Below are 56,087 nucleotides of genomic sequence, written 5' to 3'. Positions count from 1 at the left end.
GGCTCCAAATAAGGATTGGTTAGCACCGCTGACGAATTCCACCTCGCCAGCGCTTAGCTCGCGAACTTCAGGATTTGCGTTTGCTTCCATTGAGTGCGTCCTTTCTTTCCCTTAGCCATTTGACGATGCGCATCGGTGCGTTCATGGCTCGACGCCGCGTGGCGCGATTGCAGGCGGAACCCGACGTCGGCGATATCGCGATCCAACAAAAAACGATCCCTGCAAAGGCAACCCGAAGTATAAGAGTGCAATGGTGCCTTAGCCATAGAAAAACGATACACCTCGTATCAATATTGTTTTTCGATTTTCTCAATAGAGCCGCGAAAACGTTTTAAAGCGTCGACCGATATCGCTGATAGCTTATCTTTCTTGAAATATGTTATTAGTATTTTATTATATAATATTGTAATTGTGTAAAACGCTCGGAGCCGCCGCTGTCTGCTTGCTGTTGCGCGTCTGGACGTTCACATCCGCGCCAAAGGTCTCATCCCATAGCCGCGACTTGGATGACCGAGCCCTGACGCCGGTTGTCGGCACGGCAGAGAGGTCGTTTCTCGTGTCGCTTTGAATTCGAAATTCACTAGCGGGCCTCGCCCCCAAGGAGCGCGAATTTCGGATTTGCTACACAAGGCCGCAGATACGTCCCGGGGTTGCTCACCTCGGTTGAACAAAAAAATTCGCGCATTTTGGGCCGACTCGGAGATGGGTTCTCGCCTTGGGGATGCTTGCGGTTGTATGATGTCGACGGGGGAGAGTACCGTCCACATGGCCGGTCAAAAAACATGACGCATCGGGGCAGGACGCTTGCGTGCGAGATCGCCGCCGCCCTTGCGTTCAAGGTAATTGCGCTGATCCTGCTCTATTTCGCCTTCTTCGGCCCTTCCCATCGCGTCGACGCAACGACCGACCGCGTGGCGTCCAACGTCTTCGGCCAGAGCCTTGTCGAGAGGGGGGATTGACATGCCCGAGCTCGATGTCGTCCAGCTATCGCGGCTACAATTCGCGCTGACAGCCCTCTACCATTTCCTGTTCGTCCCGCTCACCATCGGCCTCTCGATTTTGCTCGCGATCATGGAAAGCGTTTACGTCATGACGAGGCGCACGATCTGGCGCGAGATGACGAAGTTTTGGGGCGTCCTGTTCGGCATCAATTTCGCGATGGGGGTCGCGACCGGCATCACCATGGAGTTCCAGTTCGGCACGAACTGGGCCTATTACGCCCATTACGTCGGCGATGTTTTCGGTGCACCCTTGGCGCTCGAGGGCCTCATGGCCTTCTTCCTCGAAGCGACGCTGGTCGGCCTCTTCTTCTTCGGCTGGAACCGGCTCTCCAGGATCGGGCATCTCACCGTGACGTGGCTCGTGGCGCTCGGCAGCAATTTCTCGGCCCTTTGGATCCTCATCGCCAATGCCTGGATGCAGAACCCCGTGGGGGCCCGCTTCAATCCGGCGACGCTGCGGATGGAAATCACGTCCTTCGGGGATGTGCTGTTCAATCCGGTCGCGCAGTCGAAATTCGTGCATACCGTGAGTGCCGGATACGTCACGGGTTCGATGTTCGTACTGTCGATCAGCGCATGGTATCTCCTTAGGGGCCGCCATGTGGCATTCGCCAAGCGCTCGATGACCGTCGCGGCGAGCTTTGGGCTCGCGTCGGCACTTTCGGTCGTCGTGCTCGGCGACGAAAGCGGTTACACCGCGACGCTCAACCAGAAAATGAAGATTGCCGCGATGGAGGCCATGTGGGAAACCGAAGACCCGCCCGCCAGTCTCCTGCTGTTCAGCATCCCCGACCAGGCGGCCCAAACCAACCGATATCAGGTTTCAATTCCGTGGCTGCTCGGCCTAATCGCCACGCGCTCGATCGACCAGCCCGTCCACGGCATCAAGCAGCTCGTCGCGTCCGGCGAAGCGCGCATCCGCAACGGCCTCATCGGCTACAAGCTTCTCGTGGACCTGCGCGCCCATCCAACGATTCCGTCCTCGGCCGCGATGGAACCGTATCTCCATGATCTGGGCTATGCGCTCCTTCTCAAGCGATATACGCCCGATATCCTGACCGCCACCGACGCACAGATCCATCAGGCGGCACTCGACACCGTCCCCGACGTGCTCGCACTTTTCTGGTCGTTCCGGCTGATGGTCGGCTGCGGATTCTATTTCATCGCCCTTTTTGCCCTTTCATTCTACCTCGCGTCGCGACGGCGACTCGAACGCAAATGGTTCCTGTGGCTCGCACTCTTGAGCCTGCCGATGCCGTGGCTCGCCGCCGAGGTCGGCTGGATCGTGGCCGAGTACGGCCGGCAGCCCTGGGTCGTCGAGGGCGTGCTGCCGACATTTCTCGCGGCGTCCAACGTTCCGGCCGGCAACGTAATCTTCAGCATCGCCGGCTTCGTGCTTTTCTATTCGACCTTGGCGATCGTCGATGTCTTTTTGCTGGTCAAATACATCCGCATCGGCCCCATGCATTCGAGCACACCATCCGTGCCCGCCGGGTCGATACTCGCCCCCGGCGGGGAGTGAGGAGAGCAACATGGTTCCGATCGATTACGGTCTTCTGCGGTTCATCTGGTGGGCGCTCCTTGGCTTGCTCCTGATCGCCTTCGCGGTCATGGACGGGTTCGATCTCGGTGCGGCCATGCTGCAGCCCTTCGTCGCCCGCACGGACAGCGAGCGGCGCGTGCTGGTCAACTCAATCGGTCCGGTGTGGGAGGGCAACCAGGTTTGGTTCATCCTCGGCGGCGGCGCTACTTTCGCCGCCTGGCCAGCCCTTTATGCGACGTCCTTCTCCGGGTTCTATATCGCGATGATCCTCGTCCTCGGCGCACTGATCCTGCGACCGGTCGCAATCGCGTTCCGTAGCAAGCTCGATGCGAGAGCGTGGCGGCGAACGTGGGATTGGTTGTTCTTCATCGCCGGAGTGGTGCCCTCGCTCGTGTTCGGCGTCGCATTCGGCAACCTCTTCCTCGGAGCGCCGTTCAAGTTCGACGATGCACTCAGGCCCGACTACACCGGCGGCTTCTTCGAATTGCTCGGCCCGTTTCCGGTCCTTTGCGGATTGACCAGCATCGCGATGCTCGCAATGCAAGGCGGCGCCTGGCTCGCGATCAAGGCGGACGGTATCGTCGCCGAGCGGGCGCGGGGTGCGGCCATTTCGGCGGCGGGGGCACTCGTCGCATTGTTTACGTTTGGCGGCCTATGGATCGCGTTTGGCATCGACGGCTACGTCATCCAAAGCCCGATCGATCCAAGCCTGCCGTCCAATCCGTTGGTGAAGACCGTCGCCCGGGAAACGGGCGCCTGGCTTCGCAATTACGGCATCCATCCTTGGCTTGCGGCCGCACCGGCCGTTGGCTATGCCGGGGCCATCCTCGCGGCGATCTTCCTGCGCGTGGGGCGCGACGTTCTCGCCTTCGTCGCCAGTAGCCTGGGTGTCGCCGGCGTGATTGCGACGGCGGGGTTCAGCCTTTTCCCGTTTCTGCTGCCGTCATCGACCGACCCCAGGAGCAGCCTCACCGTGTGGGATTCGTCGTCCAGCCCGACGACGCTATTTATTATGCTGATAGGCGCCGCGGTGTTCCTGCCCGCGATCGTCGCCTACACGGGTTGGGTATTCCATATCATGCGCGGGAAGGTGACCGCGAAGGAGATCGAGGGCGACGTGCACGAGCATTACTGATCTGAATCGGGAGACGCTTCGATGTGGTATTTTTCATGGATCCTCGGACTCGGCCTTGCCTGTTCGTTCGCGATTCTCAATGCCATGTGGCTCGAGGTCGACGAAACGAATGCGCCCCAGGCTAAAGCGTAATACCAACGGCTACGATCACCGACCGCTCGATTTTAGAGGAGACGCAGCAGAGCCCGTTGGTATAAGGCAAAGTCGGGTCAAGGCAAGTACCACCCTCCGTACTGGCTCCCTGGGGCACGGATGGAGCACGTCCCCACGCGCGGGAGCGGTCGGGCTCAGCGCGAATAGAACTCGACGACGAGGTTCGGTTCCATTTGCACGGGATAGGGGATGTCGGCGAGCTTGGGCCCGCGAACGAACTTGCCCTGCATCTTCTTGAAATCGACTTGGACATAATCGGGCACGTCGCGCTCGCCCGAGACGATCGATTCAAGCACCAGCGCCAGCTCGCGCGACTTCTCCTTGACCTCGACGATATCCTCGTCCTTGACCTGGTAGGATGCGACGGTCACGCGCCGGCCATTGACGCGAACATGGCCGTGGTTCACGAACTGGCGTGCTGCGAACACGCGGCACGAATTTCATGCGATAGACGACCGAGTCGAGGCGACGCTCGAGAAGCTGCACCAGGTGCTCGCCCGTGTCCCCGCGGCGGCGAATCGCCTCGAGGTAATAGCGGCGGAACTGCCGCTCGGTGATGTTGCCGTAATAGCCCTTGAGCTTTTGTTTGGCCGCAAGCTGCAAACCGTAATCCGAGGGCTTCTTGCGACGCTGGCCATGCTGGCCGGGGCCGTATTCGCGTTTGTTATAGGGACTCTTGGGCCGGCCCCAGAGATTGGCGCCGAGCCGTCGATTGATTTTGTATTTCGATTCCGCGCGCTTGGTCATTCCACTCTCGCTTTCGCGTTGTAAGGTTGTTGTTGTCCCGATAGGTCCAGCCTTGGCGAAGTCCAAGCGGACGGGGTCAAAATCCTCAGGAAACGGCCCACTTTCTCGGAAAGAGCCGCGGAGTATAGCCAGGAGCCTGCGTCTGTCAAATACTCGCTCGTGTGGCAAATCCTAAATTCGCCCTACCTGGGCCTCAGTCGTCCCCTCAAGCCTTGCGTGAACGCGCAGGCCGCTTGAATTTGGGCTCGACGAGGTTGGCGACGATGCCCCGGAAGGTCCGCACCTCCTGGGCCGTAAGTTCGGCCCGCTCGAGCGCGTTGCGGATATTGCGCATGACGGATGGGCGCTTTTCCTCGTTGCGGAGGAATCCGCATGCCACCAGCTCCGCCTCGAGGTGCGCGAAGAGGCCGAGGAGCTGGGCGCGATTGGCGCGCGGGCTCTTGCCAAGCGGTGTGTGTGACGCGGGAACCGTGCTGCCCGCCTGCCACCATTCATAAGCGACGATCAGTACCGCCTGCCCGAGATTGAGGGAGGCGAAGGCGGGGTTGAGCGGGGCCTGGATGACCGCATCGGCGAGCGATACGTGGTCGTTCTCGAGGCCCGCGCGTTCGGGCCCGAAGAGGATTCCGACACGCTCCCCTTTCGCGACCCGCTCGCGCGCGTCCTCGGCCGCTCGGCGCGGCGTCAGGACAGGCTTTACCATCTCACGCCGCCGCGCGGTCGTGGCGTAAAGCTGCTGCAGGCCGGCTGTTGCATCGGAAATGGCGTCGAAAATCATTGCCCGTTCCAGTACCGTGTCGGCGCCGGACGCCGCGGCTTTGGCCTTTGGGTTCGGCCAGCCGTCCCGTGGCCGGACGATGCGAAGATCCGTGAGCCCGCAATTGAGCATCGCGCGTGCGGCAAAGCCGATATTCTCGCCGAGCTGAGGCTCGACCAGGATCACCGTCGGCCCTCGGTGCCTCAATGGCTTTTGGCGCTTCGTTCGATCGGTGCCGGCCATGCCGCGATGCTATCGCTCGATCGCCCCGTCGCGGAACAGCTTGTAGACGATGCCATCGCCCAGTGCTTCGTAGGACGCCTCGATGATGTTGGGCGATATGCCGACCGTCGACCAGCGCGCGCCCTGGCCATCCGCACTTTCGATCATCACGCGCGTGACGGCGCGCGTCCCCTCGGTCGGCGTCAGGATGCGCACTTTGTAGTCGACGAGGCGCATGTCGGCGAGGTGCGGATAGTGCTTTGCGAGCGCCTTGCGCAGTGCGGTGTCGAGCGCGTCGACCGGCCCGTTTCCTTCTGCAACCTCCATGTGGGGATCGTCGCCCACGACGATCTTCACGACGGCCTGGGAGATCGTCACGATCTCGCCCTTGGCGTTCCAGCGCCGCTCCGTCTCGACGCGAAAGCTTTGCGTACGGAAGTAATGGGGCAGGCCGTCGAGCTCGCGCCGCGCCAAAAGCTCGAAGCTCGCTTCCGCACCATCGTAGGCGTAGCCCTGATATTCTTGTTCTTTCACCTTCTCGACGAGTTTCGACACCTTCGGATCGCCTGCATCTACCGCAAGGCCGATTTCGCGAAACCGTGCCAGGATATTCGACCGTCCTGCCTGGTCCGAGACGACGATGTGCCGCGCGTTGCCGACAAGCTCAGGCTGGACATGCTCGTAGCAAGTCGGGTCTTTTTCGACCGCCGAGACGTGTAGGCCGCCCTTGTGTGCGAAAGCACTCTCCCCGACATAGGGCGCATTCCGTCGCGGCGCCTGATTGAGCCGCTCGTCGAGAAGACGCGAGACGTGGGTCAGTTGCTTGAGACCGTCGCGCGAGACCCCGAGTTCGCATCCCATCTTGAGCACGAGCGTGGGGATCAGGGAGACGAGGTTGGCGTTCCCACAACGCTCGCCAAGACCGTTGAGGGTACCCTGGATTTGTCGCGCGCCCGCGCGCACGGCCGCAAGCGAGTTTGCGACGGCGTTGTCCGTGTCGTTGTGGCAGTGGATGCCGAGGCGTTCTCCGGGGATGCGCCCCGCGACATCGCGTACGATGCGCTCGACCTCATCGGGCAGCGTGCCGCCGTTCGTGTCGCAAAGGACGATCCACCGCGCACCGGCGGAACGGGCGGCCTCCACGCACTGAAGTGCATAGGATGCATTCGCCTTATAGCCGTCGAAGAAGTGCTCCGCATCGAACATCACTTCGTCGACCTTTGCGCACGCGTGCGCGACACTCTCGGCGATCATGCGGATATTCTCGTCAAGCGCCACGCCTAGCGCGGTCACCACATGGTGGTCCCAACTCTTGCCAACGAGGCAGACGGCCTTCGCCGGCGAGGCCAGAAGTGCTGAAAGTCCCGGATCGTTTGCCGCACTTCTGCCCGCACGGCGCGTCATACCGAAGGCGGCAAGCTTCGCGTGACGGAGTGCCGGGGGATTGGCGAAGAAGGCATCGTCAGTCGGATTGGCGCCGGGCCAACCACCCTCGACATAATCGATGCCGAGGCGGTCGAGCGCCGTCGCGATCGCGGCCTTGTCGACGGCCGAAAAATCGACACCTTGCGTCTGCCCGCCGTCGCGCAGCGTGCTGTCATAAAGGTAGATGCGCATTCCCACCCATTCCGTCCGCCGTGCCCGCCAGAGGTGCCGAACGTTGCCATGAAAGGCCGCGCCAAGTCAAAGACTTGGCACTGTTCCCGCCGGATAGGTCCGGGCGCTTTGTCGCATCCAGCACTTTTCGGCGCGATGTGCTGGAGCACCGGGGTCAACTGTGCTGAGTCTGTTTTGGCTGATTAGCGCAGAACGGCCAGTGGGCCTCATTTTGGGTCCGCGCGAGGTAATGATGGCCTTCTCGTGCGCCCAAGGGACTCTATTCTCGCCGCCTCGGCCTGCGTTCGGGGGCGCTGAAGTCGCCGCCCTGGTTCTTGATCATGCTGAGCCCGCTCTCGCGCTGGAAGACCAGCAGGTCCAAGGACGGCGCCTCGTCCATAATTCTTGTGAGGATCGCGTGCGCCTGCCCGCGATGGTGGGTCTGGTGATTGAAGAAATGGAGAAGAAGCGGGGCCAATTTCTGCTCGAGTTCCGCAGGCGAGCGCGTCGAGCGGTAGAGGATCGTGCCGGCAAGCGTCGCCTCGTCGAGCCGCGAGATGTAGGCGATGACGCGTGCGTCCTCGGTGCGCCGCGCCTCGAGGAGCGAGCCGAAGTCGTCGTAGAGGATGGACTCGAGGGCTTTGGGCACCTCGCCCTCGCCCGTGAAGCGGTGCATCCAAATACGGTCTCCCACGAGGAGATGGTTGAGCGTGCCGTGGAGTGAAGAAAAGAAGACGCCGTGATCGGCGCGGTACTCGCGCTCTGGCACGAGTGCCGCGGCGGCATATAGTCGCTCGTTCGCCCAGGCATTATAGGCTGCGAGCATCTCAAAGAGCGGTTTCACGGATGACTCCATCGATCCTCAAGCGGTAAATTTTCGAAGGCTGCCTCATCGCTTCGACTGATCATTTGCCGAAAACGCTGCGACAATAGCGCAAGCGACCCCCGCGGGTCTAATCTCCCGGAGACCACAACACCGCCCCCCAACCGTCTTCCACCGAAGGCAGAGCAACCATCTCAGCCATGGAGGAGACCGATGCAAGAGGCCCTCGTCGTCCGCCGCGAGACGCACATTCCAGCGCCGCCCGCCGCGGTGTTCGCACTCCTGACCGACCCGCAGATGATCCTGCGCTGGATAGGGACGGAAGCACAGCTTGAGCCGCGGCCCGGCGGTCTTTACCTCGTCAACGTCACAGGCGCTCGCTTCGCCCGCGGCACCTTCCGCGAGGTGGTGCCGGTGCACCGCTTGGCCTACAGCTTTGGCTGGGACGATAGCGAGGTCGTGCCACCCGGGTCTAGTCTGGTCGAGATCGACCTGATCGAGCGGACGGATGGAACGTTGCTGCGCCTGACCCACACTGGCCTGCCCAGTGCCGAGCAATGCGCCGGACATGCGGAAGGTTGGGCCCATTACTTCGACCGGCTAGCGGAGGTTGCTGCGGGACGCGACCCGGGCCCGGATCCCTGGCACGGTCGCACCGGTCCGGAGTGACCGAGTTCCGCTCCAGATTCGGCACTTCATTTGAACCTAACGCATCGCGAGACGGGCCATGCGAACGCCCGAGGCCGAAGGCGTCGCGCACAGCGAACAACCAGTCACCTCAAAGTGACTTGCGGCCGCCTGTAAAACATCCCCTCAAGCGGTGGGATGACGATAACCTCGCCCCGTCTTTCATCCCATGGTCAGCCTGGTTTTTGTGTTCTCTCGTCGCAGAAAAATATGCACGCGAGACGCAGGGGGTCTGAACGATACCCTACATCTTTCCCGCGCCGTGGCCGCCACCGCCCATACCGCCACCACCTGAACCGGAGCCACCAGCACCGCCACCTGCGCCACCACCCGATCCGGCGCCACCAGCACCGCCACCTCCCGTGCCGCCACCGCCCTGGTCGTTAAATGCAATGACCCCTGCGTTACCATATGTGAGGTTGTTCTGCGGTAAGACCCAACCGCTGACCGATAAAAGAATAGCCGTAAGCACGATATTCCGAAGTGTCGGCATGACCATCTCCTTCAATCTGACTGAGTGGCATGACTTCCGTAAGATTTCTGCCGAATCCCAAATGGGTGCAGGTCGGTACGCATATAAAATATGTCAGGCTCCGCACACTTACATATTTGTTAGTTCGATAAATTTCGCGTGAGAATCGCGTGGTCATGCAGTTGTAATTCGGCATTACTCGGTTGCGATTGACGCACTCGCGTGGCGAATCCGAAATTCGCCACATTAGGGGGCGGGATCGGGAGCGAAATTCGGATTCAAAGCACAATCGTGCGTTCTGACCGACAAATGATTCCTGACTTCTCCATTCGTGTGGATGCCCGGGGCAAGCCCGACCGTGACGGTTATGGGCTATTTTGCGCAGAGGCCGGTGCGCCAAAATCTAAATCGAACAGCCCTGGACTTCTTCCTTCGTCATGCCCGGGCGTGACCCGGGCATCCATGTGTTTCTACCCAAAAGAGAATGAATCATCAGACTCAGCGTACTCACACGAGGTTGTCTTCCGTGTGGTATTCGGATTTGAAGTTCCTAAACGCGGATGCCACGAAAATGCTAGGAACTTGAAATCCACCACACTAGTTCGAGGCGTTGTTGTTCATTGGCCAGAGGTGCGAACAGAGCCATGTGACGAGAAGACCGATCACGCAGCCCATGATGACCTCGCCGACCTTCTGTAGGCCATCCTCGATGCCGCTTAGCTTCGAGTGCTGGGTCAAGCCGGAAGCGATTACGAGAGCCGCATTGATCGGCGCCTGCCGCCACATGGTCTGGATGCGCACGACGTAGGACGAGACAAGCACGGCGATCGATATGGCAACTGGCACCTTCCATTCGTTCGTTCCGCCGATGGCCAAAACCGCCAGGCCGACCGCGCAGCCGACAAGCACGTTGATGATCCGGGCGCGGAACATTCGCACGGCGTTCTTTACCACCGGCTCGCTCGCCGCGATCATCGATGCAATAGCCCAAATCGGGTTCGCATCGGCCAAGAACCGCAGCAGAAACCACAGGATGCTCGCGCCAATGAAGACGTTAAGGGCGAAGCGAACGCCGAGCAGGTTGTCTTCCTGAAAACGCGCGAGCAGTTTCATCGAGGCCGGTCCGACACGGGTTGGTTGCCTATTCAAGCGCCTGCCTCGGGTCGCCGCGCAAACGGTATACCATGCCGGTCTTTGTGGTGCTGAGGTCCAGGCCGTCGCGATCGGCTTGCTGAAGTGCTATGAAGAAGGCGCGCGCCCTTTCGAGGGCCTTGTCGTGGAGCGCATCGCGACGCTTGAACTTCGCCTGGAATGCGAATTCGCCGCAGAGTGGGCGATGCATACCGCGCTCGCGCCACAGAGCTATGTTCGCTTTCGCTGTGACGCCCTTGCCGAAATCGAGCATGCCGAGATCCTGTAGCACCTCTTCGACGATCGTTTGATTCACAAGCTGGACGTAGTCTCGCGATTTACTTAGGTGCGTGAGGCAAGGAAAGATCTTGGCCAGCGTCGCCATCGACGTCCGTTCGCCTTCCGGCAATTGGCTCAGACCGAACTGAACGTTGTGCGAGAACAGCAGTCGGTAGCCGCCGACCTCTCCCTTGAGTGGCAGTGCCTCGGACTTGAACTTGATCCGATATTTGCCGGGGACGTTCGGCCGCACGTCAAGCGATGCGGCAGCCTGGGCCTCGGGATGCCGGAACTTGAACACGATCTCGGGTTCTCCGGCAGGGAATCCCAGCTCGTAACGGATGCGTCGGCGCAAGATGAAGGCGTTGTAGTAGAGCTGAAAATCGGGCGTATCGAGGAACAGCACCTCGCGGATCTGCGGCCTCAGTGCGACGCCCACGCCGTCGCAGACAATGCCGCATTTCTTCGCCACGTTGCGGATCATCGCGCCATACTCGAGGAATGCCTGAGCGGCGGTAAAGCGATCGGGCTTCAGAATCAGCTTACATTCGAGGTAGTTGACCTCGTCCAGCGGATGGCCGTCACTGTACTCTCCCGGAGGTAGGCGGGGAACAAGTGCCGGCAGCACCTTCGCCACCGTGTCAGATGGTGCCGGCTCCACTTCAGAAGGCGCCGGCTCCGCTACGGCTACCGCCAAATAGCGTCGAAGCGATGCGATATTGGCTTTGGTATAATTTGGATCGGTCGGAAGCGTTGTTGTTAAGTTTCGGTCATTTGGTGGAGTTGCCGCACGCGCCGCCAGGTTCCGGGCCGATCCGTATGCGCCATGAAAAAGGTCTCTAATTGCATCCAGCAAATATACGCGCTCCCAAAGATCGGGCTCGCGGCCATCACTCTGGATTGCTGTTATCCTACGCTCGATATCGGCCACGGCGTGCGCCTTCTCGTCTCTTGGCATCTGCGGGATTTCCTCATTGGCCATGGCCTTGGCTCCCACCCCAATTAACGCTCTGCAACATATTAGTGACTTAAATATCAAGGAGCGCTGTCCGTTGTGTGACGCTTTCGCGTCAAGCCGACCCGATGCGGCAGGCATTGCGGTGCGAGTGCCCTTCCTCGCGCCGCGGTCGCCGGCGGGGCTTTTGTTTGGGCGTGCGAAGGAAATGCAGGCCGTCTTTCGCGCAGGCTTTCCCTTGTCTCCATCGAAACTCCGAGCGCGGCGATCCAGCGTACTAGGACAACGCACTCGAGTGCGCGTTCAGGCTCAGCGAGAAGACGAATGCGTCGCGTGTCAAGGAAGAGAACAAGCCGATACTTCCATTACGCAACCATCGCCATACTGGCGCGCGCAGTCGGCCATTGCAGCACCCTCGGCTTTACCGCGCGTGGCGGCGTAGGCGGTCGCGAACACGCCCTTGTCCTCCACCGCCGCGAGTGCCGCACAGGTATTGTAGAAGTGGTAGACGACTTTGCAGTCGTCGCCGTTCGGCTTGCATCCTTCGAGCGCGACCCGGGCGGCAGCGTCGGCACTGTCCTGGTTATAGGAGAAACCCCACGCCGTGCTTTCCGTCCCATAAGCGAGGGCGCCGTAGGCGGTGGTCGTCTTCGACCGCTGCGGAGGGCAACGCAACACGCAGTCGTTCCGGAGCGATTGCCAATTGTTGGGGTTGGTCAGCGGATTATAAAACGACGAGCAATTGCTGATGCAGTCCGCTCGAACCGGCTCAAGCGGTGCGGTGCCGACGAGAGCAAAGCCGAATACCGGAACGACGATCATCCAGCGGTGTCTCACGGGCCCCCCTCCGCGAGCGGCACGGGGGTCTCGCCGTGCCCCCATTATCGCCCCCTATCTGTCTGAACGAGCGCCGGCCTAAGGTAATCAAGGACATTGGTCTGCACAGACAAATACACGGAAATACAGGATAGATCAATGAAACCATTGTAGTTTCATGCTTAGTTTGCGATTTTCGGCAGAATAAAGTCGATGGAATTTTAAGCGTTTATTAGCCCATTTTGCACATGATGTCCCTTCGGTCGGGCAATAGTCGATGGCGGCTTAGATGGCGGGACTGAGTGAAATCCTGAATCTTTCCAGATGGCGCAAGGATCGGCGCACTCACCCGCGCACGGAGTTGCCCACGCTCATGCTCATTGCCTCATGGCGCCGCTTCGAGGCGAAGGACTGGTCCCTCGGGGGCTGCCTGATCGAAGCGTCCCCCGGTGCGTTCAAGGTGGGTGATCGCATCGAGGGGAAAATCGAGATTCGCGGCTCGAGCGAGCGTGGCGAGTTTCTTGCCGAGGTCGTGCGCGCACAGGATTCGGGCGAGTTCGGCCTGCGCTGGCTCGAGGTCTCGGTCAATCTCTTCGCCGAGATGGCAAGCGTCAGAATGGGCTGAGCCCAATTCGGCTATTTGCCCTCCACGAGCGGGCATCCGCCCGCCTCGATCGGCCGGAAGGCGTCTTGCGCGGGGATCGTTTCGACGAGCTTGTAATAGTCCCACGCACCCTTCGATTCCTCCGGCCGTTTTACCTGGAATAGATACATTGGGTGGAGCGCTCGGCCGTCGGCACGGATCGAGCCGGGCCCGAAAAGCGGATCGTTCGTCGCCATCGCCTTCATCGCCGCAACGACCCGCCGGCCGTCGTCGCTTCGATTAACCGCAAGCGCCTTGAGATAGTGAAGAGTCGCGGCGTAAGCGCCGGCCTGAAGTGCGGTCGGCATCCGGCTGTCGTGGAGCGTTGCGAAGCGCTGGCTCCAATCGCGGGTCTCAGGGCTCAGGTTCCAGTAAAACGGCTCTGCCAAATAGACTCCCTGGGCCGCCTTGAGGCCGATTGCGTGCACATCGGTGATTTCGGTTGCAAGCCCGGCCAATGCCTGACCGCCCGAACCGACACCATGCTCGGCCGCCTGCCGGATCGCGTTGTGAATGTTGGCGCCGGTGACCGCCAAGCCGATCGCCTTCGCGTGCGAACCTTGCGCCGAAAGCACCGCCGGCGAGAAGTCGGGATAGTCGAACGGCGTGCGCACATCGCCGACAACGGTGCCACTGGATTTTTCGATTGCCGCGCGCGCGTCGCGCTCGAGCGCCAAGCCAACCCGGTGGTCTCCCGTGATGAAGAACCAACTATCGTCGCCGAGTTTCAGAAGGCCGCGCGTCGTAGCCGTCGCGACGGCCCACGCATCGAGCGTCCAATGCACGGTATTGGGCGAGCAAGCGCTGCCGGTCAGTTCCTCGGTCGTCGGTGCGGTCGCAAGCAAGACCTTGTTGCGCTCGCGCACGACCTCATTGACGGCGAGTGCGACCGGCGACACCGCGACATCGACCACGACATCGACACCTTGATTGTCGAGCCATTCGCGCGCGATCTCAGCACCTATCTCGGACTTGTCCTGGTGATCGGCCGAGACGACTTCGATCGGCATGCCGGCGACAGCGCCGCCGAAATCCTCAACCGCCATCCGCACGGCGACGATCGATCCTTCGCCGGCCGCATCGGAGGCAAAGCCCGAGAGATCGGTCAGCACGCCGATCCGTACGTTGCCCTTGGCGACTTCGGCGGACGGAACTGACGGGAAAACAGAGATCGATACCAGGAGCGCAGCAATCCACTCGCACGCGCGCCGCCGCAGCACCCTCTTCATTCGCCCCCTTTTGCCCGGACTTCTTCGCCGGTCCCGGCTTCGATCGGCTTTCGCCTTTGCACGCAGCATATCAAGGCAGATCGCAGAAAGCGAAGGGCATTGGATCGGGAGAAGGGGTCGGCCAACGCTATCCGGCCCGCCGCCACGTGGTTCCACGCGGTGTGTCTTCAAGCAAGATCCCGCGCGCCAAGAGATCGCCTCGAATGCGATCGGCCTCGGCAAAATCCTTCGCCTTCCTCGCGGCATTTCTCGCGGCGATCAGGGATTCGATCTCGGCGGCCTCCTGGTTCCCACCATGGCCGACCTGGCCCTTGAACCATGCCTCCGGGTCCTGGCTCAGAAACCCCAGGAGACGACCACCGGCGAGAAGTGCCGCGCACAATTTTGCCTGTTCGGTCCGGCGGCCGTCTTTGTTGGCAATGTTGAGTTCGCCGGCAATCTCGTGCAGCCGTGCCAATGCCAAGGGCGTGTTCAAATCGTCGTCGAGTGCTTCGAGAACCTCAGCTTGCGTGTCGGTCGTCGCGAGCGGCACGCCGGCCGCGGCAACACCTCTAAGCGCACCGTAGAATCGATCGAGCTGCTGCCTTGCCTGGAGAACCACTTGGTCGGTGAAGTCGAGCGGCTGGCGGTAGTGGGCGCCAAGGAGGACGAGACGGAGCACCTCGCCGGGGATACCCTGCTCGAGAAGCTCGCGCACCGTCCTGTGGTTGCCGAGCGATTTCGACATCTTCTCGCCATTCACCATGACCCAGCCGTTATGTACCCAAACCCGCGCGAACGGCTTGCGGTGAACGGACTCGCTCTGCGCGATTTCGTTTTCATGGTGCGGAAAGACGAGATCGAGGCCGCCTCCGTGAATGTCGAACGTCTCGCCGAGGTGCACTTCGCTCATCGCCGAGCATTCGATGTGCCATCCAGGCCGGCCGCGGCCCCAGGGGCTCTCCCAACCGGGCTGGTCCTCGCTTGACGGTTTCCACAGCACGAAATCGGCGGGATCGCGCTTGTAGGGAGCGACCTCGACACGGGCGCCGTCGATCTGCTCCTGCCGATCACGGCCGGAAAGCTTGCCGTAATCAGGATCGGAAGGGATATAGAAGAGGACGTGCCCGTCGGCGGCATAAGCGTGCCCACCGACGATGAGGCGCTCGATCATCGAGATCATCTCGCGAACGTGCTCGGTGGCACGCGGCTCGCGGGTCGGCGGCAAGGCGCCCAGTGCCGCCATGTCCGCGTGAAACGCCATCGTCGTGCGGCGCGTCAGCATCTCGATCGGCTCGCCACTCTCGCGCGCGCCATCGATGATCTTGTCATCGATATCCGTGATGTTGCGGACGTAAACGACGCGCTCGACCCCGTAATGCAGGCGCAGCACGCGAAAGAGCAAATCGAACACAACGACCATTCGCCCGTTGCCGATATGCGCGAAATCGTAGACCGTCGGGCCGCAGGCATAGAGCCGCACCCGCGCCGGGTCGATTGGCGTGAAGACTTCCCTTTTGCGGCTCAGCGTGTTGTAGAGAACGAGCGGCACGGCGGTTCCCCGGAGGAATGAGTCGAAATCAAGCGGCTAGTCGTAGCAAATACGGCATCGGCGGTCGATGCCGCTATTGCTCGACGATCCGAAACGAATCGAGAAAACGCATGATGCCAGGGCCTTGCTCGAATCCGGGGGACGTCAACACCATGAGCGTATATTGCCGATCGCCCAAGACGTAAACCCTGAGCTTCGCGATGCCGCCCGCTTGGCCGGCGGATTCGGGCAATTCCAGCGTTACGTCGCGCGCAGTACCCCCGCCGAACGCAAGCGCCTTTTCCTCGCGCACCTTGGCGCCATATTCCTTGACGAGCGTGTTGCGCGCAACGTCGATGACCTTCTCAGCACCCGCGCGCTGGACGGTTCCCGACGGGAAAACAAGATATGAAACGCTGAAAGTAACCGGCGTACGTTCCAGGACATATTGCCGAAACGTCGTTCCGCTAGGGTCCGTGTTGCGGCTGACGACATGCGGCGCGCCGGGCATGGTTACCACGAAATCGGCCTCAGGCATGCGGAATTCACGCCAGATATCCTGCCCGGACGCCGCAATACCGACGCAAAGCATCGCGAGGCTCGCCAAAATGGCGCACAATCCCGCGTGAGCGGAAATTCGCTCGACGGCATTTGGCCCGCTCATGGACCGAGAATCTTGAATGAGTTGTGAAAACGCAGCGTATCGCGGCTCTTTTCGCTACCGGGAGGGCCACCCGTGATCGTCTGATAGAGGCGGTCGTGCACCAGGTAAATGCGGTACATCTGCGTGTAGCCGACATCGTCGGCGAATATGATCTCGCGTCCAGGGTGCTTGTCGAGGGCGATGTGCCTGTCCACGAGGACCTTCACCGGCTGACCCGTCACCAGATTATTTCGCGCCTGATCGAGGATGCGTTGTGGATCTTTGTGGGCGAATGCGTTGGTCGCAAAGTCGTCGAAGCCCACGACATAAGTCGTGCCGCCTAGTTCGACCACGAATTCGTGGGAGATCACCGAGCCGGCACCGGGAGGGTCGGAACGCTCCGTAGGTGCGCTGGGGAAGAGTGCCGCGAACTTGCCGACATCCGAGCGATATTCGACCCACTTGTCGGCGGCCAGAGCGGGCGCCGATAAACAGCACACCATGCAGGCGGTTGCCACGATGCGTGGCGGCACGAAAGCCGCTGCCGCATCGGCACAGCATCTTAGCCAGGAACGTTTGCGCGTTGGCTGCATCTCGGCGATTGTCACTAAGCGGTCTCGCCAAGAAGTCGGGCCGCCGCCTTTCTCCGACCGATGAGCGGGAGAAGGTGGGCAAGCTCCGGACCGCGTTCCCGTCCGGTGAGCGCAAGACGCAAAGGATGGAAGAGCGCTTTCCCACTCCGTCCCGTCGATTGTTTGATTGCCGCCGTCCACGCCGGCCAGACGTCATGGTTCCACGGCTCGGGCGGAAGCAGACCCGCCGCCGTGCGCGCGAGGGCTGGGTCCTCGATGAGCGGTGCTATATCGCCATGAACGATGCGCCACCAGATCGCCGCATCGTCGAGACGCGACAGGTTGCCGCGCACGATCTCCCAAAACGCGCGGTCGACGCCGCGAAGTCCAAGGGCTTCGAGCCGGCCGGCCACGGCGTCGAAGGCCGTTATGTGCAGAAGACGAGCGTTCAGGCGATTAAGCTCCTCGACGTCGAATTTCGGTGTCGCACGGCTGAAATGGGAAAGGTCAAATTCGGCCACCAACTCGCCGAGCGTCTGACGCGGCTCGATCGCATCCGAGGTGCCGAGCTTCGCGAGCAGACTGTTGAGCGCCATCGGTTCGATGCCGCTCGTGCGGAATTCGGCCAGCGACATACTGCCGAGCCGCTTCGAGAAGCCGCCACCGCTCGCATCGGTGAGCAGCGGCAGATGCGCAAAGTGCAGCGCCCGCGCGTCCCCGCCTAGCGCTTCGAACAGCTCAATATGCGGCGCGGTGTTCGTGACATGATCCTCCCCGCGGATCACGTGCGTGATATCAAAGTCGAGGTCGTCGACAACGGAGGCGAACATGTAAAGCGGCCTGCCATCGGCGCGAACCAGCACGGGATCGGAGAAATGGCCCGGCTCGAATCGCACTTTGCCACGCACAAGATCGTCCCACTCGACGGGCCGGTCCGTAAGGCGGAAACGAAAATGGGGCAACCGCCCCTCGGCCTCGAGCTTGCGCTTTTGTTCATCGGAGAGTTTGAGTGCGGAGCGGTCGTAGACCGGCGGCAGGCGCCGGGAGAGCCGCATCTTGCGCATGATTTCGAGTTCTTCCGGCGTCTCGTAGCAGGGATAGAGGCGGCCCATCGCGGTGAGCTTTCGCGTTGCTTCGTGATAGCGGCCAAGCCGATCCGATTGGCGGGCAAACCGGTCCCATACGAGTCCAAGCCATGTGAGATCGCGCTCGATCGCCTCCTCGTAAGCGCGAGTTGACCGCTCCTCATCTGTGTCATCGATCCGCAAGAGGAATGTGCCGCCATGCTTGCGCGCGAAGAGCCAATTAACGAGTGCGGGACGGCCGTTGCCGACGTGGAGCCGGCCCGTGGGGCTCGGCGCTATTCGTACGGCGACCGTCATGCCCCCGAACCTAGCCCTTGAACCGATTGGTGATGGGGTAGCGCCGGTCGCGCCCGAAGGCGCGGCGTGTGAGTTTGACGCCGGGTGGGGCTTGCCGACGCTTGTATTCGGCCCGATCCAGCATCCGCCAGATCTTCATGACAGTTTCGCGGTCGAAGCCCTTTTCGACGATCGCCTCGGGGCGCATCTCGCGCTCGATCAGGCATTCGAGAACACCGTCGAGTATTTCATAAGGCGGCAGTGTATCCTGATCGAGCTGGTTGGCCTTGAGTTCCGCGGTCGGCGCCTTGGCGATGATGCGCTCCGGAATGACGCGTCCGGCGGGACCGAGTGCCCCCTCCGGATGCACCTGGTTGCGCCAGCGGGAAAGCGCGTAAACGGTCGTTTTGTAAACGTCCTTGAGCGCGTTGTAGCCGCCGCACATATCGCCATAAAGCGTTGCGTAGCCAACCGACATCTCCGACTTGTTGCCAGTCGACAGCAGCATGTGCCCCTTGGCGTTACTGAGGGCCATAAGCGTCAGCCCGCGCGCCCGGGGCTGAATGTTCTCGGCCGTAACGTTCGTCGGCTTGCCGCCGAGCGCCGGTGCCAGCATCGCATCGAACGCCTCCATCGCGGGTGCGATCGAGATCGTATCGAGCTCGCAGCCGAGTAGCCTCGCGAGGTCCTCCGCGTCCGCCATGCTATGGTCCGAGGTGAAGCGCGACGGCAGACGCACGCAATGCACACGCTTCGGCCCCAGGGCATCGGCCGCCACGACCGCTGTAATGGCGGAATCGATGCCGCCCGAAAGTCCGATGAGAACCCCGGGGAAGCCATTCTTGCCGACATAGTCGCGCACCCCGAGCATCATAGCCTGATAGATGGAATCGAGGCCGTTCGCCACCGTCTCGATCGGCCCTTCGACACACCGCCACTTCTCCCCATCGCGCCGCCAGCGCGTGGTGATGACTTGTTCGCGCCATGCCATGGCCTGCGCGGCAAGGCTCTTGTCCGCATTGACCACGAAACTGGCACCGTCGAAGACGAGTTCGTCCTGCCCGCCGACCTGATTCACGTAGACGAGCGGCAATCCTGTCTCGGCAATGCGGGTGAGTGCCAAATTGAGGCGCTCGTCGACTTTGTCGCTCTCGAAGGGGGAGCCGTTCGGCACGATCAGAATTTCGGCCCCCGACTCAGCGAGCGTTTCGCTCACCTCGGGGTACCACATGTCCTCGCAAATCATGAGTCCCAAACGCACACCCTTGAAGACGATCGGACCGGGCGGCGGAGCGGCTGCAAAGACGCGCTTTTCGTCGAAAACGCCGTAATTGGGGAGATCGTGCTTGAAACGTGTCCGGGATACCGCCCCGCCCTCGAGCAGCAATGCCGCATTGAAAAGCTTGCCGTGGCCTCGCCAAGGGGTACCGAGTATCAGGGCCGGACCGCCGTCGGCGGTCTCCTTGGCGAATGCGTTGACAGCCGACTCGATCGCGTCCTGGAACGCGGGCTTCAGCACGAGATCCTCGGGGGGGTACCCTGAGACCACCAGTTCGGATGCGACGACAATGTCAGCCTGCGACTTGGCCGCTTCCGCTCGCGCGGCACGGAGCTTGTCGATATTCCCGGCAATGTCCCCAACGGTCGGATTGAGCTGCGCCAGTGCAATGGAAAGGTTGTCGGTCATGCTCGGGTCAGGGGCTTTCGCGGCGCTGAGGCGACGTCGGGATGGACGCCCCTAAGCTATTGCGCCGCAACATTGAAGCTATGGCGGGGGACAGGGCATGTCAATGGGACCGGCCTTATGGCAACCCTACTTCTGGCGGAGGAGCCATTCGCGCCCCACCTTGACCCGGGCGACGCCGTCATAGGCCACGATATCGGCCGTTGCGTAGGTCTCGCTCCAGCTCTCGGGCAAGTAGGAGCCAGTGCCGATCGCATCGATTGGGGCGCGCGCCTCTGCCATCACCTTGCACTTTGCCGGGCTGAAGCCCGACGAGGCGACAAGCTTCACCTTGTCGAATCCGGCCTCGTTGAGCCGCTCCCGCACGTGCCAGATTGCCGCCGCGGATACGCCTGGCCCGATCAGATAGCGCAGCTCCGTATCGGTGCGGTATCCACGAATGGCGTCAGGCGCGTTTCGCTCGATGGCCGCATAAGAACCGGGCGGATCGAGGAATTCAACAAAGCGTCCGCCCGGCGTGTCGAGCCGGATCGAAAGGTCGCCACGCGCCGCAAGGTCGGGAAAGCGGCGACAGACGGCGAGGGAATCCGTGACCTCTTGGCCGAAATAATCGACCAGCACCGTAAGCGGCATCGCCGGGTTGGCTTCGCGGAACATTTCGGCTGCACGTACCGTCGAGCCCGCATAGCCGATGAGTGCATGGGGCATGGTGCCGAGTCCGTGACTTTGCCCGAAAAAATGCGCCGTCGCGTCGGTCGCGTTGCCGACGAACCCTTTGGCGCCCACCTTGCGCCGCGCACGCGCCGATCCGACCGCCGCGGCATAGGCCATCATCTCCGCCATTTCACCGCCGGCGCAATGGCGCGCATCGAAGGCAAGGAAGGCAACCTCTGGCAAGTCCGCGCACATGGTGAATGCGTTGTAGGCGGCGACACAGGGCGAGCCGATCTTCTGGAGATAGATCGTCTCGAGATCGACCAGGTGATAAAGCGGCCCCGAAAGATAGATGAGCGGCTCGCCCGCCCCCACCCATTTGCCTTCAGGGTATTTAAGTTCGATATCGAACTTGGTTTGCCGACTTTCCGCCACCGCCTCGAGCCACTCAATCGCAAGGCGGGGTGCCGATATCACCGGACGGCGCATGAATATCGCGTAGGTCGCGCGCGTGTCGCCGAACTTTCCGACGACTTCCTTCGAGCGGTTGAAGTACGCGTCGGTCAGGTGCGCAATGTCATCGATCTTCGGGTTCATCGCCCTACAGCAGGTCCCATTGCCACGGCCGCCACACTAGGGGGGTGCGCGAGAGTCGGTCAAGCCCACATTTGTTACGAATCCCTCATGTGGCGAATCCAAAACTCGCTCACGGTCCCGCACGCAGCTGTGCCGAATTTCGGATTCGCCACACGAGGGTCCAACAGTTGATTCCGATCCTCTCCACTCATCAAGCCACGAGCGTTGAAAGGCGTGGATGCCCGGGTCAAGCCCGGGCATGACGGTTTTGAGGTATTATGCGCAGAGTGCTGAATCGCTGCCGAAGCGCCAAAATCCAAGCCGGATTGCCCAAGACTTCTCCATTCGTCATGCCTTCTCCAGTCGTCATGCCCAGGCTTGACCCGGGCATCCACATCGGGGGCGAACATTCATGGCAAGGTATTTCGGGGCACTCACGCTCGTTCTATTGCTCGGCATGGTGCTCGTTCGCGTCCGGCTGATGAAAAGGCGTGGAATAAAGGCGTTGAAATTCGGCGTCATCGACAAGAAGGATTTCTTGATCCTGCCGTTCGCACTTTTCTATTTCTATGTCGTCTTCGCGGCGGCATTCGGTTTCGCTGGCATCGGTTCGCACGCCTTCTTCAATTCCTCCGCCGTATCGTGGCTCGGCGTGTTGTTCTGTGCAGTGGGGCTGTCGGCATTATTCTTGAGCCTCGTTTCGTTCGGGCGGAGCTTCCGTGTCGGGATCGACACGGACCGCCCCGACAGACTCGTTACGACCGGAATCTTCGCATTCAGCCGCAATCCGATCTATGTGGCCTTCGCCATCGTCTTGATCGGCGAATTCCTGATCTTCGCGAATTGGATACTTTTGACCTATGCGGGCGGAGCCTTTTGGCTGTTCCACCGGCAGGTCTTGCGCGAGGAAGCGTATCTCGCGCAGCAATACGGCCAAGAATACTTGGCGTACCGCAAGCGCGTGCGACGGTACTTGTAGCGAGCCGCTTGACTTCGTCGAACCGCCTTCGACGCCGACGTTAAGACGCCGCCGCGATACGGTCCGGCCGACCTTGGCGGAGCGCTTTCAGTTCTTCGGCGATAAGGAAAGCAAGCTCGAGCGCCTGGGTGGCGTTAAGACGCGGGTCGCAGTGCGTGTGATAGCGATCCGCAAGCTGAGTCTCATCGATCGCCTGGGCGCCGCCAATGCACTCGGTGACCTCCTGGCCCGTCATCTCGAAATGAACCCCGCCGGCATAAGTTCCCTCGCCCTGGTGAACGCCGAAGAAGCGCCGTACCTCGAGCAGGATGCGGTCGAAGGCCCGGGTCTTGAAGCCGTTTCCGGTCTTGACCGTATTTCCGTGCATGGGATCGCACGCCCACAGAACTTTGCGGCCCTCGCGTCCCACCGCCCGGATAAGCACCGGCAGCTTGCTCTCAACTTGATCGGCACCCATTCTTGAGATCAGGGTCAGTCGGCCGGGCTCGTTCGCGGGATTGAGGATGTCGATGAGGCGCAGAAGTTCATCCGCCTGCATCGACGGTCCGCATTTGAGGCCGAGCGGATTCTTCACACCGCGCAGGAATTCGACGTGAGCGCCGTCGTGCTGGCGCGTACGGTCGCCAATCCAAACCAAGTGCGCCGAGCAATCGTACCAATCGCCCGTCAAGCTGTCCTGACGGGTCAGGGCACGCTCATAAGGCAGGAGAAGGGCTTCGTGCGACGTATAGAACGCAACCTCGCGCACGCTCGGCGATGTGTCCGACGTAAGCCCGCACGCCTCCATGAAGGCGAGCGCTTCCGAGATTCGGTCGGCCAACTCCCGGTACCGCGTTCCAGCGTTGCTGGAGCCGACGAAGTCGAGCGTCCAGCGGTGGACCTTGTGGAGATCCGCGAAGCCGCCAAGGGCAAAGGCGCGCAGCAGGTTCAAGGTCGCGGCGGATTGATTGTAGGCCTGCACCATGCGCGCCGGGTCGGGCCGGCGCGCCGCGGCGTCGAACTCGATGCCGTTGATAATGTCGCCGCGATAGCTCGGCAACGACACGCCATTCTTCGTTTCGCTCTCATCCGAGCGGGGCTTTGCGAATTGCCCCGCCATGCGGCCGACCTTGACCACCGGAAGTGCGGCGCCATAGGTCAGGACCACCGCCATCTGGAGGAACACCTTGAAGCTGTCGCGGATGTTGTTCGCCGAAAACTCGGCGAAGCTCTCGGCGCAATCGCCGCCCTGGAGCAGGAAGGATTTGCCTTCGACGATGCGCGCGAGCTCGGCCTTGAGGTTGCGCGCTTCGCCCGCGAAGACGAGCGGGGGAAACTTGGCGAGCTGCACTTCGGCGCGTTGGAGGGCCGCCGGGTCCTCGTAGACCGGTGCCTGACGGGCGGGTTTGGCGCGCCAGCTATCTGGCGTCCATGGAGCTGCCATGTTCGCGTCCTTCGATGTCGCGGGCCGGAAAGACCATGCTATACGACGAACGGTGCGCAATTTCCAGGTGATTCAGGCGTGGGGCCGAGGCCCGGCCGCACCGGGCTTTACTCCGCCGCTTTCTGCTCGGGTTCTTGCACGGCCTTGCGCATGGTGACGAACTCCTCGGCCGACGTCGGATGGATGCCAAGCGTGCGGTCGAAGTCACGCTTGGTCGCCCCCGCCTTGACGGCCACGGCCAGGCCCTGCACGATCTCGGACGCCCCTTCCCCGACCATGTGAACGCCCACGACCCTGTCGGTCTCCCCATCGACCACGAGCTTCATCATGGCGCGCTCGTTGCGGCCGGACAGGGTGTGTTTCAAAGGCCGGAAGCTCGTGCGGAAGATCCGGACCGCGCGAAGGCGTTCTCGCGCCGTTTCTTCGGACAGCCCGACGACCGCCAATTCCGGCTGGCTGAAGACGGCGTGGGGAACGTTGGCGTGATCGGGCTTCGTCGGCGCCTTGCCAAATACCGTGTCGGCAAAGGCGTGTCCTTCGGCGATCGCGACCGGCGTGAGGTTGATCCGGTTGGTGACGTCGCCGACCGCGTAGATGTTGGCGGCACTCGTGCGCGAATAGTCGTCGACGACAACGGCGCCGTGATCGTCCAACTCGACGCCGGCTTTGTCGAGGCCGACACCGCTCGTGTGCGGAGCGCGGCCGGTCGCGAACATCACGCAGTCGACCTCGATTGCGTCACCGCTCGCGAGCGTGGCGTGAAGGGTCGAGCCGATTTTTTCGATCCGCGAGATTTCGACGTTGAAACGAAGATCGATGTTCTTTTTTCGCACCTCGTCGGCGAGATGCGCGCGAACATCCCGATCGAACCCGCGCAGGAAGAGGGGACCGCGATAAAGCTGCGTGACCCGGCTTCCCAAGCCGTTGAAAATTCCGGCGAACTCGCACGCGATGTAGCCGCCACCGACGATTGCGACACGCGCGGGCAAGGATGTGAGGAAGAATGCCTCGTTCGAGCTGATTGCGTGCTCAACACCCGGGATCGACGGCATCGTGGGCCAGCCGCCGATTGCGAGAAGGATCGTTTCAGCGCTGACCCGGCGGCCGGCAATCTCAACCGTGTGCGCATCGAGGAGTTGCGCGCGCGCAGTGAATATCTTGACGCCTGCGTCCTCGAGCAATTTCCTGTAGATGCCGTTGAGGCGCGCGATTTCCTTGTTCTTGTTAGCGATCAGCGCCGCCCAATCGAAGCGCTGCTCGCCGAGCGCCCAACCGAAGCCGGCGGCGTCCTCGAAGTGCTCATGGAAGTGGCTTGCATAGACAAGGAGCTTCTTGGGCACGCAGCCGACATTGACGCACGTGCCGCCAAGATAACGTTCCTCCGCAAGAGCCACTTTGGCGCCATAACCCGCTGCGATCCGGCCTGCCCGAACCCCGCCCGATCCGCCGCCGATCACGAAAAGATCGTAATCGTATTTCGTCATTGTTTCAGCCTTTCAACCCTATGATTCGACGTCCGTGCGTGACGCCAAACGACGAGGGTTTATTCTTGAGGCGGCGAGGGGAAGTCTCGCGCGCCACGCAAAATTCCTAGGTCTGCAATACCTCTGGTTAATCGGATTGGAAGTCCCTGAGATTAGCGTCAGCGAGGTAGTTCCCGATTGCGCCAAGGTCAATGCGAGCGTGCGGCCGCAGAACGACCGAGGTCGTCTTATCGTTTAAATCGTCTTCGGTTCACGCAGCGCCCCTCGAGGGACGTCGTTTTCCTCGAGCAATCGCAGCGCTGCGCGTCCTACCGCCCGGTTCGTTTGCTCAAATGCCTCCCATGCAGAGGTATTTGATCTCAAGGAACTCGTCGAGGCCGTATTTGGAGCCTTCGCGGCCGAGGCCCGACTCCTTGACGCCGCCGAAGGGAGCCACTTCGGTCGAAATGATGCCCGTGTTAATCCCGACGATCCCGTAATCGAGTGCTTCGGCAACGCGCCAGATGCGGCCGATGTCGCGGCCGTAAAAATAGCTCGCGAGCCCGAATTCCGTGTCGTTGGCCATCCGAACCGCCTCGCCCTCGTTCTTGAAACGGAAGAGTGGCGCTACGGGCCCGAATGTTTCCTCGCGCGCTACCGCCATGTCTGGCTTCACGTCCGCGAGCACGGTCGGCTCGAAGAAGGTGCCGCCTTTCGAATGGCGCTTTCCCCCGACGACGACACGAGCACCCTTTTTGACCGCGTCCTTGATGTGCGATTCGACCTTTTCGACGGCCTTCATATCGATGAGCGGGCCCTGGTTGATGCCCTCTTCGAGCCCATTGCCGACCCGCAGGCCGGTCACAGCCTGGGCGAGTTTGGCCGAGAACTCCTCATAGACCTTGTCCTGCACGAGAAGGCGATTGGCGCAGACGCAAGTCTGGCCCGTGTTGCGATACTTGGAGGCGATCGCACCCTCGACGGCCGCGTCGAGGTCGGCATCGTCGAACACGATGAAGGGTGCGTTTCCGCCAAGCTCGAGGGAAATCTTTTTCACCGTGCCGGCGCATTGTCCCATCAAGAGCTTGCCGATCTCCGTCGATCCGGTGAAGGACAGCTTGCGCACGATCGGGTTCGAGGTCATCTCCCCGCCGATCGCCGTTGCACCTCCGGTCACCACGCTGAAGACACCTTTGGGAATTCCCGCACGCTCGGCAAGCTCACAGAGGGCGATGGCCGAATAGGGCGTCTGTGTCGCGGGCTTGACGACCATCGTGCACCCGGCAGCCAAGGCGGGCCCCGCCTTGCGCGTGATCATCGCCGAAGGAAAATTCCACGGCGTGATCGCTGCGGTCACGCCCACGGGTTGCTTGATCACGACGATGCGCTTGTCCGCCATGTGCCCGGGGATGGTGTCGCCATAGGCACGCTTGCCCTCCTCCGCAAACCACTCGATGAAGGCCGCGGCGTATGCGATCTCGCCTTTCGATTCCGTGAGCGGCTTGCCCTGTTCCGCCGTCATCAGGACAGCGAGGTCATCGGTATTCTCGATCATGAGATCCGCCAATTTGCGCAGGGTTTTCGCACGCTCCTTGGCGGTCTTGGCGCGCCAGGCAGGAAACGCCCTTTCCGCCGCCTCAATCGCGCGGCGCGTCTCATCCGCACCCATGCGAGGGACGGTGCCCAATATTTCGCCGGTTGCCGGATTGTTGACCTGAACGGTTTGGCCGCCGTCGGCGTCGACCCAGGCGCCGTCGATGTAGCACTTCTGCCGGAACAGGCTCTTGTCCTTGAGCTGCATGGCGCTTCTCCCTTGGATTTCACGTCGTTCGGACCGAGTATAGGGGGGCTTGGCGCGCTTGTTAACCCTATCCCAAGACCCGCCGATCCCTCGATCCGATCAATCACGAATTCATGACCCCTATGCGACGGCGTTGGCGATAATGGGCTTGAATTCCCGGAAACGGGACCTTATGCCAAACACCATCCGCGCGTATTGAGCGCCACCGAAAAAGCCGCAAGGAGGAGCTATGTATCCCGACGTATCGCTATTCATTGACGGTGCCTGGAGCCAGGGTGCCGAAGGACGCACCATTACGGTCTTGAACCCCGCCACCGCGGAGCCGGTCGGCAAGGTGGCGCATGCGGAAAAAACCGATCTCGATCGGGCGCTTGCCGCCGCCGCCAAGGCATTCAAGACGTGGAGCAAGGTCTCCGCCTTCGACCGATACAAGATCTTGCGCAAGGCCGCTGAAAACCTGCGCGCGCGCGCCGACACGGTCGCCAAGATCATGACGCTCGAACAAGGCAAGCCGGTCGCTCAGGCGAAGCTCGAGGTGTTGGCCGGCGCCGACACCATCGACTGGTTCGCCGAGGAAGGCCGACGCGCCTACGGCCGCGTGATTCCGGCGCGTGCCGATGGCATTTATCAGATCGTCGTGAAGGAGCCGGTCGGCCCGGTCGCGGCCTTTACACCATGGAACTTCCCGGTCAATCAGGCCGTGCGCAAGATTTCGGCCGCCCTCACGACGGGCTGCACGATCATCATCAAGGGACCGGAGGAAACCCCCGGCTCTTGTGCGGAGCTCGTGCGATGCTACGCCGACGCGGGCGTTCCGGCCGGTGCCGTCAATCTCGTTTACGGCGTGCCCGCGGAGATTTCGGAATATCTCATCCCCCATCCCGTCATCCGCAAGATTTCGTTCACCGGCTCGACGGCCGTGGGCAAGCATCTTGCCATGCTGGCTGGCAAATACATGAAGCGCGTCACAATGGAACTTGGCGGGCACGCGCCGGCGATCGTCTTCGACGACGCGGATGTCGACGTTGCGGCCAAAATACTTTCCGCGAACAAATACCGGAATGCCGGGCAGGTCTGCATCTCGCCGACGCGCTTCCTCGTGCAGGAGCCGGTTTACCAGACCTTCGTCGACAAGTTCGTCACCTACGCCAAGTCGCTCAAGGTTGGCGACGGCCTCGACGAGAAGACCCAGATGGGACCGCTCGCCAACGGTCGCCGGGTGGAAGCCATGGAGATGTTCGTCTCCGATGCTGCGTCCAAGGGGGCAAAGGTGCGCACCGGCGGCAAGCGCATTGGCAATAAGGGTTTCTTCTTCGAACCCACGGTGCTGACCGACGTGCCCCAGGACGCGCGGATCATGAACGAAGAGCCGTTCGGCCCGGTCGCGGTGATCGCACCCTTCAAGACGTTCGAGGGTGTCGTCGCGGAAGCGAACCGCCTGCCCTACGGCCTCGCGTCCTACGCCTATACCAAGTCGGCCAAAACGGCGGCGGCAATCGGAAGTGCGATCGAGAGCGGAATGGTCTCGATCAATCATCATGGCCTTGCACTCCCGGAAACGCCATTTGGCGGCGTCAAGGACTCGGGCTACGGCTCGGAGGGCGGATCGGAGGCGATTGAGGCTTACCTCAATACCAAGTTCATCAGCCAAGCGGGGATTTGATCGATCCCCGCAGGGCTCAGCTCCTTGGTGACGAAATCCCCTGTCCGGATGCCCGGGCAGGGGTTTTTTCGCTCACGCCGTTGCACGTGTTTCGAATTCGATGACGACACCGTAGGCGTGTTCGGCCGAAATCTGCAGCCGTCCGTCTTTGCGCCGATGCGGTATGCCCCTCTCCTGCAGCAGCGCCTCGACGGCCGATAGGTCCTCGATGCCAATGGTAAAGGCGGCGAAGCGTGGGCCTTCGCCATTCCCGAAGGACCCACTCGTCGGATAGTCGGCACGAAAGTGCGCGGGAGTCAGGACTGTGATCTCGCCGCGCGGCAGTGCGATGCGAAGCGCCTCGCCCCCGCCGGTCACGGCGGGTGGTTCCGTAAGGCGTGAAAAGAATTCCGCCAATTCAGCCGGCCGATCCGCGGCCATGACGACCCGCTTGATCGCGTCGGCGCCGTTTGCGTGCCTTTGATATTCCGGCTTCCAGAAATGCTGTGGTGCATGTTGCTGGCAGACGAAGAAGGCGGCGTTCGGCATTTGCGCATGGGTCACGAACGCGAGCGAGAACGCGACCGTAACTTCTTGCCCATCGGGTAGGCGCGCGGTTCGGGAGAAATCGAAAGGCTCGTACGTGTCGAGATCGCGCTGCACGAACTCGGCATGATCGCGCCGCGCGTCTGAACTCGCGAAGACGAGCATCGACATGCCTTCGGTGCGTTCGAGATAGGCCGCGTTGAAAGCACCGAAACTGAATTGCCCCTTCCGCGCCTGCGGGATTTGCCTTGGATCGGCGACCGAGAGGAGTTCGAGAAAATTACGACCCTTGAACTGGACGAGGCGGTTCGCCGTGCCGAAAGGGTGTCGCGCGCGCGGCGTGAGCGTGAAGCCCAGCCGCTCATAGAAGGCGCCGGCGCGCTCAAGGTCCCTTACGCAAACGACCAAGTGATCGATCGGATGGTTCACGTTAGAGCACCCTTCACTACTCGACCGTGACGCTCTTCGCCAGGTTTCGCGGCTGGTCCACGTCCGTCCCTTTGATGACGGCGGCATGATAGGCGAGGAGCTGAACCGGGATGGCATAAAGGATCGGCGCCACAAAAGGATCGACATCTGGCAGCTCGATCGTCGCCGCAGCCTTGCCACCGAGCTTCCTGAGGCCCTCGCGGTCGGAGAGGAAAATCACCTTGCCGCCGCGCGCAATCGCCTCTTGCATATTGCTTGCGGTCTTTTCGAAGAGCGCGTCGGAAGGTGCAATCACGATAATCGGCACGCCGTCGTCGATAAGGGCAATCGGCCCATGCTTCATTTCGCCCGCTGCGTAACCTTCGGCATGGATGTAGGAAATCTCCTTGAGCTTCAGTGCCCCTTCGAGTGCGATGGGGTAGCCCGTGCCGCGGCCGAGATAAAGCACGTCGCGCGCGGTAGAAATCGACTTGGCAAGTTCGCGTATCCGCTCGTCATGGTTCAGCACTTCGGCGGCACGCGCCGGCACTTCCATGAGTGCTGTCACGAGCTGACGCTCTCGCTTGGCATCGATGGCGCCACGCGCGCGCGCCGCCGCGACCGCCATGCATGCGAGCACTGTGAGCTGCGTCGTAAAAGCCTTGGTCGAGGCCACGCCGATCTCGGGACCGGCAAGCGTTTGAAGCACCGAATCCGATGCCCGCGCGATCGAGCTTTCGGGCACATTGACGATCGAGACGATTTTCTGGCTATGCTCGCGCGCATATTTGAGGGCAGCCATCGTGTCGGCGGTCTCGCCCGACTGAGAAATGAAGAGAGCAGCCCCTTCCTTCGCCATCGGCGCCTCGCGGTAGCGGAACTCGGACGCAATATCGGCCTCGACCGGGATGCGCGAGAGCTGTTCGAACCAATATTTGCCGACGAGACCCGCATAAAACGCCGTACCGCATGCCGAGATCGTCAGCTTGCTCACCGTCGCGAAGTCGAACGGGACGGTCGGCAAGGCGACGGAAAGTGTCGTCGGGTTGACCATCGTCCGGAGCGTGTCGCCGATCACCGAAGGCTGATCGTAGATCTCCTTGAGCATAAAGTGGCCGAAATTGCCTTTGCCGGTCAGCGCACCGGACATCCTGGTCTGCTTGACCGCGCGCTCGACGACACGACCGGACTCATCGTGCATGACGGCGCGGTTGTCGCCGACCTCGACCCAATCGCCGTCCTCGAGATAGCCGATGCGGTCCGTGAAGGGAGCGAGAGCCGACGCGTCGGAGCCGAGGTACATCTCGCCATCGCCGTGTCCGACCGCAAGTGGGGCGCCGCGCCGCGCGCCGATCAGAAGATCCCGCCGCCCGGCGAACATGATCACGAGCGCGAACGCGCCATGCAGCCGAGGCATGGCCTTCGCCATCGCGTCCGCGGGTGAAAGGCCGTCATCGAGATAGGCGGTCAGAAGCTGGGCGACCGATTCGGTATCGGTGTCCGTTACGAATTTGCGACCGCGCGCCGCCAGCTCGTCCCGCAGCTCCTGAAAATTCTCGATGATGCCGTTATGCACGACGGCAACGCGGTTCGTCGCAATCGGGTGCGCGTTGTTCTCGATGGGCGCACCATGCGTCGCCCAGCGTGTGTGCCCGATGCCCGTGGTCCCCACAAGCGGGCGCTCCCTGAGGCGTGCATCGAGATTGCCGAGCTTTCCTTCAGCACGGACACGCTCGATCTCGCCGTCTTTCAGCGTCGCAATGCCCGCGGAGTCATAGCCGCGATATTCGAGACGCTTGAGCGCCGCCATCAAGCGGGGGGCCGCCGATTCCTTTCCGACGATACCGATGATTCCGCACATTCCCTATCTGCTCCTGCTATCCCGTTTGGTCTTCTTCTTCGCACTTTCCTTCCCGGCGGACTCGGCCTCCTTCTGTGCTCGAAAATTCGCCGCCCAGTTCGGCACCTCGCCTTGGCGAGCGCGCTCGAGCGCCAACGCATCCGGCGCCACGTCTCGCGTGATCACGCTGCCGGCCCCGACGATGGCGCCGCGGCCGATCTTCACGGGTGCCACGAGTGCCGCATTCGAGCCGATGAAGGCGCCGGCACCGATATCGGTTTCGTATTTCGAAAAGCCGTCGTAGTTGCAGGTGATCGTGCCCGCACCCACGTTCGCACCCGCACCCACGCGTGCGTCGCCGAGATAGGTCAGATGATTGGCCTTCGCACCCTCGCCGATCTTCGCGTTCTTTACTTCGACGAAGTTGCCGATATGGGCATTCTCGCCGATCGCGGCACCGGGGCGAAGCCGTGCGAACGGGCCGATCACGGCGCCCGATTCGATGTGAGCGCCTTCGATGTGACAGAAGGCCCGAATCTCGACGTGGTCGGCGACGACGACGCCGGGCCCAAAGACGACATTCGGGCCGATCGAGACATCCTGGCCGAGCCTCGTGTCGTGGCTGAGCCAAACCGTCTCAGGGGCGGTCATGCTCGCACCGTTCGCCATGGCGTGCGCGCGCAGCTTTCGCTGCACAGTCGCCTCCGCTGCGGCGAGCTCGGCGCGGGAATTGATCCCAAGAAGCTCCTCGGTGGGCGCCTCGACATAGGCGCAGGCCAAGCCCTCGGCCCGCGCCAAGCCCACGGCGTCGGTCAGATAATATTCCTTTTTGGCGTTCGAATTGCCGATGCGGCCGAGAAGGCTCGCGATCCGCGCGCCGTCGAACGACATGACGCCCGAGTTGCACAGCGTGATCGCGCGCTCCCCCGCATTGGCATCTCGAAACTCGACGATCCGCTCAAGGGCGCCGTCGGCCTTGATCACAAGCCGGCCATATTCGGCGGGATCGGCGGGACGGAAGCCGAGCACGACGACAGCCGGATAGGGTGGTGCTCGTCGTACTGCAAGGAGCCGTTCGAGCGATTCCTGTGTGATGAGAGGGCTATCGGCATAGAGCACGAGGACGTCGCCGGCAAATCCGCGCAACGTATCGATTGCGGCGAGTGCCGCATGAGCGGTGCCGAGCTGTTCGTGCTGAGTGATGGCCGGATGAGGGGCCACCGCCGCCGCAACGTCGTTCATGTCCGGTCCGATCACAACCGCGATCCGCGCAGGGTTGAGCCGCTCGACCGTTGAAAGGAGATGACGCACCATCGGCTGACCCGCAATCGGGTGCAGCACCTTCGGACAAGCAGATTTCATGCGGGTCCCCTTGCCTGCGGCAAGGATCACGGCGGCGATATTTGCCTTGGTCATCTCACTCCATTTGGGCTAAAGCCTGACGCCGACCGAACGCCCGATCGATCGGATGCGCGCGGGACGAGATCGAACAACGACAAAGGCTGCCACGCCCGAGCCCCTACCCCACGCGAAACTGCCATAGACCCTGGCCCGACACCAAGTCAACTTGTGTTAACGATTGTAAGCCCCTATGCGCCATCCTCGCACGCCCTTCGAAGAGATTCCGTCGATTCGTCCGCCTGACGGTCATAAGTTTCGCGCCGTCGTCTTCGATCTCGACGGCACACTGATCGACAGCGCGCCCGATATCCATCGTGCCCTCAATCGCACACTTGCCGAGGCGGGTCGCGGTGGTGTCACGCTCGATGAGGTGAAGCGGATGATCGGCGATGGCGCTGAGCGCCTCGTCGAACGGGGCTTCGCCGCGACCGGCAAAGCCGTGGATGGGGCGGCCTTGCACCAGTCCTATAAGCGTTTTCTCTCATATTACGAGGGCCCGGACGCGGCAGGGCTCACCCTGCCCTACCCAGGCGTTCCCGAAACCCTTGAGCGGCTTCAACGCCAAGGGCTTCGTCTCGGAATTTGCACGAACAAGCCAGAGAGGTCGACCGTCGACGTGCTGAGGCAGCTCGACCTCGAAAAATACTTCCTGGCGGTGGTAACACCCGAGCATGCACCCGCCCACAAACCCCACCCCGCACATCTCTTGGCCGTACTGAGCCGCCTGGGGGCAGCACAAACCGAGTCCGTCATGGTCGGCGACAGCGCCAACGACGTGGCCACGGCGCGCCGTGCGGGCGTTCCGGTCATCGCTGTATCCTATGGCTACCCTCGCACCGCGCCCGAGGCCCTCGGCGCCGATCTATTGATCGACCGCATGGCGGCCTTGCCCGATGCCCTTCGCCATTTGGGTTAGGGCGACCTCGCCTTGTGGTTGCGGCAAGTCGACGAATGGCTCCACCGGCGTTAACGCCGCGCTGGATGCAAGCGGGCGCACGCCGCCGGGGCGCATTCCTTGACATGGCGTGGGACGCCCCCTTATATGGCCCCCTTGCCTTCAGGGCACGGGCGCTTAGCTCAGCGGGAGAGCACACCCTTCACACGGGTGGGGTCGCAAGTTCAATCCTTGCAGCGCCCACCATTAAATCAAAGACTTAGAAAGGTGAACGAGGCCACGAGCGGCGCGGTTGTCTTCCCGTGCAAGGTATCCGCATCCATCCGGCGATCCGCCAAGTTACCCCGGCCCGTTCCGTCAGACACGGGCGCATGCACGGATCGTTTCAACCGTCACAAATCCACGGTCGACAAGAGTCGATTCCTGTCGTAAACACGACACCATCGATGCCCCAGCGTCTTCGATGCTCGGATGTCGATCAAATGAATAGGTGCATGCGCGCGATGGGTTCTACAGGAGAGCAGGGAAGTAGAAGCTTCTCCCTGGCGGCAGTTAGGACGTAGCGACTGGCAACCTTGGGTCCAGCCGGTCATTCGACCGCCCCGCCAGGAGAGGGACCAAAGGTGAGCCATGACCCTCCAAGTTCGCGATATCACCGTTCGAGAGTGCGCTGCATTCACGATGCAGCGGCGACTTTGTACCGCACTGGAGCCCCCAACGTAGATCGAGCGACCTATCCGAGGCTTCGCCGCGCGCGAACGCCTCCCTGGAAGGCCGGTGGTGCAGATTCCACAATCCGGCTATCCGAATCGTCCGATTTACGTTGAGAGCCCGCGATGCGTGAACATCCCTATCTGACAGGCGCGGTCGAAGAACGCAGTTTCCTGCCGAACCGGTGGGACATCGTGGCTATTCCGATCGTTTTCGCGCTTTTTGTCGCGACCGCAATCGGCTTGCGCGAGATGGCGGCTCCGATCGGCGTTCTCCAGGAACAGGCGGTCACGCTCGATCCCGGGAACTTGCCGGGCTATGCGCTGCGGACGACGTTGCGAATGCTCGCAGCCCTCGCCGCCTCCCTCCTCTTCTCCATGGTCTATGCCACGGCTGCCGCAAAATCCCGCCGCCTCGAACTCGTGCTCATCCCCATTCTCGACGTGCTGCAGTCCGTACCGGTGCTCGGCTACTTGTCCTTCACGGTCACGTTCTTCATTTCGCTTTTTCCGAACAGCGTGATGGGCCCCGAACTCGCGGCGATCTTCGCGATTTTCACGAGTCAAGCATGGAACATGACCTTCAGCTTCTATCAAAGCCTGCGCACAGTACCCCACGATCTCGAAGAGGCGAGCCGGTCGTTCCATTTATCGTCTTGGCAGCGCTATTGGTATCTCGAAGTCCCCTTCGCACTTCCCGGATTGATCTGGAACATGATGATGTCCATGTCGGGCGGGTGGTTTTTCGTCGTGGCGTCCGAGGCGATCACGGTCGGGGACAAACAGATTACCTTGCCGGGCATCGGCTCCTACGTGGCGGTCGCGATCCAGGAGAAGAGCCTCGCGTCGGTCGGGTGGGCGATCCTCACCATGATTGTCGTGATCGGGCTCTACGACCAGCTTATGTTCCGGCCGATGGTCGCGTGGGCGGACAAGTTCCGCTTCGAGAACGTGGCGGGCCAAATCGCACCGGAGTCGTGGCTCCTCACCATTCTCCAGCGCACGCGTTTCCTACAGAAAGTTTCGAACCCGTTAGAGCGTCTCTTCACGCAATTTCTGCGCCTTCGCCTCGCACCCAGGGCGTCCTACCGACTTCCCAGCGTGCGCGTTCATCCCCATGTTTCACTCGCGATCGACATCGCATGGTACGTGATTATCGCGGTCGGCGCTTTCTATGCCATTCAGGCGATCGTCGATTTCGTATCCGAGGAGCTCAAGTGGAGCGATGTCGGGACCGTGATCGAGCTCGGCATCTACACGATGATCCGGGTGATCGTGCTGATTGTTGTTGCGACAGTCGTCTGGGTGCCGCTCAGCGTCATGATCGGCCTGCGGCCCAAGCTCGCCGAGAAGGTCCAGCCCATCGCGCAGTTCCTGGCGGCATTTCCTGCCAACCTGCTCTTTCCCGTCGCCGTGGTGGTCATCGTCCATTTCAGCCTCAATCCGGACATATGGCTCACGCCCCTGATGATCCTCGGTACGCAATGGTACATCTTGTTCAACGTCGTGGCGGGTGCGAGCACCTTCCCAACCGATTTCATCGAGGCCGCCCAGAATTTCCACGTCGGCGGCTGGCTCTGGTGGCGCAAAGTGATGCTGCCCGGCGTGTTCCCCTATTACGTCACGGGTGCTATCACCGCTTCGGGAGGGGCGTGGAACGCCAGCATCGTTTCCGAGGCCGTGTCGTGGGGTGACACGAAGTTGAACGCCCACGGCCTCGGTGCCTACATCGCGGAAATGACGGAGAAGGGCGACTTCCCGCGTATCGTCCTCGGAATCGCGATGATGTCTATATTCGTCATCCTGTTCAATCGCGTGCTTTGGCGCCCGCTTTATGCACTTGCCGCTCGGCGGCTTCGTCTCGACTGAGAGGGGTTGATTATGGCTGTGATGGAAACGATTTCGCCTACCGCCGAGCCGCTTCTCCGCGTGCAGAAGGTCCAGCAAGCATTCCCCAAGGCCGGGGGTGGTCAGCTCGTCGTGCTCGACGATGTCGACCTCGCCCTGCGCGAAGGCGAGATCGTGGGCCTTCTGGGGCGATCCGGCTCTGGAAAATCGACGCTGCTCCGCATCATCGCCGGTCTGATCAGGCCAAGTTCGGGCGAGGTCTCGTGGCGGGGTGCACCCGTCACGGGCCCGGCCTACGGAATCGCGATGGTGTTCCAGACATTTGCACTTTTCCCGTGGCTCACCGTGTTGGAGAACACCGAGATCGGTCTCGAGGCGCAGGGCTTGCCGGAAACTGAAATGCGCAAACGCGCAATAGCCGCGATCGATCTGATCGGCCTCGACGGCTATGAATCCGCCTACCCGCGCGAACTTTCGGGCGGCATGCGCCAGCGCGTCGGTTTCGCCCGCGCGCTCGTCGTCGACCCGGAAACGCTCTTGATGGACGAGCCGTTCTCGGCGCTCGATGTGTTGACCGCGGAGACGCTTCGCACCGACTTTCTCGATCTCTGGACCGAGAAGCGCATGCCGATAAAATCGGTGCTCATTGTGACCCACAACATCGAGGAAGCGGTCTTCATGTGCGACCGCATCCTGCTCTTCTCGTCCAACCCAGGCCGAGTCATCGCCGAAATCAAGGTGCCGTTCGCCCATCCGCGCAATCGTCTCGACCCGGCTTTTCGTCAACTCGTCGACGACATCTACGCGAAGATGACGGCGCGTCCGGCAACGGCACCGGGGGCGCCCGCCAAGGCGCCGGCACTCGGCCTCTTCGACAAACTGCCGCGCGTGTCCGTCAACCTCATGGCCGGTCTTATGGAGCGCGTTGCGGCTCCGCCGTTCAATGGACGTGCCGACTTGCCGGCACTCGGCGCACCGCTTCAAATGGAAATCGACGATCTGTTCCCGATTGGCGAAACGCTTCAGCTTTTCGGTTTCGCCGAGTTGGCGCAAGGCGATATTCAGCTAACGCCGCGCGGAAAAGTGTTCGCCGAAGCCGACACGCAAGCGCGCAAGAAACTATTCGCTGAGCAGTTGACACGCTCGGTACCGCTCGCGGCACACATCCGCCGTGTGCTGGATGAGCGCCCCGGCCATCGAGCACCCCGCGTGCGCTTCGAGGCGGAGGTCGAGGATCATCTTCCCGAGGAGGATGCGCAACACACGCTTCGCGCGGTGATAAGCTGGGGCCGATATGCGGAACTTTTCTCCTACGACGACGACGCGGAGATGTTCAGCCTCGAAAATCCGACCTGACGCGGCGCCATCGCCCGCCAGCATCCGCGGCATATGGAGCCGACCCTCGAGCGCCACCGCGCCCTTTGGCAGACGAAGCCCGTCCTGCGCGCCGTTTACGAGGATTGTTACCAGCGGATCGCGGCGGCCTGTGCTAGCGGGGGCCGCACGCTTGAAATCGGCGGCGGCACCGGCAACCTCAAGGCGTACTTGCCGGCGTTCCTATCGGCGGACATTCAATTCGCACCCTGGCTCGATCTCGTATCCGACGCCCATCGACTGCCCTTTGCGGATCGAAGCTTGCGAAATCTCGTGCTGTTCGACGTCCTGCATCATCTCGAACGGCCGCGCCTTTTCCTCGAGGAGGCGGTGCGCGTGCTGGAGTCGGGCGGGCGCATTGTCGCGTGCGAGCCGGCGATCACGCCGCTCAGTTATCTCCTTTACAGACTCTTCCATGCCGAGCCCGTGCGCCTCGGGGACGATCCTTTGGCGGCCGGAGGGCTCTCACCCGATCGCGATCCCTACGACTCGAATCAGGCGATCCCGACCCGGCTCTTCGGACGCGATCGCCCGCGGCTCGAAGCGCTCGTTCCCGCCCTCCGCACAGTCCGTTGCGTGCGATTCGGCTTCCTCGCCTACCCGCTCTCCGGTGGATTCCGACCGTGGTCGGCCCTTCCAGTGCGCTTTGCCGCTCCAATTCTGAGGTTCGAACGCGTCATCGAGCCGGTCCTTGGCCCGATTGCCGCATTTCGGCTTCTGGGGGTGCTCGAAAAGCGATAGGCCGGAGGTCGTCGATCGACGTTGTCTCGATTTGCGGCGGTGTAAAGTTGGCGTCTTGCCTGTCGTCGACCGACACGCCAATCTGGTGGCCCTGCCCAGCTTCGATCCGGGCATCGGTTGAAGGAGCGTTGCGATGACGAAGGTGAGGGTCGGCCTGATCGGAAGCGGCTTCGTCGCGGAATTGCACATGCACGCTTATGAGCGGGTCTATTCGGTCGCGACCGAGGTTGTGGCCGTCGCATCACGGGGTGATCATGTCGTGAATTTCGCGAAAAAACATCGAATCGCTCGGACCTATCGCGACTATCGGGCATTGCTCAGCGACCCGGAGATCGATGTCGTCGATATCTGCACCCCGCCGGCCGTGCACGCCGAAATGATCGTCGAGGCCATGCGGGCAGGAAAGCACGTCGTCTGCGAGAAACCATTCACCGGGTATTTCGGTCGCAGCGGCGACAAGACCCCAATCGGCAAACACGTGCCCAAGTCAGCCATGTACGGCCGGATCATGGAAGAGATGGAGGAGACTTGTGCGGCAATCCGATCGAGCGGCAAACTCTTTATGTACGCCGAGGATTGGATTTACGCGCCGGCCGTAACGAAGACGGCCGAGATTCTCAAGGCGACGAAGGACAAGATCCTCTTCATGAAGGCGGAGGAGAGTCACAGCGGCTCCCACGCCGCCCATGCGGCCGAATGGTCGATGACCGGCGGAGGTTCGCTGATCCGGATGGGCTGCCATCCGCTTTCGACCGTGCTCTATCTGAAGCAGGTCGAGGCTCGGGCGCGAGGCGAGTCGATCTCGGTGACGGATGTAAGTGCGGACGTGGGCAACGTGTCGGCCTCGGTCCCGCGCGAAGATCGGCCGTTCATCAACGCCAATCCCGTCGACGTGGAAGATTGGGGAATGCTCACCCTCACCTTCTCGGACGGAACCAAGAGCACGATCTTCGCGGGCGACACGATCATGGGCGGGGTGCGCGGCGTGATCGAAACCTATACCACCGGCGGATCGCTGTTCGCGAACATCACCCCGAACAATCACATGATGTCCTATCTGACGGACGAGAAAAAACTGGCCGATGTCTACATCACCGAAAAAGTGGATCGCAAAACGGGCTGGCAATTCATTTGCCTCGAGGAGGAATGGACAAGGGGATATCTGCAGGAAATCCAGGATTTCATGGAATGCGTCGCGACCGGTCGACAGCCGCTCGCCGATCTCGCATTGGCCTATGAAACGATGAAAATTCATTATGCGGGCTATTGGTCCGCCGAGGAGGGCCGACGCATCCGTCTTTGAATGGCCGCTTGAATGCGGCGGTTTAATCCCGCATGTTTGTCATGGATGAAGTCGCCGCTGCCGGACGGCTCGAAAGTTACCCCCGGCCCGAATGAACGAACCCGCGAACACGGGATAATCGAACGGGACATTGCGTCATATCTTGATTTCAAAACGTGAGACATCCGCGCTAACGGAGCCCGGGTCGCTTCGGCCCGATCGACAATGGCGCTGATCGTCTTCGCAGGCCTCCGTCCCCTCCGTGCCGGCGATGTCGTGCGCGATGCATTGGCGGGAGCGAAGCTCGCTTCGATGGACATTCCCCAAGTGCTGGGGTATGCGCGCATCGGCGGGATGCCCGTCGTCACTGGCCTCTACACCGTGCTACTGCCGCTCGTCGCGTTTGCTGTCTTCGGTTCGTCGCGCCAGCTTGTCGTCGCCGCCGACTCGGCGACCGCTGCGATCTTTTCAAGCTCGCTGTCTCGCATGGCTGAGCCGGCCGGCACCAAGTATGTCGCCCTCGTCGGCGCCGTGGCACTCTTGACCGCCTGCCTCCTGTTCCTGGCACGGATATTCAAGCTCGGCTTTCTCGCGGATTTCCTGTCAAGAACGGTGCTGGTTGGCTTTCTCGCCGGCGTCGGGCTCCAAGTCGGCATCGCCATGCTCGGCGACATTCTGGGCGTCACCGTTAACGCCCACGGCACGCCCGCTCAAGTGTGGGAGATTCTGCAAAATCTACGGTCGGCCAACGCGCCGACGCTGATGCTCTCGATATCGGTCGTCGGCGCCATCCTGCTCGGGCGTATTGTCATGCCCCGTTTTCCCGTTTCTCTGATCGCGGTGATCGCAACGATTGGGGCGAGTGCTGCCTTCGGTTTCGCGGAACACGGTATCGCCGTCATCGGCCCCGTGCCGGGTGGGTTGCCGTCGCTATCGCTGCCTTCGGTCAACTGGAGCGAGGTGCTAGCACTCTTGCCGATCGCAGCATCGTGCTTTGTGGTGATCATCGCGCAAAGTGCGGCGACCTCGCGCGTGTTTGCGGCCCGTCAGCGCACGAGGGTCGATGCCGATGCGGACATTCTCGGACTTGCCGCCGCGAACGCCGCCGCCGCCATCAGCGGCGCCTTCGTCGTCAATGGCAGCCCGACACAGACAGCGATGGCGGAACGCTCAGGCGCTCAGAGCCAGGTCGCGCAACTCGTGTTCGCGGCCATCGCACTCGCCGTCCTCCTCGCGTTCACCGGACCTCTTCAATACTTGCCGCGCTGCGTGCTGGCGGGAATCGTGCTCACGATCGCGGTCGGCATGATCGACGTGACGGGACTTCGCAACATTCTTCGCGAAAGCCCCGGCGAATTCCAACTCGCACTTGCCACCGCGGCCGCGGTCGCCGCGGCAGGTGTCGAGCAAGGTATTCTGTTGGCGATTGCACTTTCGCTCCTCAGGCACGTTCGGCACAGCTATCGCCCGCATTCGTCGGTACTTGCACCAGGCCCGGGCGGTGCTTGGGCGCCGGCACCCGCAATACCCGGAATCCAGACCGAGGCGGGGTTGATCGTCTATCGTTTTGGCGCAGATTTGTTCTATGCGAACGTCAATGGCTTCGCCGACGAAGTTCGCGCACTCGTCAAGCACGCGCCAGCACCGGTTCACTGGCTTGTCGTCGAGGCGTCCGCCATCACGGACATCGACTTCTCCGCGGCAGAAACGGTGCGCGATCTGCTCGAAGCGCTTGCACGCGGGGGGGTCGATACGGTCTTTGCGCGGGTCAGCCCTTACCTTCGCGCCGACATGGACCGGCACCGGATTACGCCCGCAATCGGCGAAGAGCGCATTTTCGGAAACTTGCACGAGGCTATCGACGCCGTGCGGAAGCGCTCAATCGAGACGAGGCCGACGTCGTGAGCATATTGGCCCTCAGCGCTCCTCGTGGCTCGGCCGCCATTCGATTAGCCGTACCGGGGTCGGGTTCCAACCCGAGCACGGATTATAGAGCTGCGGGCAATTCGAAATCACCACCAGCACGTCCCTCTCCGCGCGAAGGTCGACATAGTCGCCCGGCATCGACAGTCCTTCGACGATCTCGGTTGAGCCGTCGGGGCGGACGGGGACGTTCATGAAGAAGTTGATGTTGGCCGGAATGTCGCGCGGACTCATGCCGTTTTCCGCGAGCGCCTTGATGAAATTTTTTCGACAGCTCGGCGTGTCGGGGATGCCGTAGCGTCGGCGATTGATTTCGGTGCTGCAGCAGCCGCCGAGGGTGTCATGGTGGCCGACCGTATCCTCGACGACGGTCATCAGAACGTCGCCGAGATCGGAATAGAGCTTGAAGCCGGCGCCAACGTAAATCGAGTGGTTGAGCTTGACGGTGTTGGCGGCATTATAGCGGTTCTCAAAATTACCGGCGTCATAAACCAGGAAATCGACGGCTTGCTGACCTTCGAGGTCGACGATCCGGAAATGATTTCCCGCAGCAATTTGGCGCGAATAGGGGCCGGGTTCGACGACGTCATCCTTGAGAACGAGGCCGGGAACCTGCAGCGCCTTGCCGAGCTTCTGCACGCCGACCGTCGCCTTCAATTCGGCTGCCCGCTTGAGCGACGCCTTGCGCTTTTCCGCCGAAATCGCCCGGGCATGGGCTGCACGCTCCGCCTCCGTCACGTTGTCCCCTTCGAGCAGGATGCCGGCCATGTCAACGCCTCCTCCTTTGCGCTCCCGGTTCATAGTCATTTAATCAGTGAATCTCAATTAACAAAATAAAATCAATACGTTGACGAGACACTTCGATGTGTGAACTACAGGGTATGTATGGGCAATCTACCGGCGCAATGCCCGATTAGTCCAGAGGGCCGCGCCGCGCCGCGCTCAATCCTACAGACGCGTGATCTCGAAGTCCCCGATGGGAACGGGTAAGGTCTGGGTGTGTCGCCCAGGAGCCGCTGAGCGGCGGTTCATCTGGAGAATCCCGGTTGATAGGTGACGAAATCTCTTTGTTGTGCGTATTGAGCACGATGTCTTCGCTGATCTTCTTTGCAGCGCGCGAAAACGCCGGTGCGCTCGCTAATGTTTAGGGGTCATTCCAGAGAGTTGGCGAAGCGGATTGAGCGGGCCGAGAGCGATCAGTTCGAAACTCATCAAATGAGCACGACCCAGCGGTAGATCTTCAAGCATCTCGTGTGCTGCTGCGGGGTCCGTGACATTCAGGATGAATGCGACGCCCCGGCGATCCTGGAGCGAATACCACTGCTCGATCTTGCCATCCAAATAGAGGTTGACCGTCTCCCGCACTTCGTTCGGTAGTATCGCAAGAACCTTGGCTTGATCAGTACCTGGATTGATGGTTCCGATAGCAAGAATTCTCGTCGTTGGAGTCGATGTCGTCATGGGCTGCGCCTTTCCAGAGTTCGACACGGCGAGGCTGAGAATTACTGCCAAACCGCCGACAATCGCGTGTCTCATCTTAGTCCCTCCTCTCTATTTTTCTCTAGGCCGTGTACCCATAAACCCGGCGGCCTGCTGCGACGCAGGCTACGTCTGCTTTGCTCCTATAGCGACCAAGTTCGTGCAGCAGCGCAATGGCTCGCGATGGGCCAACAAGAGACTCATGTACCGCAGCAATTTAGCGCAAGCATGCGCGGTAGCTCGGCTCGCAAGAAGCGTTGTCCCTATCGCACCGCAACACCGCGCTCCAGCAGGAAGGCACGGATCTGATTGATGATGCCGGTGGGCTGGCTGACTAGCCGCTCTTGCCCCCGGTGCATAGCCCGCAGGTCGAGTTGATCGGCGGTCTTGGTGGCAACGAACTTCATCGTTGGCCGTTGCACCGCCACGGCGTCGCGGAAGTCGTTCTTCTGTCCCTTCGCTTTAAGCCGGCGACTGAGGTGATGCGCACCGACTAGGCACGGCGGCATGGAGGCAAAGCGTGCCGCTAACTGGCCACGCGACCATTTCTGATGCAGCACGATGCCGCCGCGCTCATCCTGGCCCACGACATGGAAAGCATTCTTGCCGATATCGATACCGACTACGGCGATAGCAGCGTTGATTATCTTTGACAAAACGCTGGCGGACATGTGTAGCGTCCGGCGGCGCTCTCCATCAGATGAATCGAGTCTTCTAATCGCAGCCGAAAATGCCTAACATCCCGCTTGGCTATCCGGATTTCCTAAACAACGCCAACAGCGAGTTTGCCATGACACGTCGCGTAGCGGTAATCGGCGCTGGCACCGTCGGCGCCAGCTGGGCAGCCATCTTCCTCGCGCGCGGCTTCGAGGTGGCCGCCACCGATCCGGCGGCCGGTGCGGAAGACTTTGCCCGCCACTTCGTCAACAATGCCTGGCCGACACTGCAACAGCTCGGGCTGGTCGTGCCCGGCGCAAGCGCCCAACGTATGAGTTTCCACCGCGGCGTGGCCGCGGCCGTCAACGGTGCAGAGTTCGTTCAGGAAAACGGGCCGGAGCGCGAGGATTTGAAAATCGAGTTGTTCGCCGAGATTGATGCCGCCCTGCCGGATGACACGGTGATTGCGTCAAGCTCGTCGGGCCTGCTGATCAGCCGCGTGAGCGCCAAATGCAAGCACCCACAACGCTGCGTGATCGGCCATCCCTTCAATCCGCCCCATCTCATCCCGCTGGTCGAGGTGGTCGGCGGCGCAAAAACATCGGCGCGAGCGCTCGCTGCGGCAATGGATTTCTACCACGAGCTCGGCAAGCGCCCTGTCCAAATCAGGAAGGAAGTGCGTGGCCATGTGGCCAACCGGTTGCAGGCGGCGCTGTGGCGCGAAGCAATTCACCTGGTGGCGGAAGGCGTGGCCTCGGTCGCCGATGTCGATGCCGCAATCGCCTTCGGCCCCGGCCTACGCTGGGCACTGATGGGGCCCCACCTGACATTTCACCTCGCCGGGGGCGAAGGCGGCATGACGCATTTCATGACGCATCTCGCCGGCCCGATGCAGAACTGGATGGACGATCTCGGTGCGACGCGACTTACCGAGCCCGTGCGCCAATTGATCATCGATGGCGTTGCGGCGGAGGCCGGTTCGCGCAGCATCGGCGATCTGCAACGCTGGCGTGACCGCAAGCTGATCGAAATACTCAAGGTGTCAGGAACGCCCTAGACTGGAAATTCACTGAGTTTCGCCAAGATCAAGCCCTCAAGGGTGCAGCTCACCGAGCAACGCCTTAGCCTCTTTCAGATCCAGCGTGCCGAAGCCTTCAGTGAACCAGCCATAGACCGGAGCCAGCGCGGCATAACCCTCGCTGCGCTTCCCCTGTTCGCCCAACAGCATCGCTAGGCTTGTCGCGGCGCGCAGTTCAAGCGACTTGGCCTGCTGCCCCGCCGCAACGCTGATTGCTTGGCGATATCGTCGCTCAGCTGCACCTCGGTCGTCGTTAGAGCCGCGTAGCAGCAAGTCGCCGCGCAAGCGGAGATACCCCGCCCGCCACCATTCGTCAGTACTTAGTTCACCTTGGATCAGGATCGCCGTGCCCTCCTCAAAATTGCCGGCTCGCAGTTCGGCTTCGGCCAAGATGGCGCGGTAAAGGTCCAAGTTCATATGCGCAGTGGTGGCATAGGTGGCGACAGCCGCGCGCAATTCGGCCAGGCCGGCTTGCGCGTCAAGCTGTTGAATGAGCGCCCACCCATGAAAGACGCCGCCGATCGCCTCGTACATTTTCAGGCCATGCTCGCTACCTAGCGCCAGCAGTCGCGCACTGCACGCCAGTACGTCAGCCGCTTGCCGCCGCAGAAAATAAACGCTGGTAGCGAACCGCAGCGAGTGAAGGAGGCTCGGCATATGATCCAAGGTCTCACCCAACACGATGCTTTCGCGGGCGCTCTGCACGGCCCGATCGGGCCAGCCCAGCGCCCACAGAGCGACTGCACCCTGTCCGTTGCCGCAGACCCCTGGATCGTGACCGCCGTACATCAGCGCATGGTGGTGATGCCTTTCCGAGTCGTAGAGCGCAAGCCCGGAGCGCACGTGCTCGCTGGCGCTGGCGAATTCTCCATTCCAGATGCGTGTCGACCAAGAGGAATGATGGGCTTGCAGCAGCAGTTCGGCATCGCCAGTCCGCTCGGCGGCCTCGACCATTTCGCCCAAATACTGGAGCCGTAGGCGCATGTGGTCGCTAGCGCTCTTCGCCCGGATCGTGATCCACAACCCCCAGGTTGCGGCAAATCGGTCGCGATCGTCGCCGAGCCGCCGAGCCAGTTCGGCGGCGCGCTGATAGCCGGTCGACGCCTCGGCGTCACCGAACCCACGGCTTGACACCAGCGCCGGGCCAAGCGCCAGCTGCAATGCCAGTTCCAGGCGGTTACGCTCCAAGGTCTCCGGCAGCCCGCGCACCGCGGCGATTCCGCGCCTCAGATGGGCAACCGCTTCGCTGTTCGCCGAACGCCGGGCTGCGAGCCGACCGGCGGCAAGCCAATAGCCGGCCGCCGTATCCGGCTGCCCGGCCTCCGCATAGTGATAGGCTAGCAAATCCGGCTCGCGCTCAACGCGCTCCGGCATCCCTGTTTCGATGGCAGCTGCGATCCGCGCGTGCAGTTCCTGACGCGGGCCGCGCAGCAACGTGCCATAGGCAGCGTCCTGCACCAGCGCATGTTTGAACAGGTAGGTCGCATGTGGCGGCGATCCCTGTCGGAACAACAGGCCGGCGGCAACAAGGCGGTCGAGCGCCGGCTGGACTTCCGCCTCCGGTTTGCCTGCCACCGCGGCCATTAGGCCGTGAGAGAACTCCCGGCCGATTGCAGCCCCGATCTGCGCCAACTCCTTGGCCGGGCCAAGCCGGTCGAGGCGTGCCATCAGCGAGGCGTGGAGGCTCGCAGGAACCGCAACCGACGGCGATGGGATAACTGCAACCACGCGTTCCGCCGTTCCCTCGTTGGCTGCTTCCAATACCGCCTTGGTCATCTCTTCCACGAACAGTGGAATGCCGTCGCTGCGCTCGATGATGTCTTGCCGGACGCTCCTCGGCAGATGTTTGTTGCCGACCACGCCGTCGATCATGGCGTCGATGTCGCGCTCCGCCCACCGATTGATGGTCAGCGCGGTCACGTGCGGTCGTCCAATCCAAGGCGGTTCGAATTCCGGCCGGTACGTCACGATCAACAACACGCGAAGGGTCCGAATCCGGTCCACTGCTCGACCGAACGCTTCCAAGCTGGTTGGGTCGGTCCAATGCGCATCCTCGAAGATCATCAGCACCGGAGCGGAGCGTGTCAGCGCCTCGATCTGCGCAATCAGCGCTTCCAGTGTTCTTTGCCGGCGCTGCGGCGGCGGCAGATCGAGCGCGGGATAGCGGCCGTCGTTCGGCAGCGACAGCATCTCGGCAAAGAGTGCGGCTTCCTGTTTGGGGGTCGAAGTCGGCGCCAGCAGAAGATCGAGCTTGTCGAGCTTCGCTGGCGGCGTGTCGTCGTACGTCAGTCCAGCGGCGCGTTCCATCTGGCCGATGATCGGATAAAACGCGCTGTCGGTGTGCTGCGGCGAGCAGAAATAACGCAGCCGCGTGTGCGGCTCACCGGCGAGGTTTTCCAGTATCGCGGCGGCGAGCCGCGATTTGCCGATACCGGCCTCGCCGGAAAGGAGCGCCACCTGGCCTTCGCCGCTCTTAGCTCTCGCCCAGCGCCGCAGCAGCAGTTCGGTTTCTTCTTCCCGTCCGACCAGCGCGGTCAGGCCGCTGGCGTGAAGCGCCTCGAAGCGGCCTTCCGCCGAACTAGCCCGCAGCGCCGCCCAGGCTCGCACTGGCCCGGCGATACCCTTGAGGTTTTTCGCCCCGAGGTCCTCGAACTCAAACAGATTGCCAAGAAGTCTCCGGGTTCCTTCGCCGATGACCACCGTGTTCGGCTCGGCGATCCCTTGGAGGCGTGCCGCCAGATTCGGTGTCTCGCCGACGATGCCGCGTTCCTGCGCCTCGCCCGAACCGATCAGGTCGCCGACAACTACTAATCCGGTCTCAATGCCGATCCGTGTTTGCAACGAAACTGGTGCCTTTAGCCCCGCAACCGCCGTGACCACCTCTAGTCCGGCTCGCACCGCCCGCTCCGCGTCATCCTCATGTGCTTGGGGATAGCCGAAGTAGATCAGCACGCCGTCGCCCATGTATTTCGCCACGAACCCGTCGAAGCGGCGCACCGTCTCGGCAACGCTTTTCTGATAGACCGAAATTACCTCGCGCAAGTCCTCTGGGTCCATGCGGGCTGAGAGCGCAGTCGAACCGGCCAGGTCTGAGAACATTACCGTGACTTGGCGGCGCTCGGCGGTGTCTTGGGTCTTCGCTTCCGTTTGCAAAGCAGGTTCAGGAGTTGCACGGGCAGCGCCATCAAACTCAGTAATGGCCGCGAGTAATTTCCTCCGATGCCCCAGCGGAACGCCGATGTCCTTGAGGTCCTGATCGCTAAGATGGGGGAGCACGGAAATATCAATCTCATTCTCGGCAAAACGCTGAGCGTATTGCCCGAGACCGAGCTTTTCCAGCCAGTCCGCAATCTGCTGCATCGCGGCCTCTTCTCGCGGGTTTATCGCGAGCCAACCACGCCACTGGACCAAGTCGACCGCGAGTTTATGCGAAAAATTCGCAGCATAGTAGTGACCCCGGCACCAAACATGCCAAGCGGCTGCCCGCGGCGTGATCCGCTGCGTCGCCGGCATTACGACTGCGATGCGCCCCTCACTTCCGAGATGGGTCATTCGCGACCGGGTCGAACCAGTTGCAAGTCCGGCCATGTCCGCTATGCCGCCGAAAGCAAATGTGTATTCAGAGCATTAGCGGCACCCCGAAGGGCCAATGCGGCTTGATGGTATCGCCGCGAACATGATTCAAGCTCCGAAACTGGAGCTTCGAATCATGCGCTACGAACTCAGCGATTATGAATGGACCGCCATCAAACCGATGCTGCCGAACAAGCCACGTGGCGTTCGGCGTGTAAGACCGTCGCGTGCTCAACGGCATCTTTTGGGTCCTCCGTTCAGGTGCGCCGTGGTGCGACCTGCCTGAGACCTATGGTCCCCGCACCACTTGTTACAATCGCTTCGTTCGTTGGCGACGGGCTGGCGTGTGGGACCAGATCATGGATGCGTTGGCCGCCGGTCATGACGCGGCGGTGCAGATGACCGACACCTCCGCAGTGCGCGTGCACCAGCACGGAGCTTGTATTGCGGACAACAATCATCAAGATATGGGTCGCTCGCGAGGGGGTCTGACGAGCAAGATTCACGCGGTGGTGGACACCAATGGCCTGCCGGTCCATCTCGCTCTCACGCCGGGCGAAGCGCATGACAATCGGCTGTGTTCGGTTCTCCTCAGCGCCCTGCTTCCACAAACGATGTTGCTCGCGGATCGTGGATACGACGCGGACTGGATCAGGGAGTTTGCCCGCCGGCAAGGAGCATGGGCGAATATTCCTCCGAAACGAAATCGCAAAGACCCGATCTGCTTCAGCCCGAATCTGTATCGTGCGCGGAACTTGATCGAACGGTCCTTCAACAAGATCAAGCAATGTCGGCGTGTCGCGACCCGGTACGACAAACTCGCAGCCAACTATCTGGCGTTCATCAAGCTCGCATCAATCCGAATATGGCTACGCGCTAATGAGTCCACGCCCTAGTTTGGAATTTGCCGGTTAAGATAGTCGCATATTCAGAGTGACACTACGGAAGCACCGTAGGCGTGACGTTCCTAACCGCGTCGATCTCGCGTTCCACATCATCGGCGGTCAGCGTTCCCTGCCTGACGAGCAGGTTTGTCACGCGTTTGATCGCCGCACGGTGCTCCCGAACGATGTTCCCGGTCGTCTTCCGCAAGCGCCGCTCCCAACGGTCGATGTCGAAGTCGGTGCCCAGCAGGTCATCCAACACGGACACGATCTGCCGTTGATCTTCGCTGTCGCCACCCGAGTAGCGCCCGAGACACTGCTCCTCGGCCGCATTTCAGGGCCGGATTTGCAGTTCTCGTCTTGCGCCCCGTTGAAATGACCGGCACATAATTGATGACGTGCGGCCCGGTCGTCCCGGCCGCAAAGTCTCATGGCGACGACCGGCGAGGAGATTCATGACCGAGGGCCGCTACATTCTCGCGATCGATCAGGGAACGACGAGCACGCGCGCGATGCTTTTCGATCACGAAGGGCATCCTCGCGGCATTTCGCAAAGGGAAATCGGGCAACTCTATCCCCGGCCAGCATGGGTCGAGCACGATCCGGAGGAGATTTGGCGCTCCGTTCTCGAAGTGTCCAAGCGTGCAATCGAGGTGAGCGGAATCCAATCGCAGGCAATCGCCGCAATCGGCATTACCAATCAGCGCGAGACCACAGTCGTTTGGGAGCGAAGGACGGGCCGTCCGATCCACAACGCCATCGTCTGGCAGGATCGTCGCACGACCGAGCAGTGTCGCCGCCTTGCCGAGGACGGATTGGGTGAAACCGTTCAGGCAAAGACCGGCCTCCTCCTCGATCCCTATTTTTCGGGGACGAAGATCGCCTGGCTTCTCGATAACGTGCCGGGTGCGCGCGAGATGAGCGAACGGGGCCAACTTGCGTTCGGCACCGTCGATAGCTTCCTTTTGTGGCGTCTGACCGGCGGCCAGGTGCACGCGACGGACGTGACCAATGCGTCGCGCACGCTCCTTTTCGATATTCACCGCCTGGAATGGGACGACGAAATGCTCGCCCTGCTGCGCATTCCGCGTGCGATGATGCCGACGGTCCACGCCAACGTCACGGCATTCGGCGAAACCGTCCCCGATCTATTGGGTAGCTCGATTCCCATTACCGGGATGGCCGGAGACCAGCAAGCGGCCACCGTCGGACAGGCTTGCCTCGCACCAGGCATGGTGAAGGCGACATACGGCACCGGTGCTTTTATCCTACTCAATACGGGTGCTGCCGCGGTGCGCTCGCGGAACAAGCTGCTCACCACCGTCTGCTATCGGCTTCCGAAGGCGGAGACCCAATACGCGATCGAGGGCAGCATCTTCGTCGCGGGGGCTGCGATCCAGTGGCTCCGCGACAAGCTCGGCCTGATCGGGACTGCGAGCGAGAGCCAGGCGTTCGCCGAAAGCCTTCCGGACAATCGCGACGTCTATCTCGTTCCAGCCTTCACCGGCTTGGGGGCGCCCTATTGGGACCCGGATGCGCGAGCTGCCATCGTGGGGCTTAGCCGCGACAGCGGTACTGCCGAACTCGTGCGCGCCGCCCTCGAAGCGGTAGCCTACCAGACCCATGACCTCATGACCGCGATGGCGGCGGACGGTGCCGCCCGTCCGGTCGCCCTCCGGGTCGATGGCGGCATGGTCAGGAACGACTGGATGCTGCAATTCCTCTCCGACGTGCTCGATCTTCCCGTGGCGCGCCCGGTGGTCGGTGAGACGACATCCCTCGGTGCGGCTTATCTTGCCGGGATGTACTGCGGGTTCTACCGCTCGACCGACCTTGCCAAGCACTGGCGGCAGGATCGGTTATTCGAGCCGCGCATGCCCGCTTCCTTGCGCGAGCGCCTGATCGGCGGCTGGCGGCGCGCGGTGGCTGCAGCACGGCATTGACAACTGGGTTCGGGCGGCAATCCGTCGGTGGTCAAGCAACCGGTTCCGGTTCCTCCGCATGGTGAGCCTTGGCCGCCTCGGCGCCGACCGGCGTCATGCCGCCTCGCGGTGTGAATGCGCCCTTCGCCTGTGCGGGGACAGTCGGCCGGCGCGTCATGCGCCAGAGTGCGAAAATCGCCAACACGATGTCCACTGCCGCAACGAAAACGAACAAGCCCCTCGGACCGAGGACCCCCATGATCGCCGATGCCGCCAGCGGTCCAACGCTCGCCCCCATGCCCCAAGCCAGGATCAAACCGCCGGCCGCCTTGACCGCGTCCTTCGCGTCGAGAAAATCGTTCGCATGGGAGACGCCGAGCGGATAGAGCGTGAACGAGAATCCACCGTACACACACACAAGCGCGACGAGGGCAAGCTTGTCTTGCCCGGTCAGCAGAACGAGTCCCACGCTTGCCGCCGCGCTTAGAAGCACGACCGCGATGATCACCGCACGCCTGTCGTATCGATCCGACAATCGGCCGACTGGATATTGAAGAAGGAGCCCGCTCAGCACCGCGGCGCCCATGAAATAGGACGTCTCGGCGAGCGAGAAGCCGCTACCATGGGCGAAAACCGGACCCATGCCGTAAAGCGCCGAATTGGCGAGTCCCGAACCGATGCATGCGAGTATGCCGAGTGGGGAAATCCGATAAAGGGTGCGAAGGCCCAGCCGCGACGTTCGCACCGGCGAGGGCGACATCGACGACGTGAGCGACACCGGCAAAGCCGCAAGGCAATAAAAGAGCACGCCGATCAGGAAGAAATCGTTGCCGCGCGGGTCGCGTACGTTGAGGAGGAGTTGTCCGCCGCCGAGCGACAGATAGCTCAGCATCATGTAACTCGAGAAAAGCCTGCCTCGCGTCGCCGTGGTCGCGCGCGTATTGAGCCAGCTCTCGACGATCATGAAGAGTCCGGCAAAGCAGAACCCGAGCACGCCGCGCATCGCACCCCAAACGTAAGGAGATACGAAGAAGGCGGCGATCAGAACGGTCGCCGACGCCAGTGCGACGAACGCCGCGAAGGCGCGAATGTGACCGACACGGTTGATTATACGGTCGGAGAGCCGCGTTCCGACGGCGAGGCCGACGTAATAAGCGGTCATGACCAAGCCGGTGACCTCGGTGGGAAAGCCCTCCAGGCTCATGCGCACGGAAAGGAACGTCGTGAAAACGCCGTTTCCGGCGTTGAGCAGGCCGGCACCCAGCAGCAACGCCGCAACCGACATGAGCAATGCGAGCATCCGGTCCCCTCGCCGATCCGGTCGAATTTGGAGACATTTATGCCAGACGACGGTGCCGGTGCGCCAGCGCGCGATCGCCGCACCGTTTGGCAGACTTTGGAAGGTTCAGTAAATTCCAGGAATAAGGCGTGCGGTCCGGCGACGGTAGTCGTCATACTCGGGGAAGGAGGAAGTCAGGACCCGTTCTTCATTGCGCATCCGCGCGATCTGGAATGCGAATTGAGTTACGACGATCGCGACCGCCCAAGCCGACATGAATTGAATGCCGACGCCAACCGTCGCAACGAATTCCGCGAGATAGAGGGGATGTCGCACGATCCCGTATGCGCCACTGGTCACGAGGCGGCGCGCTTCCGGCATGATGCTGAAGGAACGGCCAAGCTGAAACAAGATTGCAACTGCGAGCGCGTTACCCGAAATGACGAGAGCGCTCGAAAAAAGCTTGGCAGCGATCGGCAGGTCGGCGATCCGCGGCAACAGCAAGAGCGAGAAATTCAAGAACCCGCCAACGAGTGCCGAGACGCGTGGCCAGACGCCATGCGACTTGCGCAATGGGCGAAGACGAATGACGAAAAGCCAAGCCATGAGCAAGGTAAAGGCGGCGATCACCGCGATCGAAAGCACCTCGGCCACGAGTGAAAGGCTGGGTGCTGCCCGCTCGATCCGGCCCGCAACGCCGATGGCGCTGCTCGCGTAGAAACCGGCGATCAAAGCAAAGCCGACGCCGAGCGTTCCGCGCATGGCTGTATCGATCAGCCACGCCGGATCGATATCTTTCGATGGCCTTGGGCGTTCATCGGTTCTTATGGCGCTTTCGCTCGGCATGAAACCCGCTCGACAGAGGGATGCAATCCCGTCGAGTGAACCGCAGACTCGTTAACAAACCGACAAGTGCGTGGATTGGTTAATTTCGGCTCAGCGGCTCGAATCACGCGATATGAGCGCTCTTAGCGTCCTTGATCGGCACCGAATGGGCCGGCGCGGCCCCGTGAAAACCGAAAAAGACTAAGGTTGGGCCGCGCTATCCTTCGACCACGGCCACGCCATAAGGCCGTGCTGCGTCCTCAAGCCAATTCCAGAGATATTCGGCGAGGCTGCGCTGAACGTAGAGGTCAAAGCTCGGCTCGTTGCTGCGTTGGTGGATGATCACGGGAACGCGCGCAAGGAGCGTTTGGGCGCATTGGCCAGTCCCGAAGACACGCGGGTGGAGGTCGAGCGAACAGCCGTGGGCCAATGTCTCTCGCGCCTTCGGACCGGACAGGCCGATCACGGCGCGCGCCTCGCTCACGTCGGCGACGGCCGCATGCTGATCCGCGAGCTTTTCGACGAGCAATCGCCAAAATCCCTCCGATTTCTCGCCATCCACCACGACGAGCCACTCGTCGGGCCCAAGCCACAGAATCCGCGCCTCGCGACTTTCCACGACCAGGTTGGGTGTCGCAGGGGGAGCCAATCCGATTGCCGCTTCCACGGCGGCCATGAAGGAGCTATCGCCACTGCCGCGCAAGCTCAGTTGTCCGACGAACCCGCGGTCGCAAAGCAAAACCGCCGCCTCTTCGCGCAGCATCGTGCGCGCGGCGAGCTTCAGGTGGGCCAGGGCACTTTGGCGTCGATATTGTTCAGCCATGGAGCTTCGCTCCATCGGGGTCGTAGAATCGCGGATCCACGATCTCGGCCTGGACGACGGCGCCGTCGAGCAAGGAGAGACTGATCGATTCGCCCTTCCGCTTGCGCCCGTCGACGATCAACGCCAAGGCAATGGAGCGTTCCAAAATCGGGCTCATATAGCTCGAGGTGACGTGGCCGATCATCGGCATGGGCGGCTTGCGCCTTACCTCCGACACGGCGTGGGTCCCTTCCGGCAACACAAAGCTCGGATCGTGCGCGCGAAGACCGACGAGCTGCTTGCGTCCAGCGCGAGCAAGGTCGGGACGCGCCATGCCGCGCTTGCCGAGAAAGTCCCGCTTCTTCTTGGACACGATCCAGCCCATACCGAGATCGAGGGGGGTTACGGTTCCGTCGGTGTCCTGCCCGACGATGATGTAACCTTTCTCGGCGCGCAGGACATGCATCGACTCGGTGCCGAACGGCGTAATGCCGTAGCGCGCACCGGCGGTCATGCAGGCCGTCCAAAGCGTCATGCCGTAACTCGCCGGCACATTGATTTCGTAGGAGAGTTCGCCCGTGAAACTCACCCGGAAAACGCGCGCCGGAATCCCGGCGACGTGGCCGCTCCGCACGGTCATATGCGGAAACGCGTTTGGCGAGAGATCGATGTCGGCCGTAAGCTCGGTCAAGAGGCGCCGCGCGTTCGGTCCGGCGAGTGCTATCGTTGCCCATTGCTCGGTCACGGACGTGCAGTAGACGCGCCATTTCAGGAACTCGCACTGCAACCACTCCTCGAGCCACGCCAAAACGCGCGCCGCGTTTCCCGTCGTCGTGGTCATCAGATAGTGATTGGGGCCGAGCCGCGTGGTCACACCGTCATCGATCACGAACCCCTGCTCATCGCACATCAGCCCGTACCGTGAATGGCCGATCTCGAGATCGTGCCATGCGTTCGTGTAGACCATGTTGAGAAGTTCGACCGCGTCTGGCCCATGGATGTCGATTTTGCCGAGCGTCGATGCATCGACGATGCCGACGCTCCGTCGAACGGCGAGACATTCACGGGTGACGGCGTGGTGCATGCCCTCCCCAGCATAGGAGTAATACCAGGGTCGTTTCCATTGGCCGACATTCTCGAAGGGAGCGCCCGCAAGCTCGTGCCAATGGTGCATCGGCGTGCGCCGGATCGGATCGCCGAAGTCGGCAATCTCGCGCCCCGCGAGTGCTCCGATCGTTGTCGGCGAGTATGGCGGGCGAAAGGTGGTGACGCCGAGCGAGGGGATATCGCTGTCGGTATCGTGCGCAAGAAGCGCCAAGGCATTGACGTTCGAGGTCTTGCCTTGGTCGGTACCCATGCCGAGTGTCGTGTAGCGCTTTAGATGCTCGACCGAGAGGTAGCCCTCGCGTGCCGCGAGCGATACATCGGCCGCGGTCACGTCGTTCTGGTAGTCGACGAAATGCTTGCCGATCTTGCGCTTTTCACCAAGCGGCGGTACCAGCCAGAGCAACCGCGGCGGCCCGTCTTGTGCAGGCGGCCCTGGCGGCGCTTTTACGACATCGGCGGCGGAAAGCCCGCTCGCCCGGGCCGCTGCGGCTCCTGCGGCAGCGCCCTCGCTTAGACATTCGGCAAGCTCGAAGGCGCCATTTGCGGCACCGGCCGATTGCTCGGCCTGGAACGACTCGCCAGGCGCGAAACAGCCACGCGCGTCGTCGAAGCGGAGCTTGCCACGCGACTGCGAGAAGAGATGCACGGTCGGATTCCATCCACCCGATACGCAAATGAGATCGCACGAGATCCGGCGCGGCTCGCTTGTGAGTTTGTGGCCGGCTTCATCGAGGGCGGCGACCTCGACCGCCTTGACCGAGCGCCAGCCAATCGCACTCGCAACCGCTTGACCCGTGATGATCTCGATGCCTGCCTCGCGCGCTTGCGTCACCAAGGAGCCTGCCGGCTCGCGCCTTGCATCGACGATTGCCGCGATTTCCATATCCACCGCCTTGAGGTCGATCGCAGCTGCATAGGCGCTATCGTTGGTGGTGAAGACGACAGCGCGGCGTCCCGGTCTCACCGCGTAGCGATTGACGTAGGTGCGGGCGGCAGATGCGAGCATCACGCCGGGC

At 61.8% G+C, this 56,087-nt stretch carries 46 protein-coding genes, 1 tRNA gene and 2 pseudogenes; 19 read left to right on the top strand and 30 right to left on the bottom strand.

Annotated features, from left to right (window positions below):
• The first annotated feature begins 782 nt into the window (after positions 1 to 782).
• Genes VEJ16_17345 through cydX form a run of 4 tightly spaced genes read left to right on the top strand, consistent with a single transcriptional unit; the run spans position 783 to position 3,811 of the window.
• Positions 783 to 959: a phosphoglycerate mutase gene (locus VEJ16_17345; protein HYB11429.1), complete on the top strand. Its 177-nt coding sequence runs from the start codon at positions 783 to 785 to the stop codon at positions 957 to 959.
• A 1-nt stretch (position 960) separates the two neighbouring features.
• Positions 961 to 2,523, top strand: a complete 1,563-nt coding sequence (locus VEJ16_17340; protein ID HYB11428.1) for a cytochrome ubiquinol oxidase subunit I — start codon at positions 961 to 963, stop codon at positions 2,521 to 2,523.
• Between the two features lie 10 nt (positions 2,524 to 2,533).
• Positions 2,534 to 3,679, top strand: a complete 1,146-nt coding sequence (gene cydB / locus VEJ16_17335) for a cytochrome d ubiquinol oxidase subunit II (protein ID HYB11427.1) — start codon at positions 2,534 to 2,536, stop codon at positions 3,677 to 3,679.
• 21 nt (positions 3,680 to 3,700) lie between these two features.
• The gene (gene cydX / locus VEJ16_17330) at positions 3,701 to 3,811 is read left to right on the top strand and encodes a cytochrome bd-I oxidase subunit CydX (GenBank protein HYB11426.1); all 111 of its coding nucleotides are present in this window, start codon (positions 3,701 to 3,703) and stop codon (positions 3,809 to 3,811) included.
• 155 nt (positions 3,812 to 3,966) lie between these two features.
• On the opposite strand, the pseudogene rpsD reads toward cydX, so the two are convergent.
• From rpsD to VEJ16_17310, 4 genes and pseudogenes are all read right to left on the bottom strand, one after another.
• Positions 3,967 to 4,579 (bottom strand): annotated as a pseudogene (rpsD, locus tag VEJ16_17325) (30S ribosomal protein S4).
• Positions 4,580 to 4,784: 205 nt separating this feature from the next.
• The gene (locus VEJ16_17320; protein HYB11425.1) at positions 4,785 to 5,522 is read right to left on the bottom strand and encodes an RNA methyltransferase; all 738 of its coding nucleotides are present in this window, start codon (positions 5,520 to 5,522) and stop codon (positions 4,785 to 4,787) included.
• A 66-nt stretch (positions 5,523 to 5,588) separates the two neighbouring features.
• Positions 5,589 to 7,175: a citramalate synthase gene (gene cimA, locus VEJ16_17315; protein HYB11424.1), complete on the bottom strand. Its 1,587-nt coding sequence runs from the start codon at positions 7,173 to 7,175 to the stop codon at positions 5,589 to 5,591.
• A gap of 259 nt (positions 7,176 to 7,434) precedes the next feature.
• Positions 7,435 to 7,998 (bottom strand): DinB family protein, encoded by a 564-nt coding sequence (locus VEJ16_17310; GenBank protein HYB11423.1) that lies wholly within the window; start codon positions 7,996 to 7,998, stop codon positions 7,435 to 7,437.
• Positions 7,999 to 8,190: 192 nt separating this feature from the next.
• On the opposite strand from VEJ16_17310, the gene VEJ16_17305 reads away from it, so the two are divergent.
• Positions 8,191 to 8,646 carry an SRPBCC family protein gene (locus tag VEJ16_17305; protein ID HYB11422.1) on the top strand — a complete coding sequence of 152 codons (456 nt, stop codon included), beginning with the start codon at positions 8,191 to 8,193 and terminating at the stop codon, positions 8,644 to 8,646.
• Positions 8,647 to 8,908: 262 nt separating this feature from the next.
• Here the strand turns inward: VEJ16_17305 and VEJ16_17300 are convergent, their stop codons facing one another.
• From VEJ16_17300 to VEJ16_17290, 3 genes are all read right to left on the bottom strand, one after another.
• The gene (locus VEJ16_17300) at positions 8,909 to 9,157 is read right to left on the bottom strand and encodes a hypothetical protein (GenBank protein HYB11421.1); all 249 of its coding nucleotides are present in this window, start codon (positions 9,155 to 9,157) and stop codon (positions 8,909 to 8,911) included.
• A 576-nt stretch (positions 9,158 to 9,733) separates the two neighbouring features.
• Positions 9,734 to 10,249: an FUSC family protein gene (locus VEJ16_17295; GenBank protein ID HYB11420.1), complete on the bottom strand. Its 516-nt coding sequence runs from the start codon at positions 10,247 to 10,249 to the stop codon at positions 9,734 to 9,736.
• 28 nt (positions 10,250 to 10,277) lie between these two features.
• Positions 10,278 to 11,207 carry a hypothetical protein gene (locus tag VEJ16_17290; protein ID HYB11419.1) on the bottom strand — a complete coding sequence of 310 codons (930 nt, stop codon included), beginning with the start codon at positions 11,205 to 11,207 and terminating at the stop codon, positions 10,278 to 10,280.
• A gap of 165 nt (positions 11,208 to 11,372) precedes the next feature.
• Between VEJ16_17290 and VEJ16_17285 the strand changes: the two genes are divergently transcribed.
• Positions 11,373 to 11,552, top strand: coding sequence for a hypothetical protein (locus VEJ16_17285; protein HYB11418.1), 180 nt, complete (start codon positions 11,373 to 11,375; stop codon positions 11,550 to 11,552).
• A gap of 285 nt (positions 11,553 to 11,837) precedes the next feature.
• Here the strand turns inward: VEJ16_17285 and VEJ16_17280 are convergent, their stop codons facing one another.
• Positions 11,838 to 12,338, bottom strand: a complete 501-nt coding sequence (locus tag VEJ16_17280) for a DUF4189 domain-containing protein (protein ID HYB11417.1) — start codon at positions 12,336 to 12,338, stop codon at positions 11,838 to 11,840.
• A gap of 268 nt (positions 12,339 to 12,606) precedes the next feature.
• Here VEJ16_17280 and VEJ16_17275 point away from each other — a divergent pair, with 268 nt between their 5' ends.
• On the top strand, positions 12,607 to 12,942 hold the full coding sequence (locus VEJ16_17275) for a PilZ domain-containing protein (GenBank protein HYB11416.1): 336 nt from the start codon (positions 12,607 to 12,609) through the stop codon (positions 12,940 to 12,942).
• 11 nt (positions 12,943 to 12,953) lie between these two features.
• On the opposite strand, the gene VEJ16_17270 is transcribed toward VEJ16_17275, so the two are convergent.
• From VEJ16_17270 to VEJ16_17240, 7 genes are all read right to left on the bottom strand, one after another.
• The gene (locus VEJ16_17270; GenBank protein HYB11415.1) at positions 12,954 to 14,189 is read right to left on the bottom strand and encodes an ABC transporter substrate-binding protein; all 1,236 of its coding nucleotides are present in this window, start codon (positions 14,187 to 14,189) and stop codon (positions 12,954 to 12,956) included.
• 127 nt (positions 14,190 to 14,316) lie between these two features.
• The gene (gene cysS, locus VEJ16_17265; protein HYB11414.1) at positions 14,317 to 15,720 is read right to left on the bottom strand and encodes a cysteine--tRNA ligase; all 1,404 of its coding nucleotides are present in this window, start codon (positions 15,718 to 15,720) and stop codon (positions 14,317 to 14,319) included.
• 73 nt (positions 15,721 to 15,793) lie between these two features.
• Positions 15,794 to 16,363, bottom strand: coding sequence for a hypothetical protein (locus VEJ16_17260; GenBank protein ID HYB11413.1), 570 nt, complete (start codon positions 16,361 to 16,363; stop codon positions 15,794 to 15,796).
• On the bottom strand, positions 16,360 to 16,950 hold the full coding sequence (locus tag VEJ16_17255; protein HYB11412.1) for a hypothetical protein: 591 nt from the start codon (positions 16,948 to 16,950) through the stop codon (positions 16,360 to 16,362). The genes VEJ16_17260 and VEJ16_17255 overlap by 4 nt, the downstream gene beginning before the upstream one ends.
• Entirely contained in the window at positions 16,950 to 18,296 is a 1,347-nt protein-coding gene (gltX, locus tag VEJ16_17250; protein HYB11411.1) for a glutamate--tRNA ligase, read from the bottom strand. The genes VEJ16_17255 and gltX overlap by 1 nt, the downstream gene beginning before the upstream one ends.
• A 10-nt stretch (positions 18,297 to 18,306) precedes the next feature.
• Positions 18,307 to 19,962 carry an NAD+ synthase gene (locus VEJ16_17245; protein HYB11410.1) on the bottom strand — a complete coding sequence of 552 codons (1,656 nt, stop codon included), beginning with the start codon at positions 19,960 to 19,962 and terminating at the stop codon, positions 18,307 to 18,309.
• A 126-nt stretch (positions 19,963 to 20,088) separates the two neighbouring features.
• A complete protein-coding gene (locus VEJ16_17240; protein ID HYB11409.1) occupies positions 20,089 to 21,210 on the bottom strand; it encodes a nicotinate phosphoribosyltransferase in 1,122 nt (373 codons plus the stop codon).
• Between the two features lie 391 nt (positions 21,211 to 21,601).
• On the opposite strand from VEJ16_17240, the gene VEJ16_17235 reads away from it, so the two are divergent.
• Complete coding sequence (locus VEJ16_17235) at positions 21,602 to 22,168, top strand: isoprenylcysteine carboxylmethyltransferase family protein (protein ID HYB11408.1); 567 nt, start codon at positions 21,602 to 21,604, stop codon at positions 22,166 to 22,168.
• A gap of 40 nt (positions 22,169 to 22,208) precedes the next feature.
• Here VEJ16_17235 and VEJ16_17230 read toward each other — a convergent pair whose 3' ends face one another.
• From VEJ16_17230 to gabD, 3 genes are all read right to left on the bottom strand, one after another.
• On the bottom strand, positions 22,209 to 23,591 hold the full coding sequence (locus VEJ16_17230) for a 3-deoxy-7-phosphoheptulonate synthase class II (protein ID HYB11407.1): 1,383 nt from the start codon (positions 23,589 to 23,591) through the stop codon (positions 22,209 to 22,211).
• Between the two features lie 107 nt (positions 23,592 to 23,698).
• Positions 23,699 to 25,075 carry a glutathione-disulfide reductase gene (gor, locus tag VEJ16_17225; GenBank protein ID HYB11406.1) on the bottom strand — a complete coding sequence of 459 codons (1,377 nt, stop codon included), beginning with the start codon at positions 25,073 to 25,075 and terminating at the stop codon, positions 23,699 to 23,701.
• Between the two features lie 328 nt (positions 25,076 to 25,403).
• Complete coding sequence (gabD, locus tag VEJ16_17220; GenBank protein HYB11405.1) at positions 25,404 to 26,855, bottom strand: NADP-dependent succinate-semialdehyde dehydrogenase; 1,452 nt, start codon at positions 26,853 to 26,855, stop codon at positions 25,404 to 25,406.
• Between the two features lie 229 nt (positions 26,856 to 27,084).
• On the opposite strand from gabD, the gene VEJ16_17215 reads away from it, so the two are divergent.
• Entirely contained in the window at positions 27,085 to 28,518 is a 1,434-nt protein-coding gene (locus tag VEJ16_17215) for an NAD-dependent succinate-semialdehyde dehydrogenase (GenBank protein ID HYB11404.1), read from the top strand.
• 72 nt (positions 28,519 to 28,590) lie between these two features.
• On the opposite strand, the gene VEJ16_17210 is transcribed toward VEJ16_17215, so the two are convergent.
• Genes VEJ16_17210 through glmU form a run of 3 tightly spaced genes read right to left on the bottom strand, consistent with a single transcriptional unit; the run spans position 28,591 to position 32,707 of the window.
• Positions 28,591 to 29,472: a VOC family protein gene (locus VEJ16_17210; GenBank protein ID HYB11403.1), complete on the bottom strand. Its 882-nt coding sequence runs from the start codon at positions 29,470 to 29,472 to the stop codon at positions 28,591 to 28,593.
• A gap of 16 nt (positions 29,473 to 29,488) precedes the next feature.
• The gene (gene glmS, locus VEJ16_17205; GenBank protein ID HYB11402.1) at positions 29,489 to 31,312 is read right to left on the bottom strand and encodes a glutamine--fructose-6-phosphate transaminase (isomerizing); all 1,824 of its coding nucleotides are present in this window, start codon (positions 31,310 to 31,312) and stop codon (positions 29,489 to 29,491) included.
• 3 nt (positions 31,313 to 31,315) lie between these two features.
• Positions 31,316 to 32,707: a bifunctional UDP-N-acetylglucosamine diphosphorylase/glucosamine-1-phosphate N-acetyltransferase GlmU gene (gene glmU / locus VEJ16_17200; protein HYB11401.1), complete on the bottom strand. Its 1,392-nt coding sequence runs from the start codon at positions 32,705 to 32,707 to the stop codon at positions 31,316 to 31,318.
• A gap of 175 nt (positions 32,708 to 32,882) precedes the next feature.
• Between glmU and gph the strand changes: the two genes are divergently transcribed.
• The 7 genes from gph (at position 32,883) to VEJ16_17165 (ending at position 41,447) form a co-directional block, all read left to right on the top strand.
• Complete coding sequence (gph, locus tag VEJ16_17195) at positions 32,883 to 33,608, top strand: phosphoglycolate phosphatase (protein HYB11400.1); 726 nt, start codon at positions 32,883 to 32,885, stop codon at positions 33,606 to 33,608.
• 150 nt (positions 33,609 to 33,758) lie between these two features.
• A tRNA-Val gene (locus VEJ16_17190) sits at positions 33,759 to 33,833 on the top strand.
• A 590-nt stretch (positions 33,834 to 34,423) separates the two neighbouring features.
• Positions 34,424 to 36,166, top strand: a complete 1,743-nt coding sequence (locus VEJ16_17185; protein ID HYB11399.1) for an ABC transporter permease subunit — start codon at positions 34,424 to 34,426, stop codon at positions 36,164 to 36,166.
• Positions 36,167 to 36,178: 12 nt separating this feature from the next.
• Positions 36,179 to 37,501, top strand: coding sequence for a nitrate/sulfonate/bicarbonate ABC transporter ATP-binding protein (locus VEJ16_17180; protein HYB11398.1), 1,323 nt, complete (start codon positions 36,179 to 36,181; stop codon positions 37,499 to 37,501).
• 33 nt (positions 37,502 to 37,534) lie between these two features.
• Positions 37,535 to 38,260 (top strand): methyltransferase domain-containing protein, encoded by a 726-nt coding sequence (locus VEJ16_17175; protein HYB11397.1) that lies wholly within the window; start codon positions 37,535 to 37,537, stop codon positions 38,258 to 38,260.
• Between the two features lie 133 nt (positions 38,261 to 38,393).
• Positions 38,394 to 39,563 carry a Gfo/Idh/MocA family oxidoreductase gene (locus VEJ16_17170; GenBank protein ID HYB11396.1) on the top strand — a complete coding sequence of 390 codons (1,170 nt, stop codon included), beginning with the start codon at positions 38,394 to 38,396 and terminating at the stop codon, positions 39,561 to 39,563.
• 204 nt (positions 39,564 to 39,767) lie between these two features.
• Positions 39,768 to 41,447 (top strand): SulP family inorganic anion transporter, encoded by a 1,680-nt coding sequence (locus VEJ16_17165; GenBank protein ID HYB11395.1) that lies wholly within the window; start codon positions 39,768 to 39,770, stop codon positions 41,445 to 41,447.
• Between the two features lie 12 nt (positions 41,448 to 41,459).
• On the opposite strand, the gene VEJ16_17160 is transcribed toward VEJ16_17165, so the two are convergent.
• The 3 genes and pseudogenes from VEJ16_17160 to VEJ16_17150 form a co-directional block, all read right to left on the bottom strand.
• Positions 41,460 to 42,233 (bottom strand): DUF1989 domain-containing protein, encoded by a 774-nt coding sequence (locus tag VEJ16_17160; GenBank protein HYB11394.1) that lies wholly within the window; start codon positions 42,231 to 42,233, stop codon positions 41,460 to 41,462.
• Positions 42,234 to 42,602: 369 nt separating this feature from the next.
• Entirely contained in the window at positions 42,603 to 43,001 is a 399-nt protein-coding gene (locus VEJ16_17155) for a hypothetical protein (protein ID HYB11393.1), read from the bottom strand.
• Positions 43,002 to 43,210: 209 nt separating this feature from the next.
• Positions 43,211 to 43,600 (bottom strand): annotated as a pseudogene (locus VEJ16_17150) (IS110 family transposase).
• A 134-nt stretch (positions 43,601 to 43,734) separates the two neighbouring features.
• On the opposite strand from VEJ16_17150, the gene VEJ16_17145 reads away from it, so the two are divergent.
• The gene (locus tag VEJ16_17145; GenBank protein HYB11392.1) at positions 43,735 to 44,658 is read left to right on the top strand and encodes a 3-hydroxyacyl-CoA dehydrogenase NAD-binding domain-containing protein; all 924 of its coding nucleotides are present in this window, start codon (positions 43,735 to 43,737) and stop codon (positions 44,656 to 44,658) included.
• Positions 44,659 to 44,694: 36 nt separating this feature from the next.
• On the opposite strand, the gene VEJ16_17140 is transcribed toward VEJ16_17145, so the two are convergent.
• On the bottom strand, positions 44,695 to 48,039 hold the full coding sequence (locus tag VEJ16_17140) for an adenylate/guanylate cyclase domain-containing protein (protein HYB11391.1): 3,345 nt from the start codon (positions 48,037 to 48,039) through the stop codon (positions 44,695 to 44,697).
• A 349-nt stretch (positions 48,040 to 48,388) separates the two neighbouring features.
• Between VEJ16_17140 and VEJ16_17135 the strand changes: the two genes are divergently transcribed.
• Positions 48,389 to 49,148 (top strand): IS5 family transposase gene (locus VEJ16_17135; GenBank protein HYB11390.1). Its coding sequence is split into 2 segments (ribosomal slippage): positions 48,389 to 48,471 and positions 48,470 to 49,148, totalling 762 coding nucleotides; the frame shifts between segments, so codons are not numbered across the junction.
• Positions 49,149 to 49,191: 43 nt separating this feature from the next.
• On the opposite strand, the gene VEJ16_17130 is transcribed toward VEJ16_17135, so the two are convergent.
• On the bottom strand, positions 49,192 to 49,404 hold the full coding sequence (locus VEJ16_17130) for a hypothetical protein (GenBank protein HYB11389.1): 213 nt from the start codon (positions 49,402 to 49,404) through the stop codon (positions 49,192 to 49,194).
• A gap of 187 nt (positions 49,405 to 49,591) precedes the next feature.
• Between VEJ16_17130 and glpK the strand changes: the two genes are divergently transcribed.
• On the top strand, positions 49,592 to 51,079 hold the full coding sequence (gene glpK / locus VEJ16_17125; GenBank protein HYB11388.1) for a glycerol kinase GlpK: 1,488 nt from the start codon (positions 49,592 to 49,594) through the stop codon (positions 51,077 to 51,079).
• Between the two features lie 31 nt (positions 51,080 to 51,110).
• On the opposite strand, the gene VEJ16_17120 is transcribed toward glpK, so the two are convergent.
• The 4 genes from VEJ16_17120 to VEJ16_17105 form a co-directional block, all read right to left on the bottom strand.
• Entirely contained in the window at positions 51,111 to 52,358 is a 1,248-nt protein-coding gene (locus tag VEJ16_17120) for an MFS transporter (GenBank protein HYB11387.1), read from the bottom strand.
• A 105-nt stretch (positions 52,359 to 52,463) separates the two neighbouring features.
• Positions 52,464 to 53,183 carry an isoprenylcysteine carboxylmethyltransferase family protein gene (locus VEJ16_17115; protein ID HYB11386.1) on the bottom strand — a complete coding sequence of 240 codons (720 nt, stop codon included), beginning with the start codon at positions 53,181 to 53,183 and terminating at the stop codon, positions 52,464 to 52,466.
• Positions 53,184 to 53,379: 196 nt separating this feature from the next.
• Positions 53,380 to 53,985 (bottom strand): sarcosine oxidase subunit gamma family protein, encoded by a 606-nt coding sequence (locus VEJ16_17110; GenBank protein HYB11385.1) that lies wholly within the window; start codon positions 53,983 to 53,985, stop codon positions 53,380 to 53,382.
• Positions 53,978 to 56,087, bottom strand: a 2,110-nt coding sequence (locus tag VEJ16_17105; GenBank protein ID HYB11384.1) for a glycine cleavage T C-terminal barrel domain-containing protein, incomplete at its 5' end; no start/stop codon positions are given. The genes VEJ16_17105 and VEJ16_17110, both read right to left, overlap by 8 nt.

Source organism: Alphaproteobacteria bacterium (genome assembly GCA_035625915.1).
Taxonomy (GTDB): domain Bacteria; phylum Pseudomonadota; class Alphaproteobacteria; order JACZXZ01; family JACZXZ01; genus DATDHA01.
Note: the sequence above shows the minus strand (reverse complement) of the source record. Positions and strands in the feature narration are given on the sequence as shown.

Coding starts and splice junctions, on each gene's coding strand:
- VEJ16_17345 (HYB11429.1), top strand. CDS start 783: ATGACGCATCGGGGCAGGACGCTTGCGTGCGAGATCGCCGCCGCCCTT.
- VEJ16_17340 (HYB11428.1), top strand. CDS start 961: ATGCCCGAGCTCGATGTCGTCCAGCTATCGCGGCTACAATTCGCGCTG.
- cydB (HYB11427.1), top strand. CDS start 2,534: ATGGTTCCGATCGATTACGGTCTTCTGCGGTTCATCTGGTGGGCGCTC.
- cydX (HYB11426.1), top strand. CDS start 3,701: ATGTGGTATTTTTCATGGATCCTCGGACTCGGCCTTGCCTGTTCGTTC.
- cimA (HYB11424.1), bottom strand. CDS start 7,175: ATGCGCATCTACCTTTATGACAGCACGCTGCGCGACGGCGGGCAGACG.
- VEJ16_17305 (HYB11422.1), top strand. CDS start 8,191: ATGCAAGAGGCCCTCGTCGTCCGCCGCGAGACGCACATTCCAGCGCCG.
- VEJ16_17300 (HYB11421.1), bottom strand. CDS start 9,157: ATGCCGACACTTCGGAATATCGTGCTTACGGCTATTCTTTTATCGGTC.
- VEJ16_17295 (HYB11420.1), bottom strand. CDS start 10,249: ATGAAACTGCTCGCGCGTTTTCAGGAAGACAACCTGCTCGGCGTTCGC.
- VEJ16_17285 (HYB11418.1), top strand. CDS start 11,373: ATGAAAAAGGTCTCTAATTGCATCCAGCAAATATACGCGCTCCCAAAG.
- VEJ16_17275 (HYB11416.1), top strand. CDS start 12,607: ATGGCGGGACTGAGTGAAATCCTGAATCTTTCCAGATGGCGCAAGGAT.
- VEJ16_17270 (HYB11415.1), bottom strand. CDS start 14,189: ATGAAGAGGGTGCTGCGGCGGCGCGCGTGCGAGTGGATTGCTGCGCTC.
- VEJ16_17260 (HYB11413.1), bottom strand. CDS start 16,363: ATGAGCGGGCCAAATGCCGTCGAGCGAATTTCCGCTCACGCGGGATTG.
- gltX (HYB11411.1), bottom strand. CDS start 18,296: ATGACGGTCGCCGTACGAATAGCGCCGAGCCCCACGGGCCGGCTCCAC.
- VEJ16_17245 (HYB11410.1), bottom strand. CDS start 19,962: ATGACCGACAACCTTTCCATTGCACTGGCGCAGCTCAATCCGACCGTT.
- VEJ16_17240 (HYB11409.1), bottom strand. CDS start 21,210: ATGAACCCGAAGATCGATGACATTGCGCACCTGACCGACGCGTACTTC.
- VEJ16_17235 (HYB11408.1), top strand. CDS start 21,602: ATGGCAAGGTATTTCGGGGCACTCACGCTCGTTCTATTGCTCGGCATG.
- VEJ16_17230 (HYB11407.1), bottom strand. CDS start 23,591: ATGGCAGCTCCATGGACGCCAGATAGCTGGCGCGCCAAACCCGCCCGT.
- gor (HYB11406.1), bottom strand. CDS start 25,075: ATGACGAAATACGATTACGATCTTTTCGTGATCGGCGGCGGATCGGGC.
- gabD (HYB11405.1), bottom strand. CDS start 26,855: ATGCAGCTCAAGGACAAGAGCCTGTTCCGGCAGAAGTGCTACATCGAC.
- VEJ16_17215 (HYB11404.1), top strand. CDS start 27,085: ATGTATCCCGACGTATCGCTATTCATTGACGGTGCCTGGAGCCAGGGT.
- glmS (HYB11402.1), bottom strand. CDS start 31,312: ATGTGCGGAATCATCGGTATCGTCGGAAAGGAATCGGCGGCCCCCCGC.
- glmU (HYB11401.1), bottom strand. CDS start 32,707: ATGACCAAGGCAAATATCGCCGCCGTGATCCTTGCCGCAGGCAAGGGG.
- gph (HYB11400.1), top strand. CDS start 32,883: ATGCGCCATCCTCGCACGCCCTTCGAAGAGATTCCGTCGATTCGTCCG.
- VEJ16_17185 (HYB11399.1), top strand. CDS start 34,424: ATGCGTGAACATCCCTATCTGACAGGCGCGGTCGAAGAACGCAGTTTC.
- VEJ16_17180 (HYB11398.1), top strand. CDS start 36,179: ATGGCTGTGATGGAAACGATTTCGCCTACCGCCGAGCCGCTTCTCCGC.
- VEJ16_17175 (HYB11397.1), top strand. CDS start 37,535: ATGGAGCCGACCCTCGAGCGCCACCGCGCCCTTTGGCAGACGAAGCCC.
- VEJ16_17170 (HYB11396.1), top strand. CDS start 38,394: ATGACGAAGGTGAGGGTCGGCCTGATCGGAAGCGGCTTCGTCGCGGAA.
- VEJ16_17165 (HYB11395.1), top strand. CDS start 39,768: ATGGCGCTGATCGTCTTCGCAGGCCTCCGTCCCCTCCGTGCCGGCGAT.
- VEJ16_17160 (HYB11394.1), bottom strand. CDS start 42,233: ATGGCCGGCATCCTGCTCGAAGGGGACAACGTGACGGAGGCGGAGCGT.
- VEJ16_17155 (HYB11393.1), bottom strand. CDS start 43,001: ATGAGACACGCGATTGTCGGCGGTTTGGCAGTAATTCTCAGCCTCGCC.
- VEJ16_17145 (HYB11392.1), top strand. CDS start 43,735: ATGACACGTCGCGTAGCGGTAATCGGCGCTGGCACCGTCGGCGCCAGC.
- VEJ16_17140 (HYB11391.1), bottom strand. CDS start 48,039: ATGCAGCAGATTGCGGACTGGCTGGAAAAGCTCGGTCTCGGGCAATAC.
- glpK (HYB11388.1), top strand. CDS start 49,592: ATGACCGAGGGCCGCTACATTCTCGCGATCGATCAGGGAACGACGAGC.
- VEJ16_17120 (HYB11387.1), bottom strand. CDS start 52,358: ATGCTCGCATTGCTCATGTCGGTTGCGGCGTTGCTGCTGGGTGCCGGC.
- VEJ16_17115 (HYB11386.1), bottom strand. CDS start 53,183: ATGCCGAGCGAAAGCGCCATAAGAACCGATGAACGCCCAAGGCCATCG.
- VEJ16_17110 (HYB11385.1), bottom strand. CDS start 53,985: ATGGCTGAACAATATCGACGCCAAAGTGCCCTGGCCCACCTGAAGCTC.